Genomic DNA, 55945 nt, shown 5'->3' with positions numbered 1-55945 from the left:
GAGCAGGCGCACCAGGCGGCCATAGACGTCGATCAGGGCCACGCTGCGCGCGCTGTCGGTGGCCAGGCGCGCGCGCCGGATCAGCCGGGCCATGAGTTCCAGCGCGAACTCGGGGTGCGTGGCGATGTAGTCGAGCAGCGTGGCGCGCGAGACCACCGAGCAGGTACAGGCCTCGGCGGCTTCCACGTTGGCCGAACGCGGCCCGCCATCGAGCGACATCTCGCCCACGTACTCGAGCGGGCCGTACATGCCCAGCGTGAGCTCGCGCCCCTGGTTGTCGGACACAAAGGCGCGCAGGCGACCCTGCAACACGATGAACAGCGTGTCGCCGGTGTCGCCTTCCTGGATCAGCAACGCGCCGCGCCGGTAGCGGCGCGATACCCCGAGGGCCGCGAGCGCTTCAATGTGGTGGTTGGTGGGAGAACTGACGAGGGGGACAGCGGAGGCGGGCATCCATGCTCACGGGTGGGAAAACTCCGTGGCATTGTGCGGCATCGGCGTGATGATGCGCAAGGCGGGCACCACCGGCGGCAGGCTGTTGACCCGCTGCAGCAGGCTGCGGATGCTGGGCGCGCCGGCTTTTTCGCGCAAGGTCTTGATCTGGCTGCGCACGGTAGACTCGGCCACGCCATGCTGTTCGGCGATCTCGGCGATGGACAGCCCGCGGCACAGGCCCATCAACACGGACTCCTCGCTCGGGCTGAGGTTGAGCGTGCGGGCAAACATGCGCACCGCCAGGTTGTCGCAGGTGTTCTGGCGCGAGAGCAGCACCAGCACCGAGGGTGCATCGGCTTCCAGCGGGTGGCTCAAGGGCGTGAAGGCCAGCGAAAGCTCCCTGTCCCCGGCGGTCATCATCAACAGCTTGCGCTGCCCGCGGAAAGACGATTCCATGGCCTGCTGGATCCGCGAAGTGTTTTCGGCGTTGCTGCCCAGCAGGCTGTTGCCGTAGGACATGATGACCCGGCCGCTGGCCAGTTCGTGCCGCGCCAGGTGGTTGGCGTGCAAGATGTGGCCTTGCGCATCGATGATGAGCATGCCGTAGTCGATCTCGTCGAACACCCGCATGAGGTGCTGCTGTCCCAGGCCCGCATGCGCGGCAGAACCGTCAGCAGCCTGCGTGCCGCCACTCCACGCCGTATCTGTTGCCTGCCACATGACCGTACCCCTGTTAATGGATGGGTCAGTCTAGGCAGCAGCCCTCTCAGCCGGTTGTGCGCAGGTGCCGCAAAACTTGTGACTTCTTCACATCGCGGCGCGCTGGGCGGCCTGCCGGATCGCGCCGAGCGTGCCACGCGTGGTGATCACATCCACGTCGAGCAACACCTCGATCACGGTGCCGATCGGTGCGGCCAGGGCCCGCTGCAGCGCGGGTTCGAATTCGGTGGTGTGGGTGATGCGTTCGGCCGCGTAGCCGTAGGCACGGGCCAGGGCGCAGAAGTCGGGGTTGGACAGGCCCGAACCACTCACGTGCGCCGGGTATTCGCGCTCCTGATGCATGCGGATGGTGCCGAAGCTGCCGTTGTTGAGCAGCAGAACGATGCTCTTCGCGCCATGCTGCACTGCTGTGGCCAGTTCCTGCCCGTTCATGAGAAAGTCGCCATCGCCCGCAATGGTGAAGGCCGTGCGCCCGGTGAGAATGGCCGCGCCGATGGCCGCCGGCACGCCGTAGCCCATGGCGCCGTTGGTGGGCGCGAGCTGCGTCTTGTGGCCTTTCGCCAACCCGTGGTAGCGGTAGAAGCGGTGCAGCCAGCTCGCGAAATTCCCAGCGCCGTTGGTGAGCACCGCGTCCGCGGGCAGGTGTTGCTGCAAGGTGTGGATGATGGCCGGCATGTCGATGGTGCCGGGCAGCGTGATGCCGCCATTGGCCACGTCGACATTGGCCTCGTAGTCGGCATGGCAGGCCTGCGCCCAGTCGGCCCAGGGCACGGTGGGCGGCGCGGTCAGCACTTCCAGGCTGCGCGCCGCCGCGTTCATCGTGGCGTTGATCGCCAGCACGGGCTGGTAGACGCGGCCCAGCTCCTCGGCGCTGGCATGGATGTGCACCAGCTTCTGTTTCGGCCGTGGTGCCTCGATCAGCGTGTAGCCGCCGGTGGTGGCTTCACCCAGGCGCGGGCCGATTGCGATCAGCAGGTCACACTCGCGCACACGGCGCGCCAGCGCGGGGTTGATGCCCAGCCCCACGTCGCCGGCGTAAAGCGGGTGGTGATTGTCGAAGGTGTCCTGAAAGCGGAACGCATTGGCCACCGGCAATTGCCAGTTCTCCGCGAAACGCTGCAGCGCGGCAGCCGACTGCGGCGTCCAGCCACCGCCACCGGCGATCACCAGCGGGCGCTCGCTGGCCAGCAGCAGCGTGCGCAACTCGCGCAGCGCGCCCGGGTCGCTCCAGGCCTGCACCGGCTCCACGCGCGGCAGGGGCTGGGCGTCCACCGTCTGGGTGAGCATGTCCTCGGGCAGCACCAGCACCACCGGGCCGGGGCGACCGTTCATGGCGGTGGCAAAGGCACGCGCCACGTATTCGGGGATGCGGCGCGCGTCGTCGATGCGTTCCACGCGCTTGGCCATGCCCTTGGTGGACGGGCCGAAGAACGCGGCATAGTCCACTTCCTGAAAGGCTTCGCGGTCGCGCGCGTCGCTGGCCACGTCACCCACAAAGAGCACCATGGGGGTCGAATCCTGGAACGCGGTGTGCAGGCCGATGGAAGCATTGGTCGCCCCCGGTCCTCGCGTCACGAAGCACACACCGGGTCGCCCGGTGAGCTTGCCCTGGGCCTCGGCCATGAAGGCCGCCCCCCCTTCCTGTCGATTGGTCACGAAGCGGATGCGGTCGGCGTGGGCATGAAAGCCGTCGAGCACGGCGAGGTAACTTTCACCCGGCACACCAAAGGCATGGGTCACGCCCTGAGCGATGAGACATTGCACGAGAAGGTGGCCGGCGATCTGGGGCATGGATTTGACTTTATTAACCAACTAGAGAATTATTGCGGCATGAGCAGCACACCCACACCCGCCGCGGAAGAGCGCCTGCGCGACGCCGACCGCTCGCAGAATACCATCCTGAATGCGGCCCGCGACGAGTTCGCAGAGCATGGACTGGGGGGTGCGCGCATGGACCGCATCGCCGAGCGAGCGGGCCTGAACAAGCGCCTGATCTACTACTACTTCGAGGACAAGGAGAAGCTGTTCCAGGCGGTTCTGGAGCAGGTCTACCGCCACATCCGCGAAGAGGAACGCAAGCTCAACCTGCTGCACCTCAAGCCCGCGACCGCGCTGCGCCGCCTGGTCGAGTTCACCTGGAACTACTACCTCGAGCACCCCGAGTTTCTCACCCTGCTCAACAGCGCCAACCTGCACCGCGCGCGGCACCTCGCGCAGTCCGAACGGGCACGCCAGCTCAACTCGCCACTGATCGCCACGCTGGGTGAAATTCTCGAACGCGGCCGCGCCGAGGGCGCGTTCCGCGGCGGCATCGACCCGCTGCAGCTCTACGTGTCGATCGCCGGCCTGTCGTACTTCTACCTGTCGAACAACCACACCCTCTCGGCGATCTTCGGGCGCGACCTGATGACCCCCAAGGCGCACAGCGAACGGCTCTCTCACATGTGCGACGTGATCCTAGGGTATGTACTGATGAACTGAGCGGCGGCACGGCTTGACGGTGACCGGGGCGATTCCTATTATTAACCGCTCGGTGAATTAACCCCCAGGAGACAACTGATGAAATCCGTTCCCGTCCGCCAACTTCTCGTCACCGCCGTGCTCGCGGCAGCCTCGGTCAGCGCCATGGCGCAGTGGAAGCCCGACCGCCCCATCACCCTGATCGTGCCCTGGGCCCCGGGCGGATCGACCGACCAGGTTTCGCGCGTCACGGCCGCGGAACTGGAAAAGCACCTCGGCCAGAAGATCGTCATCCTGAACCAGCCGGGTGCATCCGGCTCAGTGGGCACCAAGAACGCCATGGCCGCGCCGGCCGACGGCTACACCTGGACCGCCGGCGGCGCCAAGGACCTGGGAACCTACAAGGTGCTGGGCATGCTCGACACGTCGGCCAGTGACTGGAACCTGTACCTGAACGTGGCCCACATCGCCGTCGTCGGCGTGAACGCCGACACGCCCTACAAGACCATGCCCGAGCTGCTGGCCGCGATGAAGGCCAATCCGGGTTCGATCTCGGTGGCCACCGCCGGCGTGAACTCCAGCGGGCACTCGGCCATCGAATCGCTCTCGCGCGCCGCCGGTGTGACCTACAAGCACGTGACCTACGACGGCGGGGCTCCCGCTGCCGTGGCCGCTGCCTCGGGCGAAACCCAGGTGACGACGCAGCTCGCGGCGGAGCAGACCGACATGATCCGCGCCAAAAAGATCCGTCCGCTGGCGGTGGTGGGCGACAAGTCGATCGAGATCGAAGGCTACGGCACCATCCCGCCGCTGTCACAGTTCATCCCGGGCTACAAGGACCCGATCAACTACTTCGGCATCTTCGTGCCCAAGGCCGTTCCCGCCGAGGTGTCGGCCACGCTGAACAAGATCTGGGCCACCGAGATGGTCAAGAGCGAGGCGCTGCGCAAGTACGCGCAGTCGCGTGGCGCCATGTTCGCGCCGATGGCGGGTGAAGAAGCCCAGAAGGCCGTGTTCCCGGCGATCCAGTCCTACGCCTGGACGCAACAGGCCGCCGGCAAGGCCAAGGTGTCGCCCGACACCGTGGGCATTCCCAAGCCCTGAGCCCCTTCAAGCACGACGGAACACACAGCATGACCGAGGGTGGTAAATCCGCCCGCTCCGACCTCTGGGGCGGCGCGGGGTGGGCAGGCTTTGGCCTGTTGATCGTGGCGGAATCGCTGCGCATGGAGCGATTCGAGTCCATGGGCGCCGAGCTCTACACCATGCCGGGCTTCGTGCCCGGCATGCTGGGCGGCGTGGTGGCGCTGCTGGGGCTGGTGCTGATGCTGCGTGGGTGGCGCCGGGCCGCTGCTGGGCACGACGGGCCAGCCGCCGAACCCCTGGTCAACCGCCGCATCGGCATCACGCTGTTGCTCACGCTGGTGTACGCCGGCCTGCTGGTCGGGCGCGCGCCCTTCTGGCTGGTGACGGCGATGTTCGTGGCGGCTTTCGTCTGGCAATTCGCTCCCGAGGACGCCGCGCGCGGCCGACGCCTGGTCGTGGCGGTGGCAGCCGGCGTGCTGACCTCCGCCGTGGTCACCCTCGTGTTCCAGCACGTGTTCCTGGTCCGTCTTCCCTGAGCCTGCCCGAGTTCCCCCTGCCATGTTTGACGGACTGCTTCTTTTCGGCCAATCCATCGTCCGCTTCGGCACGCCCGAAGTCATCGCCTACGCGCTGCTGGCCTCGCTGGTCGGCGTGATCATGGGCGCCCTGCCCGGCCTCACCGCCACGATGGCGCTGGCGCTGATGACCACGCTCACGCTCAAGCTGCCGCCCAGCCAGGCGCTGCTGATCCTGATCTGCACCTACGTGGGTTCGATCTACGGCGGCTCGCGCTCGGCCATCCTGCTCAACATCCCGGGCACGCCCGCCTCGGCGGCGGCCTGCCTCGACGGCTACCAGCTCGCACGCCAGGGCATGGCGGGCCGTGCCATGGGCATCGCCACCACCGGTTCGGTCCTGGGCACGCTGATCGGCATGTTTTTTCTCGCCACCTTCACGCCCGTTCTCGGTGGCATGGCATTGAAGTTCGGTGCCTACGAGTTTTTCTGGCTCGCGCTCTTCGGCGTGATCATTGCCGGCACGCTCACCGGCGACGATCCGCTCAAGGGCTGGATCGCCGGCATCGCGGGCCTGTTCATCGCCACCATCGGCCAGGAGCCGCAGTACGGCTTTGAACGCTTTGCCTGGGGCGTGCGCGATCTGGCCGGCGGCATCCAGCTCGTGCCCGCGCTGGTGGGCGCCTTCGGCTTTGCCGAACTGCTCACCGCGATGCGCCGGCGCCAGGCACCGGTGACGATCAGCGCCTTCGACACCGTGGTTCCGAAACTGCGCGACGTGTTCCAGTACTGGCGCACCATCATCCGCTCGGGCCTCATCGGCACCGGCGTGGGCATCGTGCCCGGCGTGGGCGAGGACGTGGCGGCCTGGTCGTCCTACGCCGCCGCCAAGCGCGGCAGCAAGGAAAAGGAAAAGTTCGGCAAGGGTTCGGTGGAAGGCCTGATGGCCGCCGAAACCGGTGACAACGCCTGTGTGCCCGGCGCCATGATCCCCGTGCTCACGCTGGCCATTCCCGGCTCGGCACCGGCAGCGGTGCTGATGGCGGCCATGATCATCCACGGCATCAAGCCGGGCCCGCTGATCATGGTGGAGAACCCGTCCTTCGTGTACGACGTGGTGGCCATGATGCTGTTCGCCACCATCGGTATCCTGATCTACGGCCTGGTGCTCACCAAGGCGCTGGTGCAGGTGCTGCGCGTGCCGCAGCATCTGATCGTGCCCATCATCTTCGTGCTCTGCGCGGTCGGCAGCTTTGCCATCTCGGGCCGGCTGTTCGACGTCTACGTGATGCTGGCCTTCGGCCTGATCGGCTTCTTCCTGCGCCACTTCGGCTACCCCATGGCACCACTGGTGCTGGGCATCGTGCTGGGCGACCTGCTGGAAAAGAACCTGCGCCGCGCGCTGATCCTCTCCGACGGCGACCTCTCGCCCTTCTTCACCCGCCCGATTGCGGGCACGGTCGCCGCGCTGATTTTCGCCACCGTGGGCTGGAAGCTCTGGAGCCTGTACATCCGACCGGCACGGCGCGAGGCCCGGGCATGAGGCTGTCCCTGTGCAACGAGGTGCTGCGGCCACTGCCGCTGGCCGAGCAGTGCGATGCCGCCGCCCGCCTGGGCTACGACGCGCTGGAAATCGCACCCTTCACGCTGGCGGACGACCCGTTCACGCTCGACGACGCCATGGCCCGCCACGTGCGTGCCACGGCACTGGCGCGCGGGCTGCGCATCTCCAGCCTGCACTGGCTGCTGGTGAAACCCGAGGGTCTGTCGCTGGTGACGGACGATGCCGCCCTGCGCCGCCGAACGCTCGACCTGCTGCGCCGGTTGATCGATTTCGCGGCCGCGTGCGAGGCCGGCATTCTTGTGCACGGATCGCCCGCGCAGCGCTCGCCCGCGCCGGGCCAGAGCGTGGCCGACGCCACCGCGCGGCTGGAAGCGGCGCTGGCCGAACTGGCGCCGCATGCGGCTGCCGCGGGCGTGGTCTATTGCCTCGAACCACTGGGGCCCTTTGAGACCCCGGTCATCAACACCGTGGCCGAGGCCGCCGCGCTGGTGGATCGCATCGGCTCGCCCGCCCTGCGCACCATGCTCGACGTGAGCGCGGCCTCGCACAGCGAGAGCGACCCCGTGCACGAGGTGCTGCGCCGCTACCTCGCCAACGGCCACATCGCCCACGTTCAGGTGAATGACAAAAACCGCCGCGCTCCCGGCCAGGGCGAGACCGAGCAGCGCCCGGTGCTGCAAGTCCTCAAGGACATGGACTACGCAGGATGGGTGGCGGTGGAACCGTTCGAGTACGTGCCCGACGGCCCGGGCTGCGCGGAGGCCTCTTCCCTGCACCTGCGCGAACTCTGGAGGACCCTGTCATGAGCACCGCCGTGACCCTGCGCATCCGCGAGGTGCAGCTGTTCCAGCGCCACGTCACCCTGCGCCTGCCCTTCCGGTTCGGTGCCGCCACGGTCACGCAGTGCCCCCAGGCCTTCGTGCAAGTGCGCGCCGAGGTGCAGGGCCGCCTCGTGGAAGGCGCGAGCGCCGAGCTGATGGTGCCCAAGTGGTTCGACAAGACGCCTGCGTTCACGCACGAACAGAATTTCGAGCAGTTGCGCGAATCGCTGCGCAACGCGCGCGACGCCCTGCTGGCGAGCCAGGACACGCTCAGTCCGCACACGCACTCGCAGACCGCGGGTGACGCGGCCATCGCCGTCTCACTCGCGCGCGGGCTGCCGCGCCTGGCCGCGCAGTTCGGCCCGGCCCTGCTCGACAAGGCCGTGGCCGATGCCGCCCTGCGTGCGGCCGGCGTCTCATGGGTGGACGGCCTGCGCGCCGGTGCACTGGGCGACCCGTGGAGCGCGCGCCTGGAACTGGTGCGCCCCACCCATGTGGTGCTGCGCCACACCGTGGGCCTGGCCGACCGCCTGACCGAGAGCGACCCCGGCGCGGATCCGCAGGACGGCCTGCCCGCCACGCTGGAAGCCGCCATCCGGCGCCATGGCCTGCACCACTTCAAGCTCAAGCTCAGCGGCCAGATCGAGGCCGATGTCGAGCGCCTCTCGCACATCGCCGGCTTGCTGCAGCGGCTCGGCGTTGACTACCGCGCCACGCTCGACGGCAACGAAACCTTTGCCGACGCGGCCAGCCTGGGCCGCTTCTGGCAGGTGCTGCTCGCCACGCCCGCGCTGGCCGAGCTGCTGCGCCGCACGCTGTTGCTGGAGCAGCCACTGGCGCGCGCGGTGGCGCTGCGCGAGTCCATCGCGTCGCTGGGCATCGGCGTGCCGGTGATCCTGGACGAGTCCGACGACCACCCCACAGCGCTCGAAGAGGGCCTGGCGCTGGGCTACCGCGGCATCTCCAGCAAGGCCTGCAAGGGCATCTACCGTTCACTGCGCAATGCCCACCGCATCGCGCAGGACCCGCGACTGCTGCTCTCGGGCGAAGACCTCACCTGCCAGGCCGGCCTGGCGGTGCAGCAGGACACCCTGCTCGCCGCCAGCCTGGGCGTGCGCCACATCGAGCGCAACGGTCACCACTACGTCGATGGCTTCGGCACCGCACCAGTGGAGGAAGCACAGGCCTTCGCCGAAGCGCACCCCAGCCTGTACGAAAGCACGTCGGGCCGCCCGCACCTGGCGGTGCGCCACGGCCAGCTCGACCTGATTTCCCTGCACGTCGCCGGCTTCGCGTCGGCCGCCACGCCGCACTGGCGCAGCCTGCAACCCATTCAATGAACCCCCTGCCTTCACGGAGACCCCACATGGCAACACAGACCCTCGGCCTCATCATGCACGGCGTGACCGGGCGCATGGGCATGAACCAGCACCTGATCCGCTCGATCTGCGCCATCCGCGCGCAAGGCGGCGTGACGCTCTCCAATGGCGACAAGGTCATGCCCGACCCGATCCTGATCGGGCGCAACGCCGAGAAGATGGAAGCGCTGGCCAAGGCCCACGGCATCGCGCGCTGGGGCACCGACCTGGATGCCGCGCTCGCCAACAAGGCCGACACGGTGTTCTTCGACGCAGGCACCACGCAGATGCGCCCCACCCTGCTGGCCAAGGCGATTCGCGCCGGCAAGCACGTGTACTGCGAGAAGCCCATTGCCACCAACCTGAACGAAGCGGTGGAGATCGCGCGCCTGGCGGAGCAGTCGGGCCTCAAGCACGGCGCCGTGCAGGACAAGCTCTTCCTGCCCGGCCTGCGCAAGCTCGACATGCTGCGCCGCGCCGGCTTCTTCGGCCGCATGCTCAGCGTGCGCCTGGAATTCGGCTACTGGGTGTTCGAGGGCGACCTGCAGCCCATTCAGCGACCGAGCTGGAACTACCGCAAGGAAGACGGCGGCGGCATGATCCTGGACATGATGTGCCACTGGCGCTACGTGCTGGACAACCTGTTCGGCGAGGTGAAGTCGGTCTCCTGCATCGGCACCACCCACATCCCGCAACGCTGGGACGAAGCCGGCCAGCCCTATGCGTGCACGGCGGACGACGCGGCCTATGCCACCGCCGAACTGACCGGCCACAACGGTGAGCCGGTGATCGCACAACTCAACATGAGCTGGGCCACCCGCGTGAACCGCGACGACCTGGTGACCTTCCACGTCGACGGCACGCACGGCTCCGCCGTGGCCACGCTGACCGGCTGCAAGGCGCAGAGCCGCGTGAACACGCCCCGACCGGTGTGGAACCCGGACGTGAAGAACACCATGAACTTCAGCGAGCAATGGCAGGACGTGCCGGACACGCAGGTGTACGACAACGGGTTCAAGATCCAGTGGGAGCACTTCATCCGCCATGTGGTGGAGAACGAGCCCTACAAGTGGACGCTGCCCGAGGGTGCCAAGGGCGTGCAGCTGGTGGAGGCCGCACTGGAGAGCTGGAAAGAGCGCCGCTGGGTGGACGTGCCCGCCCTGAAGGTCTGACCATGGCACTGTCCCTGAAACTCCCCGACGCCTCGGGCCATGTCACGGCCTACACCCTGAGCGGCGCCACGCCCGTGAAGCCCGCACCGGGTGTGCCATTCAACCGCATCGCCTACTCCGCCGCGCACGTGGTGGCCGACCCGCTGGCGGCCATCGACCCCTGGCTGCAGTGCGCGGTGGACTGGGACGCCACCATCGCCTACCGACAACGCCTGTGGTCGCTCGGTCTGGGTGTGGCCGAGGCCATGGACACCGCGCAACGCGGCATGGGCCTGGACTGGCCGACCTCGCTGGAATTGATCCGCCGCTCGCTCGACGCCGCGAAGGACGTGCCCGGCGCGCTGGTGGCCTCGGGCTGCGGCACCGACCACCTCGTGCTGGAGAACGTGAAGACGGTCGACGAGGTCATTGCCGGCTACGAGGAACAGATGGCCGCGATCGAGAAGCTCGGCGGCAAGCTCATCGTCATGGCCAGCCGCGCGCTGGCCCGTGTGGCGAAAAACCCGGCCGACTACGAACGCGTGTACGACCGCATCCTGAGCCAGGCCAGGCAACCCGTGGTGCTGCACTGGCTGGGCGACATGTTCGACCCGGCGCTCAAGGGCTACTGGGGCAGCAACGATGTCGACCAGGCGATGGACACCGCGCTGGCGGTGATCGCCGCGCACCCCGACAAGGTGGACGGCATCAAAATTTCTCTGCTCGACAAGGACAAGGAGATCGCCATGCGCCGCCGCCTGCCGGCCGGGGTGCGCATGTACACCGGCGACGACTTCAACTACGCCGAACTCATCGCCGGCGATGCCTGGGGCAAGCTGCCCACCCACGGCCAGAGCGATGCGCTGCTGGGCATCTTTGACTCCATCGCGCCGGCCGCCGCCGCCGCACTGGGCGAACTCGCGCAGGGCAACCTGCAGCGCTTCCACGACATCCTGGGCCCCACGGTGCCGCTGTCGCGCCACATCTTTGCCGCACCCACGCGCTTCTACAAGACGGGCGTGGTCTTCATGGCGTGGCTCAACGGCCACCAGACGCACTTCACCATGGTCGGCGGCCAGCAGAGCACGCGCTCGCTGCCGCATCTGGCCGAGCTGTTCCGCCTGGCCGACGCGGCCCAACTGCTGGAGCAGCCCGATCTGGCTGTGCGGCGCATGAAGACGCTGCTGACGCTGCACGGGGTGGAGGCCTGATGCGCGATTTCTCGCAAGACCACCGCTGGCTCTCCATCAACACCGCCACGGTGCGCAAGAGCCGGGGGCAGGACCTGCCGCTGCCGCAGATCCTCGACGCGGTCGCGCACCACGGCATCCAGGCGGTCTCGCCCTGGCGCGATCAGGTGGCAGCGGCGGGCCTGAAGACCGTCTCCGCGCAGATGAAGGCGCTTGGCCTGCAGCTCTCGGGCTACTGCCGGGGCGGCATGTTTCCCGCCGCGGATGCGGCGGGCCTGCAGGCCGCGCGCGACGACAACCGCCGCGCGGTGGACGAAGCCTGCGAACTCGGTGCACCCTGTCTGGTGCTGGTGGTCGGCGGCCTGCCCGGCGCGCTGGCCGGACAGGCGGTGCACAAGGACATCGCGCGCGCGCGGCAACAGGTGAGCGATGGCATCGCCGAGCTGCTCGAGTACGCGAAGGCCAACGGCATGCCACTGGCCATCGAGCCCCTGCACCCCATGTACGCGGCCGACCGCGCCTGCATCAACACGATGGAACAGGCGCTCGATGTGTGCGACGCGCTGGACCCGGGCAAGACAGGCGCCCTCGGCGTGGCGGTGGACGTGTACCACGTGTGGTGGGACCCAAAACTGCAGGCGCAGATCGTGCGCGCGGGCAAGAGCCGCCTGCTCGCCTTCCATGTCTGCGACTGGCTCACGCCCACCACCGACCTGCTCAACGACCGCGGCATGATGGGCGACGGCGTGATCGACATCCCGCGCATCCGCGGCTGGGTGGAAGCGCAAGGCTTCACGGGCTTCAGCGAAGTGGAGATTTTTTCCACCGGCAACTGGTGGAAGCGCGGTCACGACGACGTGCTGCAGACCTGCATTGAGCGGCACCGCGGCGCCGTCTGAAGCGATCCGACTGGGTCACGCCAGCCGGTCGCGCCATCCGGAGGGGGACACGCACTCCACCTGCGCGAAGGCCTTGCCAAAGGCGCTGGTGCTGCCGTAACCGGCGTCGTGCGCCACCGCCTTGATCGGCAGCCCCCGGCGCAGCAGGCCCTTGGCCACACCGACGCGCCAGCGCTTGAGGTACTCGGCAGCGGGCACACCCACCACCGTCTTGAACTGCGCCGCGAAGCGCGAGCGCGACATGCCCGCGGTCGCCGCGAGCGAGTCCAGCGTCCACGGCGCGGACGGTTGGTCGTGCATGGCGGTGATGGCGCGCGACAGCCTCGCATCGGCCAGCCCGGCCAGGCTGCCGCTGTGCAGTTCGCCGCGCTCGATGCACCAGCGCAGCAATTGCACCACCAGCACCTCGGCCAGCCGGTCCACCACGGCGGCATGGCCGCAGCGGTTGGCGAGCGATTCGCTGGCGAGCAAGGTTTGCGTCACCTCCAGCCCCGCCATCTCCGCCAGTGGCACGCAGACCAGGTCCGGCAGGCTGCGCAGCAGCGGGTTTTCCTGCGCGCTGCCAAAGGACACGGCGGCGCAGACCACCTCGGCCGTCGCACCGGGGGCTGGCTGCAGACGATGCGCCACGCCGCGCGGGAGATAGATCATGCTGGGCGCCACCACCTTCATCCGCCGCCGACCGGGTCCCGAAAACACCACGAGGCCTTCATGCACCAGGTGCAGACGGCCTTCGCTGCCGTGCCCGTCATGGCGCAGCTCGTTCCGGATCGCACCCCCGTGGTACACGCGGGCGCGCAGTGTGAAGCGCTGAAGAAGGCTGGACAGGCGATCGGTCATGGGACGAATTATCGACCAATCAGGATCATTGAACGCCTTTCGTCCAGAAATCCGAACTACAGTGGCGGCTTGTTCCACCCTGGAGGTTCTTCCCCATGCTGATGCCCCGCCAAGCCGTTCCTGCCCTGCAGGTGCCCACCCTCGCCCACGGTGCGTTCGACCTGGCCACCGACGCGGCCGAGCACTTCACCGTCGTCGTGTTCTACCGCGGGCTGCACTGCCCCATCTGCCACAAGTACCTGCTCGAACTGGGCCGTCTGCTGCCCGAGTTCGAGAAACGCGGCCTGAAGGTCATTGCCCTGTCCAGCGACGGGGCGGAGCGAGCCAAAGCCATGGCGGACAAACTCAACGCCCCGGACCTGCGCATGGGCCACGACCTGTCGCTGACGACGGCGCGCGCGTGGGGCCTGTACATCAGCACCTCGCGCGGCACGACGTCCATCGGCATCGAGGAACCCGCGCTGTTTTCCGAACCCGGTGTGTTCCTGGTGCGCCCTGACGGCACGCTGTACTACGGGGCGGTGCAGACCATGCCGTTCGCACGGCCACATTTCGACGAGTTGCTCGCGGCGGTGGATTTCGCGCTGGCGAAGAACTACCCCGCACGAGGCGAATACACCGGCGCCGTTTGACGCGGCTTGCGCTGCAGGCGCCAGCGCGCCTCAGGCCGCTTCGGGTTCGACGCGGCGCGGTTGCTGCGATTCGACCGCCATGGCCTGCAGCGCCTTCTGCACCACGCCCTGGGCGTTGACCGGGCGCAGCAGTCGGCTGGCGATGAGGCGCTCGCAGCTGCGCTTGGTCATGGAGTGCGGGCGGCCACCGCGGCTGACGAACATGAACAGGGTGCCCTTGCTGCTGGCCCAGATGAGTTGGGCACGCAGCCATTCCCGGCGCGAGTACAGATCGACCCAGTCGCCTTCGCGCAGGCCCACCAACACCGCCGCGGCGGTGATGTCTTCCAGCTCTCCCTCCTCGGCCAGCGCGGCCGCCTGCGAATCGTCTTCGCTGGCTCGGGCCTGCACCTGGGTTTCGATCAGATCGCCGTAGTCGGTGGGCAGCGTGTCCTCGAAGCCAGCGGCCTCGATCTCGCTCTTGCCCAGCCAGGGCTGTGCCTTGGGCCGCGGCTTGCGCTGCTCGGGCGTGGCTGGCAGCGTTTCATCCAGATCCATCGACATGGACGAGATTTCCAGCGGTGCGGGATCGGAGTTGCTCGCGTCGTTGCGGATGCGCGCGCGGCGCAGGCCCAGCACCGGCTGGTGCAGGCGCATGAGCGCATCGAAGAACGCCTTGGTCTCCTCGCGCGTCTTGCCCAGCATGTCCAGGCCCGCATGCAGCGTGGCCAGCATGCCCGGCACCATGGCGAACAGTTCCTTGGGCCGCTTGAGCGTGACCTCCTTCTTCACGCTCCACAACAGGTTGGAGACCACCTTGCGGAACCCCCCGGGGTCGGGCTGGCCTTCGGTGTCGCCCAGCTTGGCCGAGGCAATCACCAGCGACCAGGGGCCATAGAGGAAGTCCAGAATGACGCCGGGGGCGTTGTCCACGTCGGGGCGCTGGCTGAGGTCCCAGGCAATCTGGTCGGCCAGGGCCTGGCGTTCCTCGGCGTATCGAATGGATTGCAGGCTGTTGTCCTGCAGCGCGAGTTCCTTCTCGTCCTGCGCGGCCCAGCCTTCGCGCAGCGCGCCGAGCGCATCCGCAAAGGGTTTCGGATCGTTCGTTGCCTGGGCGTTGAGGTCCTTGAAGGCCTGCTGCACCGGCTGGAAGAAGCTGTCGAACTCATCCGCGAATTCATCGTTGAACTTGAAGCTGCGCTGCGCCACGCTCTCGATGAGGCGTCGCGCCGGGTGTTCGTCTTCGTTGAAGAACTTCGGGTTGGCCATGGCCAGGCGCAGCAGCGCCGGCTCCAGCGCCACCACAGCCTCGCGCACCGGGCCCAGCAGCAGCGGGTCGCTGGCGACCTGGCTGACCAGGGTGCGCACCAGGTCCAGCCCCACAGCCTGGCTGACGCGCTGGGCCTTCTGCTTGAGGTGCATGAGCACGCGCGAACGCTCATGCGCCGCCGCGTAGGTGCCCCAGGCCTTCTGGCTCAACTGGCTGGAGATCCCGATCTCGCGCGCCGGCCGATCCACCACCGGCAAGTCGCGGTACTGGGTCTGCTGCTCCAGGATCATGGACTCGTCGAGCACCGGAATTGCGGCGAAGGCCTCGATCGCGGCGAGCTCCTCGCTCACCTGCTCGTAGTAGTCAGGCGTCAGGTGGCGGTCGAAATGCTTGCCGCCCTGGTTGAGGAATTCGTGAAAGACCTGATGGTCCACGCCCGGCTGCATGCGCCCGAGCGACTGCATGGGTGGCAGATGATCGGCGCTGGCCCAGGAGGGCGTGTCCTGTCCGCTGGGGACGTAACCCATGTCCTGCCACTGGCTGTTGGGGGAGACGCCCAACCCGGCGGCGCGCGAGGACAGGCCCAGGCCGCCCGATCGGGTGGACAGGCCGCCCGAGCGCGTGGAGGCGCCTGCGTCGTCCACCAGGCGCACGCGGTAGCCAGCCTCCTGCACGTTGGCGCGCTGCAGGATCAGTGCCACCCGCTCGTAGAGCTTCTGCAATTCGCGGCCAAGCGCCTTGTCCATGTGGCGCAGCCACAGGGCACGCACCTCCGGCTCGGACTCGGCCGACGACATAAGTTCACGCAGGGCGCGCACGAACACCGACGGCCGCAGCGGGTTGCGTTCGGCCTGCACGGTCTGCAGGCCGATCACCGAGCTCATGAGCGCGTCGAGCACGGCGAGCTGCTGTTCCAGCACCGGCATCAGGCCGTGCACCAGCCGCGCGGATTCGAGCGACTCGTTGACCGCGTCGTCCTCCACCAGCGACAGCAGCGAGGATTCGGACAGCAGGGCCGGGCGCGAGGAGTTGGCCTCGGGCGCGGCCATCAGCGCATCACGCAGATGCTGCGAAAACGTCTGGCCCCACTGAATCTTGTTCTGAAGCATGCCCCACCAGGCCAGCGCGAGGCGGTCGCGCTGCGCCACTTCCTTGGACGCCTTCTCCGCCGCCTGCAGGCTGGCGATGGCCGAGTCGGCGCAGCGCGCCAGCATTTCGGGCGCGCCGGAAAGTGCTTCCTGGAAGCACTGTTGCAGCAAACGGGAAGGCACCGTCATGGACAGTCTGCGGTGATTCGCCAGCAGATGGGGGAATGGATCAAGCCGCTTTTATACCTGCTGGAACTGGGCGCCCGTTTGATGCCCGGCAAATAAACGGCAGCCGGGCGCAACACGGCGCTGGGCGGCGGACGCACCCGCCGGGGCCGCAGAAGAAAGGCTTCAGGTGGTGGCCAGCGCCGTGCGCCGCACCCGCCGCACATTGAACGCGCTGGCAATCAGCACCGCCTGCACCACCGCGAGCCCGATCAGCACGCCGCGGAACTGGCCATGATCCATGAGCACGCCGAAGATCAGCGGCGAGATCGCCTGGCCGATGTCCAGCCCTGAATAGACCACGCCATAGACGCGCCCGGTGGCATTGTCGGGCGTGGACTTCTTCACCAGAAGATCGCGCGACGGTCCCGCAATACCGGCTGAAAAGCCCATGGCCCCAAACAGCACAGGCACGGCCGCCGAGGGCACATCGGCCAGCGCCAGCACCAGCGCGATGCACGCGGCCAGACCAAAACCCATGCCCACGATGCGCTCGCAGCGCGCCGGGTCGGACGCCAGGAACCCACCCAGCACCATGCCACCGGCCGCGCACACCATGTAGGTCGTCAGGCACACCGCCACCAGGGCCAGCGGCACGCCGTGCAGCTGGCGCGCCGCCTCGGGGGCGAAGGCCTGCACCACGCTCAGCGACATGGCGTAGAAGAAGAAGAAACCGAAACACATCCACACCGCGGGGATGCGCAGGAAGGCCATGGGGTCTTCGCCGCGGGCGTGGCCCGAGCCCGCCGCGGGTTTCGGTGCGGCGGGCAGGCTCAGGCGTTCACGGTTGAACCACAGCACCGCCAGTACCGCGAACGCGAGCACGCCCGCGCTGGCCAGCGCGGCGCGCCAGGACCAGGCCAGCGCGATCGGCACCATCATGGCCGGCGCCAGTGCCCAGCCCAGGCTGCCAGTGATGCCGTGCACGCTGTAGGCATGCCCCAGGCGCGGCGCGCTCACCTTGCGGTTGAGCAAGGTGTAGTCCACGGGGTGGAACACCCCGTTGCCCACACCCGCCACGATGGCGAAGAAGGCCATCATCCAGTAGCCCGTGCTGGCAGCGAAACCAAATGCGGCCAGACCCAGAAGCGCCAGGCCACCGAACAGCACCGGACGCGGGCCGAAGCGGTCCACCACGAAACCCGAGGTGGCCTGCACCGCGCAGGACACCACGAAGAAGATGGTCATCAGGAAGCCCAGTTCGGCGTAGCTGGCGTTGAACGCGTCCTTCAGCCAGGGAAACAGCGGCGCGAGCAGCAACTGGCTGAAATGGCTGATCATGTGCGCCAGTCCGACCAGGCCGATGAGGCTGGCGTCCTGGCGCAAGGCCACGGCGGGCATGGCATGGGCGGTGCTTGAAGAGGACATGGAGGGATCGTAGACTCGTGCCGTTCTGCCGGATCACGACGATCTGACAGGTTTCCTCGAATACCCGCCAACCCAGGTTCCGCCATGCCCGCGCCGCGCCGCCGCCCCCGTCCGACCCCTCTGGGGGACTCCGATCCCTTCACGCCCGACGAGGCGCGCCCCGTGCGGGTGCGCTCACGTGCACTGAGCGCGGACACCCATTTCGAGCCGCACCGCCATCCCTGGGGTCAGCTCGCCTACTGCGCCACGGGCATCGTGCAGGTCATGACGGTGCCCGACGAAGCCAACCTGCAAACGGTCACCTACATCGTGCCGCCCTCTCGCGCGGTGTGGATACCGCCGGGCACGCGCCACGCGGTCACGGTGCGCGAGGACGCGGAGCTGCGCACGCTCTATGTCTTCGCCGGGGCCACGCCAGCCGGCTGGCAGAGCTGCCGCATGATCGTCGTCTCGGCCTTGTTGCGCGAGCTGGTGCAGGCCATGGATGCGGCCACGCGGCGCGCCGCCGAACCCGCGCGAGACCAACTGCTCACCGGGCTCGTGCTCGACGAACTCGCGCACGCCGACACCCAGCCGCTGGGCGTGCCGCTGCCGCGCGACAAGCGCCTGCGCGCCCTGTGCGAAGCGGTGCTGAATGCCCCTGGCGAACGCGGCACACTGGCCGAATGGGCGGCGGACACCGGTGCGAGCGAGCGCACGGTGGCGCGCCTGTTCCGCGAGGAACTGGGCACCACCTACCAGCAATGGCGCCAGCAGGCGGTGCTGGCGCACGCGCTGCCCCTGCTCGCGCGCGGCGTTCCGGTCGGCCAGGTGGCGGCCGCCACCGGGTACGCCAGCGACAGCGCATTCAGCGCAATGTTCAAGGCCGCCATGGGCCAACCACCGACGCGCTGGAGTTTTCAGTCCGGCGGGACCGGCTGAGCAGCGCGGACCTGCCTGTCCTGAGCCTCGCTTCATCCTGCTGTCACATCCGGCAGGCAGCATGACTTGGCGGCCAGTCACACGCCGCGACAGGCATCAGGGAGAGCAAGATGACAACGAGCACAAGCGGCGTTCAACGCTATGCCAAGACGGCGCGCGCCTGGGAGGCGCTGGCCCGACCCGAGGTGGTGGGCCGCCAGGCGCACACCCTGCTCCTGATGGCCAACGGGCGGCGCAGCGAGATGGAGCTGTCCCTGCTGCTGGGCACCGACGTGACCGATCTCGCCATCCGCTTGCAGCAGCGCGGCTACCTGCAACTGCAGACGCTCTCGCCAGCCGTGGTGGCCGACGACGACAACTCTGCGGGGAACTGAGGGCCGCGGGGCCGGCCTCGCTCAGGCGTTCAGGCTCTCAGGCGCCGCCGACGGTACTTCGGCGGGCCTCGAGGGTGCCTGCCGCTCGGTCAGGCTCATCAGGTCCGTGAACCGCTGCCCCTGCACCAGCACATGTGCGCGCGCCGCCTCGGCCGCCGCCTCGCTGTCGCCCCGCCGCAGGGCGGCCACCACCTGGCGGTGCTCGTCGAGCGACTGCGCAATGCGGTTGCGCATCTGCAACTGCAGGCGGCGGTAGGGTTTGAGCCGGTTCTTAAGCCCCAGCGTCTGCTGCACCAGGAAGGCGTTGCCGCAGGCGTGGTAGATCAGCTGGTGGAAGTGTTCGTTGGCGTAGTAGTAGGCATTGACGTTGCCGGACGCGGCCTCGGCCTCGCATTGCGCCAGCGCGGCTTCGATCTCGCGCAGATCGGCCTCGTGCGCACGGCGCGTGGCCAGCCGTGCGCAGAAGGCCTCCAGCTCGGCCATCACTTCGAACATCTGGATCAGCTCAGGCATGCCCAGCCGCGACACGTACGTGCCGCGCTTGGGCTGCACCTCGATCAGACCGCTGGCCTCCAGCTGCTGCAGCGCCTCGCGCACCGGCGTGCGCGACACGCCGAACCGCACCACCAGTTGCTCCACCTGGACTTGTTCGCCTGGCAGCAGCCGCCCGTTGACGATGTCGTCCTCGAGTTGCTCGCGCACCCGTTGCACGCGGGATCGGTTGGGGGGGGTGGCGCTCATGCGGTCGCTCATTTTCTCGTGGGTGTCGGGGTTTGTCCTAGGCGGGACCTGTTTTTGTTGCATATAACATTTGGCGTCATTTATACAACAACCCTTACCAACCTGGAGACAAAGATGAAGAAAGCAAGCAACCTGGCGCGCAGCGCCCTCGCCGCCGCCCTGCTCGCCGCCGTGTCCACCGGCGCCCTGTCCGAGGTGGTGCTCAAGGCCTCGCACCAGTTTCCGGGAGGCAAGGGCGACGTGCGCGACGAGATGGTGCAGATGATCGCCCGTGAGGTCGCGGCCGCCAAGGTGGACATGACGATCAAGGTGTTTCCGGGCTCCAGCCTGGTCAAGGCCACCGAGCAGTGGAAGGCCATGCAGACCGGCCAGATCGACATGACCTCGTTCCCGCTGGACTACGCCTCCGGCTTCCACCCGCAGTTCGGCGCCACGCTGATGCCGGGCCTGGTCAAGAGCCACGAACACGCGCAGCGCATCAACGCCTCGCCCTTCATGCAGGACATCAAGGCCATCATCGAAAAGGGTGGCGCCAAGGTGCTGGCCGACGCCTGGCTGGCCGGCGCCTTCGGCAGCAAGGACAAATGCATCCGCAAACCGGAAGATGCCTCCGGACTGAAGGTGCGCTCGGCTGGCGCGACCTTCGCCCAGATGTGGGCGGGTGCGGGCGCCTCGATCGTGGCGATTCCGTCGAGCGAGGTGTACAGCGCGCTGCAGCAGGGCGTGGCCCAGGCCACCGACACGTCCAGCGGCAGCTTCGTCTCGTTCCGTTTGTACGAGCAGCTCAAGTGCCTCACCGCGCCGGGTGACAACGCGCTGTGGTTCATGTACGAGCCGGTGCTGATCTCCATGAAGAGCTGGAACGGACTCAACGACGCGCAGAAGAAGGCGCTGACCGACGCGTCGAAAAAGGCCGAGGCCTATTTCAACGCCGAGTCGAAGAAGCTCGACGACACCATGGTCGAGACCTACAAGAAGAACAACGTCCAGGTGGTGACGCTGACCGACGCAGAGGCGCAGGCCTGGCGCGACGTGGCGCAGAAGACCTCGTACAAGCTCTTCGCCGAGAAGGTGCCTGGCGGCAAGGAACTCATCGAGAAGGCGCTGAGTGTCAAGTAAGGCCGGCCAGATGCCGGCGTGGGTGGCGCTGGTGCACGGTGCCTCACGCCTGCTGGGCGTGGCGGCGGCGGCCTTGCTGCTGGTGTCGATCTTCGTGGTCTGCCAGATGGTGTTCGTTCGCGCCGTGCTGGGCGAATCGTCGATCTGGCAGACGGAGTTCGTCACCTACTCGCTGGTGGCTTCGGCCTTCATCGGCGCGCCCTACATCCTGCTCACGCGCGGCCACGTGGCGGTCGACGTGCTGCCACTCATGGTGCGTCCAGCGGCCCGCCGCTGGCTGCATCTGGTGGGCAGCCTCGTCGGTTTGAGCTTCTGCGGCTTCTTCCTCTATGCCGCCGTGCCCTGGTGGCACGAGAGCTGGAGCACCGGGCTGACCACGGCGTCGATCTGGCGCGCACGCCTGTGGATTCCCTACCTGGCCGTGCCCGTGGGCCTGGGCCTGCTGTGCCTGCAGTACGCCGCGGAGATCTGGATGGTGTGGACACGGCGCGAAGACCCGTACGGGCTGGCGCCGGAAGACCATCTGTGATCGCCCACCCATCCCTGCCCCTGCCTGTCATTTCTTCCTGTTTGCGGGATTCCTCATGAGCGCCCTTGCCATTGGCCTGTTGATTTTCGTGGTCACGATCCTGGTGCTGGCCACCGGCCTGCCCATTGCCTTCGGCCTGGGCGCGGTGGCCCTGCTGTTCATGGTGGTGTTTGACGGCTGGAACAGCGTGCACTTCGTGCCCGAGACCATCTTTGCGGGCCTGAGCGACTTCACGCTGGTGTCGCTGCCCATGTTCATCATCATGGGCGCGGCGGTGGCGTCGTCGCGCGCCGGCAGCGACCTCTATGAAGCACTTTCGCGCTGGCTGCACCGGGTGCCCGGTTCGCTGGTGATCTCCAACATCGGCGCCTGCGCGCTGTTCTCGGCCCTCACCGGCTCGTCGCCCGCGACCTGCGCGGCGATCGGCAAGATGGGCATCCCGGAAATGCGCAAGCGCGGCTACGACGCCGACCTGGCCACCGGCGCGATTGCTGCCGGGGGCACGCTGGGCATCCTGATCCCGCCCAGCATCACCATGATCCTCTACGGCATCGCGTCCGAGACCTCGATCGGGCGGCTGTTCCTGGCGGGCGTGATTCCCGGCCTGCTGCTCACCGGCCTGTTCATGGCCTGGGCCCTGTTCCTGAGCTGGAAGCGCGGCACCGTGCTGCTGGACCACGACCGCATCTACAGCCTGAAGGAAAAGCTGGAGCTGCTGCCCCGGCTGTTGCCCTTCATCGTCGTGATCATCGGTGTGGTCTACGCGCTCTATGGCGGCATCGCCACGCCGTCGGAGGCCGCCGGCGTGGGCGCGGCGCTGTGCCTGGTGATGGTGATCGTGATCTACCGCGTGTGGAAGCCGATGGACCTGTGGGTGATCCTGCGCGATGGCCTGCGCGAATCCGGCATGTTGCTGCTGATCATCGGCACCTCGATCCTGTTCGGCTACATGATGTCGTCGCTGCAGGTCACGCAGTCGGTGGCCGAGGCCATTGGCGAGATGCAGGTCAACAAATGGGTGGTGCTGGCGGCCATCAACGTGCTCCTGCTGGTGGCGGGCTGCTTCCTGCCACCCGCGGCCATCATCCTGATGACCACGCCCATCCTCATGCCGGTGATCACCGCCGCGGGCTTCGACCCCATCTGGTTCGGCGTGATCCTCACCATCAACATGGAGCTGGGCCTGATCACGCCGCCCGTGGGCCTGAACCTGTTCGTCATCAACGGCATCACGCCCGACGTGCGCCTGCCCACCATCCTGAAGGGGGCGATCCCCTTCATGTTGTGCATGGTGCTGGCGATCGTGATCCTGTGCGTGTTCCCCGAGCTCGCGACCTGGCTGCCGCAGAAGCTCATGGGCTGAGCCGGGCCGCCGCTCAGGCGGCCTGCAGCGCGTCCCCGAACTGGAACACGCCGGGGTCGCGCACCGGATCGACATCCACCGGAATCGACGATTTCGGCGGATAGCGCCCCTCCAGCAGGAACTTCGAGAGCGGGTTCTCGATGCGCTGCTGGATCGCACGCTTGAGCGGCCGCGCGCCGAACACCGGGTCGAAGCCGACCTTGGCCAGCTCGGCCAGCGCCGCGGGCGAGACCTGCAGGTGCAGGTCCATCTTCGCCAGACGCGCTTCGAGCACCTTGAGCTGGATCGCGGCGATCGACTCGATGTGCTTCGCGTCGAGCGCGTGGAACACCACGGTCTCGTCGATGCGGTTGAGGAACTCGGGCCGGAAATGATTCTTCAGCTCGCCCCACACCGCTTCCTTCACGTCGTCGTACGGCTCGCCCACCATGGCCTGGATCATGTGCGAGCCGATGTTGCTCGTCATGACGATCACGGTGTTCTTGAAGTCCACGGTGCGGCCCTGTCCATCGGTGAGACGGCCGTCGTCGAGCACCTGCAGCAGCACGTTGAACACGTCCGGGTGGGCCTTCTCGACCTCGTCGAGCAGCAGCACGCTGTAGGGCTTGCGGCGCACCGCCTCGGTCAGGTAGCCGCCCTCCTCGTAGCCCACGTAGCCGGGGGGCGCGCCGATCAGGCGGGCCACGGAGTGCTTCTCCATGAACTCGCTCATGTCGATGCGCACGAGGTGGTCTTCGCTGTCGAACAGGAAACCGGCCAGCGCCTTGCACAGCTCGGTCTTGCCCACGCCGGTGGGACCGAGGAACAGGAAGGAGCCGGTCGGGCGGTTGGGGTCGCTCAACCCTGAGCGCGAGCGCCGGATGGCGTTGGCAACCGCGCCGATGGCCTCGTCCTGGCCCACCACGCGTTCGTGCAGCTTGCCTTCCATCAGCAGCAGCTTGTCGCGCTCACCCTGCATCAGCTTGGACACCGGAATGCCGGTGGCGCGCGCCACCACCTCGGCAATCTCCTCGGCGCCCACCATGGTGCGCAGCAGCTGGGGGCGTCCGCCCTCCTTCTTGCCCGCCTCGGCGGCCTGGGCGTCCTTGAGCTTCTTCTCCAGCTCGGGCAGCTTGCCGTACTGCAGCTCGGCGACCTTGTTGAAGTCGCCCTTGCGAGTGAATTCCTCGATCTGGTGGCGCAGCTTGTCGATTTCTTCCTTCACCTGCGCCGAGCCCTGGGCCTGGGCCTTCTCGGCCTTCCAGATCTCATCCAGGTCGGCGATTTCCTTCTGCAGCTTCCCGATCTCGACCTGGATCAGCTCGAAGCGCTTCTGCGAAGCTTCGTCCTTCTCCTTCTTCACCGCCTCGGCCTCGATCTGAAGCTGGATCAGTCGGCGGTCGAGCCGGTCCATCACCTCGGGCTTGGAGTCGATCTCAATCTTGATCTTGGCCGCGGCCTCGTCGATCAGGTCGATCGCCTTGTCCGGCAGGAAGCGGTCGGTGATGTAGCGCTGGCTGAGTTCGGCGGCGGCCACGATGGCCGGGTCGGTGATCTCCACGCCGTGGTGCACTTCGTACTTTTCCTGCAGGCCGCGCAGGATGGCGATGGTCGCCTCCACGCTGGGTTCGCCCACCAGGATCTTCTGGAAGCGGCGCTCAAGCGCCGCATCCTTCTCGATGTACTTGCGGTACTCGTCCAGCGTGGTCGCGCCCACGCAGTGCAGCTCGCCGCGCGCCAGCGCCGGCTTGAGCATGTTCCCCGCGTCCATCGCGCCTTCGGCCTTGCCGGCACCCACCATGGTGTGCAGCTCGTCGATGAAGACGATGGTCTGGCCTTCGTCCTTGGCCAGTTCGTTCAGCACGGTCTTGAGGCGTTCCTCGAACTCGCCGCGGAACTTGGCGCCGGCCAGCAGCGCGGCCATGTCCAGGCTGAGCACGCGCTTGCCCTTGAGCGAATCGGGCACCTCGCCCGCCACGATGCGCTGCGCCAGCCCTTCGACGATGGCGGTCTTGCCCACGCCAGGCTCGCCGATGAGCACGGGGTTGTTCTTGGTGCGGCGTTGCAGCACCTGGATAGCGCGGCGGATCTCGTCGTCGCGGCCGATCACCGGGTCGAGCTTGCCCAGGCGGGCGCGCTCGGTAAGGTCCAGCGTGTATTTCTTGAGCGCCTCGCGCTGCCCTTCGGCCTCGGGGCTGTCCATGGTCTGGCCACCGCGCACCGCGGTGATGGCGGCCTCCAGGCTCTTGCGCGTGAGGCCGTTCTCGTTGGCGATCCGGCCGAGTTCGCCCTTGTTGTCGGCCACGGCGAGCAGGAACAGCTCGCTCGCGATGAACTGGTCGCCGCGCTTGATGGCCTCCTTCTCCGTGGCCTGAAGCAGTTTGGCCAGTTCCTGGCCGACCTGCACCTGGTCCTGCCCCTGCACCTCGGGCAGGCGCTTGACGGCGGCTTCCGTGGCCTTGGTCAGCCCGGGCACGTTGACTCCCGCGCGCTGCAACAGCGACTGCGGCCCGTCCGCCTGGCGCAGCAGGGCCAGCAGCAGGTGGGCCGGTTCGATGTAGGCATGGTCGGCGCCGAGCGCCAATGTCTGGGCTTCGCCCAGGGCTTCCTGGAACTTGGTGGTGAGTTTGTCGAGACGCATGGGTAGGCTCTCCGGGTATTCAGAACTGCATCGCACATGGCGCTGATGTGGCCATTTTCAAGGCTCGGGCCCGGTGTCGGACCTGATGCAGATCAAGGCGTCTGCGGCTGCGCGCGGCGCCAGTAGGCATAGGGCCACGCGGTGGTGAAGCCCAGCCGGCGGTAGAGCGAGAGCGCGGGCGCGTTGCTGGCGTCGACCTGGAGGAACACGCGTCCGATGCCCCGGCGGGTCGCCTCGCGCGCCATCGCGCCCAGCAGCGCGCTGGCCAGGCCGCGTCCACGCTGTGCGGCCGCCGTGCGCATGCCGTGCACGCCCAGCCAGCCGTGACCGAACGAGGCGGCGCCGCAAGCCAGCGTGATGCCGTTGACGCGCACGCTGGCGTAGCGCATGTCGGTGGCGCGGCCGAGCATGCGGGCACGGCAGGCACCGTCCACCGGGTCCAGGCCCTCGCCCAGGAACATGGCCATCCAGGCGGCGTCAGGGGTGGAATCCAGGGCCACATGGGCTGCCGACACCGGCAGCGCCAGGTCGGCCACGGCGCAAGTCTGCGTCAGCGTGGGCTGCTGGCGCACGAAACCTCTGGCGCTCAGTTCCCGTTGCCAGGCCTCGAAGGCAGACAACGCGGGCAGTCGAAACGCGGGCGCGAAACCACGGGCTTCGTATCGCGCCAGGATGGCGGGCAGAAGCCCAGGATCGGGCTCGCTGTGGTGCAGCGGCACGGCGCTGCGCGCGCGGCCTACCGTACCGTGGTCCATCGGCAGCAACCACCCGGGCAGTGCTTCCATCACTTCGGGCGGTACCGCCTGCAGCGTGGCGCGTTCGATGGATTCGACGTCGGTGGCGGGGATTTGCATGAATGCGTGCCGCCAGAGCTCAGCCGTTGCGCGCCTTGATGCCCCAGCGCGCGAGCGCGGCGTCGTCGCTCACGCGCGCATCGACCCAGCGCGCGCCGTCGGGCGTCTGCTCCTTTTTCCAGAAGGGCGCCTGGGTCTTGAGGTAGTCCATCAGGAACTCGCAGGCCTGGAAGCTCTCGCCCCTGTGCGCCGAGGTGACGGCCACCAGCACGATCTGGTCCAGTGGCTGCAACAGGCCCACGCGGTGGATCACGCGCGCGCCGTAGAGATCGAAACGCTGGAAGGCCTCGTCGATCATGGCCTCGATCGATTTTTCCGTCATGCCGGGGTAGTGCTCCAGCTCCATGGCCTGCACGCCCTGGCCGTCGTTGCGATCGCGCACGGTGCCAATGAAGCTGCAGACCGCGCCGACGCGGGCATCGTTCAGCCGCAGTTGCGCCACCTCGGCGGACAGGTCGAAGTCCGCGGTCTGGATCGAAACGCGCGTCCCCATTTCAGCCCCCGGTGACCGGCGGGAAGAAGCCCACTTCCGCGCCGTCGGTGAGCGCGGCGGACTCTTCGCTCATGGTCTGGTTCAACGCCACGCGCACGGCCCTGCCCGGGGCCAGCGCATCGGCATAGGCACCGCCGCGCGCCACCAGTTCCGCACGCAGGGCTGCAAGCGTCCGGGACTCGGTCTTCAGGGCTTCGCTGCCGGTGCCCAGGGCTTCCCGGATGGAGGCGAAATAGCGCAACTGGATGTTCATGCGAGCAAGTCCGCGAAAGAGATGTAGGACACGGGGTCGCCATGGGCGATGGTGGTGCCGGCCGGGTTGTCGACCAGGCCATCGCCCCAGACCGCCGACGTGAGCACGCCCGAACTCTGGTTGGGGAACAGGTCGAGGCCGCCGGCCGCGTTGCGGCGCACGCGCAGGAACTCGCGGCGCTTGTCCGCCCGCGCCACGGTGAAATGCGCTGGCAGCGTCGTGGCCGGCGGCAGGGGCTGGATGCGGTTGGCGGGCACGCCCTGCAGCTTGAGCAGGAAGGGCCGAACCAGCAACAGGAAGGTGACGAAACTCGAGACCGGGTTGCCCGGCAGACCGATGAAGTGGCAGGCCTGCGCCGCCGCCGCGCCGGCCCCGGCATCGCGCCGCACGGTGCCGTAGGCAAAGGGCTTGCCCGGCTTCATGCCGATCTGCCACAGGTCCAGGCTGCCGAGCTGCTGCACGGACGGTTTGATATGGTCTTCCTCGCCCACGGAGACACCGCCGCTGGTGAGGATCAGGTCGTGGTGATCGGCAGCGGTCTTGAGCGCGGCCAGTGTGGCCTCGCGCCGGTCGGGAACGATCCCCAGATCGCTGACCTCGCAGCCCATGCGCCGCAGCAGCGCACGCAGGAAGAATCGGTTGGAGTTGTAGATGGCGCCCGGCTTCATGGCCTCGGGTGGCACTTCGCCAGGCATGACGAGTTCGTCCCCGGTGGAGAACAGGGCCACTCGGGGGCGCGCCAGCACGCTCAGGTGCGAAAGGCCCAGACTGGCGGCCAGACCGAGGCTTGCCGGTGAAAGGCGCTCACCCCGGCGCAGCACCACCGCGCCATGGGTCACGTCTTCGCCTGCGCGTCGCACCCACTGACCGACCTCGGGCACGCTCTGGACGTGCACGGCGTGGATGTCGCCTCCGACCTCGACCGTGTCCTCCTGCATCACCACCGTGTCGGCACCGGCCGGAAGCGGTGCACCCGTGAAGATGCGCGCGCAGGTGCCCGGCTCCAGGGCCGTGCCCGCATGGCCGGCCGCGATGCGCTGACTCACGCGCAGGACCTGCCCGGGCTCGGTCACATCGGCGGCGCGCAGCGCATAGCCGTCCATGGACGAGTTGTCGTGCGGCGGCACCTGCAGCGCAGAGACCAGATCCTGCGCCAGCACGCGGCCGTCGGCATCGAAGGTGGCGACCGTCTCAGGGGTGGTGAGCGCTTCGACCCGCCCCAGGAGGTCGGCCAGGGCATGGTCCAGCGACAACAGGGGCGCACGCCCAGTAGGTGACTTGGCAACGGCGTTCATGGCGAGGCGGGGCGCGATGCTGCCCGGTATTCGAATCGTTCCGCATTGTCGAGCAACCAGGCAGCCACGTCATCGGGCTGGTTCAAATCCAGCACCGGCAACGGGGTGGCCTGGGGCAAGGCCTGCGCGCTGTCGGTGGCAATGGCGGTGATGCGCTCATCGGCGAGGTATCGCACCGGCTTGCCACTGGCCTCGCGCCACACCTCCACCTTCGGCAGGTCGCTTTCCTTGAAGCCTTCGACCAGCACCCAGTCCACCGCCGGGTGCAGCTCGGCGAGCAGATCGTGCACGGAATGCGCTGCCTGCTCACGCAGCTCACGCATGATCACGAGGCGGCGCGTCGAGGCGGCCAGCACCTCGAAGGCGCCGGCCTCGCGGTGACGCCAGGTGTCCTTGCCCGGGTGGTCGATGTCGAATTCGTGGTGCGCGTGCTTGACCACCGAGACGCGCAGCCCACGCAACTGCAAAGCGGGAATCAGCTGTTCCACCAGCGTGGTCTTGCCCGATCCGGAGAAGCCCGCGAACCCGACGACCTTCATGCGGCGCTGGCGCAGTGGCCGGCGATGAAGTCCTGCACGGCCGCGGTGCTGGCGGCCATGACCGTCACGCGCCTGGGCAGGGCTTCGATGCCTTCGAACTGCGACGGCCGATCAGGCTGGCGGCCCAGCGCCTCGACGATGGTCTCGGCGAACTTGATGGGCAACGCGGTCTCAAGCACGATCATCGACGTGACCTCGCCGCGGTGATCTCGCGCCACCTTCACGCCATCGGCGGTGTGGGTGTCGATCATCACGCCATGGCGCTGAAACACGTCGCGAATGGTGGTCAGGCGATCCGCATGTGTGCTCTTGCCGCTCCGGAATCCAAAGCGCCCTGCGGCGTCCGCAAAGGCCGGATCGCCCCCGAGAGCGAAGCGTCCTTCGCGCGCCAGCGCGTCGCCAAACAGTGCCTTGACGCGCGCACCGTCACGCCCCAGCAGGTCGAACACGAAGCGCTCGAAATTGCTGGCCTTGGAGATGTCCATCGAGGGGCTGGAGGTCTCGTGCGTGTCGGCGCTGGCGCGCACACGATAGACGCCGGTGCGGAAGAATTCGTCGAGTACGTCGTTTTCGTTTGTCGCGACCACGAGCCGGTCAATGGGCAAACCCATCTGGCGCGCCACATGGCCCGCGCACACGTTGCCGAAGTTGCCACTGGGCACGGCAAACGAAACCTGCTCGGCGTCCTTCGTCGTCGCCTGGAAGTACCCGGCAAAGTAGTACACCACCTGGGCCAGCAGGCGCGCCCAGTTGATCGAGTTCACCGTGCCGATCCTGTGGCGGCGCTTGAAGTCGAGGTCGTTGCTGACGTTCTTGACGATGTCCTGACAGTCGTCGAACACGCCTTCAATGGCGATGTTGTGGATGTTCTCGTCCATCAGGCTGAACATCTGGGCCTGCTGGAACGGGCTCATGCGGCCGTGCGGGCTGAGCATGAACACGCGCACACCGTGCTTGCCGCGCATCGCGTATTCGGCCGCACTGCCGGTGTCGCCCGAGGTGGCACCCAGAATGTTGAGCTCCTCGCCACGGCGCGCCAGTTCGTACTCGAACAGGTTGCCAAGCAACTGCATGGCCATGTCCTTGAAGGCCAGCGTGGGGCCATTGGACAGGGCCTCCAGGTAGAAACCGTCGTCCAGCCGCTTCAGAGGGACGATTTGCGGCGTGCCGAACACCGCCTCGGTGTACGTTTTCTCGCACAACGCGCGCAGCTCATCGGGCGGAATGTCGTCGATGTAGAGCGAGAGGATCTCGAACGCCAGCGCCGCATACCCGCCCGGAGCCCCCCCATTGAAGGCAGCGCGCAGACGCTGCAGGCCAGCGGCATCCACCAGTGGGTACTGCTCGGGCAGGTACAGCCCGCCATCGGGCGCCAGGCCTTCGAGCAGGATCTCGCAGAAGCGCTTGCGATCGGCATGACCGCGGGTCGAGATGTAGCGCATCAGTTCAGCTCTTCCTTGCGAATGCGCACGATGGGCGCGAGCACGGTGGGCAACCCCTGGAGCCGGGCCAGCGCATCGTTCATGGTGCCTTCGCGGGTGTCGTGCGTGAGGATGATCAGGTCGGTGGAGGTGCCGCCCTCTCCACTGATTTCGTCCGCTTCGCGCTGCATCACCGCGTCGATGCTGATGCCCAGTTCGGCCAGCAGGCCCGTGACGTTGGCCAGAACGCCGGCCTTGTCGGCGACGCGCAGGCGCAGGTAGTAGCTGGTGACGACCTCGCTCATGGGCAACACCGCCAGGTCGCTCATGGCGTCGGGGTGAAAGGCCAGGTGCGGCACGCGGTGGTGCGGGTCCGCGGTGTGCAGGCGGGTGATGTCCACGAGATCGGCGATCACGGCGCTGGCCGTGGGTTCACTGCCGGCTCCCTTGCCGTAGTACATCGTCGCGCCCACGGCATCGCCCTGCACCAGCACCGCGTTCATCGCACCCTCCACATTGGCGATCAGGCGCTTGCCGGGCACCAGGCTAGGGTGCACGCGCAGTTCGACGCCCTGGGGCGTGCGCTTGGTGATGCCCAGCAGCTTGATGCGATAGCCGAGTTGCTCGGCATACCGGATGTCGGTGGCGCCCAGTTGCGTGATGCCCTCGACGTGCGCCTTGTGGAACTGCACGGGAATGCCGAAGGCAATCGCGCTCATGATGGTGACCTTGTGTGCCGCGTCCACGCCCTCGATGTCGAAGGTCGGGTCCGCCTCGGCATAGCCCAGGCGCTGCGCCTCCTTGAGCACGGTGTCAAAGTCCAGCCCCTTGTCGCGCATCTCGGAGAGGATGAAGTTGGTCGTGCCGTTGATGATGCCGGCGATCCACTGGATGCTGTTGGCCGTAAGGCCTTCTCGCAATGCCTTGATGATCGGGATGCCACCGGCGACAGCGGCCTCGAAGGCCACCATCACGCCTTTCGCGGATGCCGCGGCAAATATCTCGGTGCCGTGCACCGCCAGCAGGGCCTTGTTCGCCGTGACCACGTGCTTGCCCGCCGCAATGGCCTCCATCACCAGGTCCCTCGCGATGCCGTAGCCGCCGATGAGCTCGATCACGATGTCGATTTCGGGATGGGCAATGACGGCGCGCGCGTCGTTCACCACGGTCACACCAGGGCCCACGATGGCTTGGGCACGCGCGGTGTCCAGATCCGCCACCATGGTGATTTCAATGCCACGACCGGCACGCCGGCGAATCTCCTCCTGATTGCGTCGGAGCACGTTGAACGTGCCGCTGCCCACAGTGCCTATGCCCAGAAGGCCTACTTGGATCGGTTTCATGTCGGTCATGGTTGAAGAGCGGGGAAATCAGGTGCCGTGGCGTTTGCGCCAGCCTTCAAGGAAACGGGCCACACGGCCAATGGCCTCGCGCAGATCGTCTTCGTGCGGGAGAAACACGATGCGGAAGTGCTGGTTGTCCGGGTAGTTGAAGCCCGACCCCTGCACCAGCATCACGCGCGTTTCCTGCAGAAGTTCGAGGAACATCTGCTGGTCGTCCTCGATCGGGTAGATCTTCGGATCAAGCCGGGGAAACATGTACAGCGCCGCAGAGGGTTTGACGCAGCTCACGCCCGGTATCGCGGTGATCAGTTCGTAGGCCAGGTCGCGCTGGCGACGCAGGCGACCACCTTCGCACACCAGGTCGTTGATGCTCTGGTAGCCACCCAGTGCGGTCTGGATCGCCCACTGGCCCGGTACGTTGGCGCAAAGACGCATGTTCGAGAGCATGTTCAGGCCCTCGATGTAGTCCCTGGCCGGCTTCTTGTCGCCCGAGACGATCATCCAGCCCGCACGGTAGCCACACGATCGGTAGCTCTTGGACAGCGAGTTGAAGGTCAGCGTCAGCACGTCATCCGACAGGCTGGCGATGGCCGTGTGTTGCACGCCGTCGTACAGCACCTTGTCGTAGACCTCGTCGGCGAAGATCACCAGGCCGTGTTCGCGCGCGATCTCGACGATGGCATTGAGCAATTCGTCTGAATACAGTGCGCCGGTCGGGTTGTTCGGGTTGATGACGACGATGCCCTTGGTGGCCGGCGTGATCTTGCGGCGGATGTCCTCCAGGTCAGGCATCCAGCCGTTGGACTCCTCGCACATGTAGTGCACCGGCGTGCCGCCCGAGAGACTCACCGCAGCCGTCCACAGCGGATAGTCGGGCGCAGGCAGCAGCAGCTCGTCCCCGTCATCGAGCAGCGCGTTGGTCGCCATCACGATGAGTTCGCTCGCGCCGTTACCGAGGTAGATGTCCTCCAGAGCCACTCCTTTGATGCCCTGCTTCTGCGTCTCGTGCATCACTGCCTTGCGCGCCGCGAAGATGCCCTTGCTGTCCGAGTAACCGGCCGAGTTCGGCAGGTTGCGGATCATGTCCTGCTGTATCTCCTCGGGCGCGTCAAATCCGAACACCGCCAGGTTGCCAATGTTGAGCTTGATGATCTTGTGGCCCTCTTCCTCCATCTGGCGCGCAGCGTCCATGATGGGTCCGCGAATGTCGTAGCAGACGTTGGCGAGCTTGGCGGATTTCTGAATCGTTTTCAAAGGCCCTCCAGAGGCGATTGGGATCATGGACGGCGCGTCACGGCCGGCTGGCACCGGGCGTAATATTCGGCCCTACCTGCAGGGAAAACCTGTAATTTGACCACAGTTCCCTCGCCCCTCCGCCCATGAAACTGCACGCAGACAAGCCTGACACGCTGGCCATCACCTCCTATGGCGAGGGCTGGGTCGCGGTCAATGGTCAGCGCCACACTGGCAGTCTGGTGCTTGCCTCCGGCGGCCAATTGCAGGCATGGAACTGCCAACGCTTCGAGGACCTCACTGCAACGCATTTCGAGCACCTGGCCGGTGTCATGGACGAAGCCCCTGAGCTGGTGCTGTTCGGCAGCGGTTCACGCCTGCGTTTCGTGCGGCCAGCCTTGCTGCAGGGCCTGATGACCCACCGCATCGGTGTCGAGACCATGGACTCGGCAGCGGCCTGCCGCACCTTCAACATCCTTGCCGGCGAAGGCAGGCGCGTGGTGCTTGCCCTGTTGATGGAGCCCTGACGCCTCCGCGCGCGCGTGGTGGCAATACTTCCGCATCCGTGACGGAGTACCCCTTTCAGGGTAAAATGGCGGATTGTTTCCTGCAGCGTCTTCCTTGCATCCTGTATGCCAGGCATGCCGCGATGCAGCCGGGAAGCCAACGCATCACCACCAACTCACGTCAGGGGTCCACGCAGTATGGCAGTCGTTGTCAACAAACCCATTCCCGAATTTGAATCGCTGGCCACGGGCGGCATCAAGGTCAGCAACCAGACGCATCTGGGCCAGACCATCGTGCTGTACTTCTACCCCAAGGACAACACCCCCGGCTGCACCACTGAGGCCATGCAGTTCCGCGACAAGTACAAAGACTTCGTGAAGGCGGGCGCCCAGGTGTTTGGCGTGTCGCGCGACAACATGAAGTCCCACGATGATTTCAAGGCGAAACTGGAGTTGCCCTTCGAGCTGATTGCCGACACCGAAGAAAAGATGTGCCACATGTTCGGCGTGGTCAAGAACAAGATCATGTACGGCAAGAAGGTCAAGGGCATCGAGCGCAGCACCTTCCTGATCGGCCCCGACGGCGTGCTGAAGCAGGAATGGCGCGGCCTCAAGGTGCCCGGTCATGTGGAAGACGTTCTCAAGGCAGTCAAGACCCTCAAGAAAGCCGCCTGAGGGTGAAAAAGCGACCGGTGTCAGGCCTGCGTTGACGCGCGGATTCCGCTGTCACTCGACTCGTGCATAATGAATTCATGACACCGGGAAGCTGTTCAGCCCCACCCTCTTGCAACCTGCTATGCAGTTCTCAAAGCCGCCCGGTTTCCCAGGCGGCTTTTTGTTTTCCGGCCTCGCGCTGAACCCACACGCCATCCATGCCACTGCCCCCCGCCCCTTCCAAACGCGCAGCCCTTCTCGCCCCCGATGCCTACTCCCTTCGAGCTGCAGAAGAGCCGCTGGAGTTGCTTGACCCCACCGGGGCTCCAGAGCCCTCTTCGGCCAACGAACCCATCGCGCGCAAGTTGCCCAGTAATACGCGGCCCAACGGACGAGAACGAAAATCAGGGCCACCATCGCCGGTGGTGCTCCGGAATGAGGCACCTCAGGCGCCTGTCGCTCCCTCGCCGCAGGCACGACGGCCGCGCGAAGATGGGCCTGCGGCGGTAGCGCCCGCCAACGTCGCGCCGGTGGCAAGCAAGCGCCGGCGCAATGCGGGCAAGTCCACCTACAGCGGGCCGGCACGGCTCTTCGTACTGGACACCAATGTGCTGCTGCACGATCCGATGAGCCTGTTCCGCTTTGAGGAACATGACATCTTCCTGCCGATGATCGTGCTGGAAGAGCTCGATGGTCACAAGAAAGGCATGACCGAAGTTGCGCGCAACGGGCGCCAGACCAGCCGCACGCTGGACGCCCTCGTGGCGCAACAGGGCGGAGACATGACCAAAGGGCTCAAGCTCTCGGCGACCGGCCATCAGTCGGCCCGGGGCCTGCTGTTCTTCCAGACCGAACCGCTGGACAACGCCCTGCCCGCGAGCCTGCCCCAGGGCAAGGCCGACAACCAGATTCTGGGTGTGGTGCACGCCCTGCGCGAGCATCACCCGCAGCGTGAGGTCATCCTGGTGTCGAAAGACATCAATATGCGGGTCAAGGCCCGGGCTCTTGGCCTCAACGCCGAGGACTACCAGAACGACAAGACACTGGACGATGGCGAGTTGCTGTATGCCGGTGCGCTGGCGCTGCCGCAGGACTTCTGGACGCGGCAGAGCAAGACGATCGAAAGCTGGCAGAGTGGCAGCCACACCTTCTATCGCGTGAGTGGGCCCGCGGTGGGCCAGTTCTACATCAACCAGTTCGTCTATTTCGAAGCACCGGGAGAGCCCTCGCTCTACGCGCGTGTCACCGAGATTCGCGACAAGACCGCCGTGCTCAAGACGCTCAAGGACTTCACCCATCTGAAGAACGCGGTGTGGGGGGTGACCAGCCGCAACCGCGAGCAAAATTTCGCGCTCAACCTGCTGATGGATCCGGAGATCGACTTCGTGACGCTGGCCGGCACGGCCGGCACCGGCAAGACCTTGATGGCGTTGGCCAGCGGCCTCACGCAGGTGCTCGACGACCGTCGCTACACCGAGATCATCATGACCCGCGCCACCGTGAGTGTGGGCGAGGACATCGGCTTCCTGCCGGGCACCGAGGAAGAGAAGATGGGTCCCTGGATGGGCGCCCTTGACGACAACCTCGAATTCCTGGCCAAGGGCGATGGTGGCAACGCAGGCGAATGGGGGCGGGCCGCCACCAATGAACTCATCCGCAGCCGGATCAAGGTCAAGAGCATGAACTTCATGCGCGGCCGCACCTTCATGAACAAGTACGTGATCATCGACGAAGCTCAGAACCTGACGCCCAAGCAGATGAAGACGCTGATCACCCGTGCGGGCCCGGGCACCAAGATCATCTGCATGGGCAATCTGGCACAGATCGACACGCCCTACCTCACCGAAGGCTCTTCGGGCCTGACTTTCGCGGTCGACCGCTTCAAGGGCTGGCCACACGGCGGGCACATCACCCTGGCGCGCGGCGAGCGCTCGCGCCTGGCCGACTTCGCCAGCGAAGTGCTGTGATCGCGATTCACACGACAAAAAAAACCGGCCGAGGCCGGTTTTTTTTGTCGTGGCTCCAGGCACCTGGTGACTCAAAAGTCTCCTCCACCGGCAAGACTCTCAAACCGAGTGAGCATGTTCAGGAACGCCAGCTTCACCGTACCCGTGGGTCCGTTGCGCTGCTTGCCGATGATGATCTCGGCCACGCCAGGCTCCTTGCAAGCGTCCTTGGTGTAGTACTCGTCGCGGTAGATGAACATGATGATGTCCGCATCCTGTTCAATGGCTCCAGACTCGCGCAGATCGCTCATCATCGGGCGCTTGTCGGTGCGCGTCTCCACGCTGCGGTTGAGCTGTGATAGCGCGATCACCGGACACTGCAATTCCTTGGCCAGCATCTTCAAGCCGCGCGAGATTTCTCCGAGTTCGGACGCGCGGTTGTCGCCATCACTGCCACTGCCGCTCATGAGCTGCAGGTAGTCGACCACGATCAACCCGAGCTTGCCGCACTGACGCGCCAGTCGACGGGCGTTGGCGCGCAGCACGCTGGGGTTGAGGCCAGGCGTTTCATCGATGTGCAGAGAGACGTTGCGCAGCTTCTCGATGGCCTCGGTCAGACGTGGCCACTCGTCATCCGTCAGCTTGCCATTGCGCAGATGGGACTGGTTGATGCGTCCGATCGAGCCCACGATACGCACCGCGAGCTGCGAGGCGCCCATTTCCATGGAGAACACCGCCACCGGCAGACCCTCGTTGAGGGCGACATGTTCGGCAATGTTGATCGCGAACGCGGTCTTTCCCATGGAGGGCCGCGCGGCCAGCACCACCAGGTCCCCGGCCTGCAAACCGGACGTCATGCGGTCCAGGTCGATAAAGCCCGTAGGCACGCCGGTGATGTCGTTGGGGTTGTCGGCCATTTCCTGCACACGGTCGAGCAGGTCGACCACCAGCTTGTCCATGCCCTGGAAACCTTCCTTCATGCGCGAGCCTTCCTCACCGATGTGGAAGATCTTCTGCTCGGCCTCGTCGAGGATCTTGTCGACCGGTTTGCCCTGCGTGTTGAAAGCGGCGGTGGCAATCTCGTCGCTGGCTGCAACCAGCTTGCGCAGGATGGCGCGCTCGCGCACGATCTCTGCATAGCGGCGGATGTTGGCCGCGCTGGGAACGTACTGCGCCAGCGAGTTGAGATAGGCCAGGCCACCCGCCTCGTCTGCCTTGCCCAGGTTCTGCAAGTGCTCGAACACCGTCACCACGTCGGCCGGCTTGCTGGCATTGACCAGCGTGGCAATGGCCGAGTAGGTCAGGCGGTGTTCGTACCGGTAGAAATCCGAGTCGTTGACCAGATCAGCAACCCGGTCCCAGGCCCCGTTGTCGAGCAGCAGACCGCCGAGAACGCTGGACTCGGCTTCGATCGAATGCGGAGGCACCCGCAACTGGGCCAGTTGGCGATCACCTGCGCCATCCAGAGCGGGATCAAAGTCAGGGAACGGATTCGAAAAGACAGCGGACATGAGGCCTCGGCGGGAAACGACTATGGTACGCCTCAGGGCGCGTTTGCGGAGTGGACAACCCTGTGGACATCCGGTGCGAATCGCGTGCAAAACCCGGAGCAAATGCGCCATCGCAAAAAAAAACCGCTGCCCGGAGGCAGCGGCTTCTGGCAGCCTGAGCTGCGCTGGGCTCAGGCGGTTTCGCCGAGCACCGACACGTTGACGTCCACCGTCACGTCGGTATGCAGGTTCACGCTCACCGTGTAGTCGCCCACGTTCTTGAGCGGGCCGTTGGGCATGCGGACTTGCGACTTCACGACCTTGAAGCCTTGCTTGTTCAGCTCTTCGCAGACGTCGTGGTTGGTCACGGAGCCGAACAGGCGACCGTCGACACCGGCCTTCTGCGACAGCTTGACCGTCACAGCAGAAAGCTTCTCGCCCAAAGCCTGGGCTTCGGCGTGTTTGGCAGCAGCCACTTTTTCAAGCTCGGCGCGGCGCGCCTCGAACTCGGCGATGGCGTTCTGGGTGGCACGGCGGGCACGGCCGGAGGGGATCAGGAAATTGCGGGCATAGCCGTCCTTGACCTTGACCACATCGCCCAGGGCGCCGAGATTGACAACTTTGTCGAGCAGGATGATTTGCATGTCAGTCTCTCTTTCAGACGCGATGCTGGTCGCTGTAGGGCAGCATACCCAGGAACCGCGCACGCTTGATGGCGGTGTTGACCTGGCGCTGGTAGAACGCGCGCGTGCCGGTCAGGCGCGCCGGAATGATCTTGCCGTTTTCGGCGATGAAGTCGCGCAGGACGTCCACGTCCTTGTAGTCGACCTCTTCCACGTTGGCCACGGTGAAGCGGCAGAAACGCTTGCGCTTGAAAAGCAGCGATTGGGTGTTGCGCTTGGGGCGCTTGTCTTTGTTGAAACGCTTGGGTGCAGCCATGATGGGCCTTCCTATGTTTTGCTGAAATCCTGGATGTGGAACACCACGCCTTTGCCATTGCGCGCGTTGGTCATGAAACCGTGAAACTCACATGCCGCGTCAAGTCCCTGTCGGGAGAGTGTCTCGGCCTGAGCACCGAAGGCCACGGCCCTCAGTTGCAGTTTCACCTGTCTCGGGGTGTCCATCTCGGTGACCTGGGACTCATGCTCAAGCACGAGGTTGACGGCCGGGACGCCTGCCGGTGTGTACCGCAGGCTCTGCACCTGCACCACCACGGCCGACAACTGGAGACGGTTCACCCGATGACGACGACGCGCCGCGGGCTTATGCGGCGGCCTGCTCCTGCGATTGATGCGATGCCGGCTGCTGAAGCTTGCGGGCTTCCTCGCGCTCGACAGACTTCATCATGGCCGACGGGCCGGTATCGGCCTTCTTGCGCAGCACGGTGAGGTGGCGCAGGACTGCGTCGTTGAACTTGAAAGCGTGTTCCAGCTCGGACATCACGGCTTGGTCGGCCTCGATGTTGACGCACAGGTAGTGGGCTTTGGACAGCTTGTTGATCTGGTAAGCCATCTGACGACGACCCCAGTCTTCAACGCGGTGGATCTTGCCGCCGCCGGCGGTGATCATGCCCTTGTAGCGTTCCAGCATGGCCGGAACCTGTTCGCTTTGATCCGGGTGGATCAGCAAGACGATTTCATAGTGACGCATGGACTCTCCTTGTGGATGACAACGCCATCCGGCAAGGATGGCGTTTTCGGTGAAAGCTGCCCCCAGCGTCGGTTGGGGTGCAGCAAGGCAAGCCCGCGATTCTAGCAAAAAACCCGGCACGTCGCAAAACGGGCCGGGTTGGGAACCCACCAGGCGGCGTTGCGCCGGGTGGGTCAAGCGAGCGGAAAAGCGCTGGAATCAGCTCATCTTCAGGCTCGGGTAGCGAACATGCTCCACCAGTTCCTGCACCTTGCGGCTGGGTGCCGGGGTGACGAAACTGAGCAGGATGATGATGGCAAAGCCCACCGGCACACCGAACAGACCAGCCGAGATCGGCTGAATGCCCCACCAGAGTTCCACGGGCGAGGTCACGCCGAAGACGCCGCGCAGCCAGGGCTGCGTCGTCACCATGTAGTAGAACGTGACGCCCAGGCCGGCGGCCATGCCGATCGAGGCTGCCGTCCCGGTGGCGCGCTTCCAGAAGATGCCGAGCACCAAAGCCGGGAAGAACGCCGACGCCGCGAACGAGAACGCAGCCGACACCAGGAACAGGATGTCCGCCGGTTTCTGCGCCGCCACGTACGCCGCGCACAGTGCCACCACCAGCAGCAGGACCTTGGAGATGGTCACGCGGCGCGCGGTCGAGGCATTGGGGTCGATCATCTTGTAGTACAGGTCGTGCGACAGCGCATTGGCGATCGTCAGCAGCAGGCCGTCGGCGGTCGAAAGCGCTGCGGCCAGGCCACCCGCCGCAACCAGACCGGACACCACATACGGCAGGCCGCCGATGGCGGGCGCGGCCAGCACGATGATGTCGCCGCCGATGCTCATCTCATTGAGCTGCAGCAAGCCGTCCTTGTTGACATCCGTCACGGACAGCAGGGTCGGGTCCACCCGGTTCCAGGCGCCTATCCACTCCGGCAAGTTGTTGAACGGCGTGCCCACGAGCACCGTCAGCACCTCGTACTTCACCATCACGGCCAGGGCAGGCGCGGTGAAGTACAGCAGGAAGATGAAGAACAGCGACCAGGTCACCGACTGACGGGCCTCCTTCACGCTGGGCACGGTGTAGTAGCGCATCAGGATGTGGGGCAGCGCCGCCGTGCCGATCATCAGGCAGAAGATGAGCGCCAGGAAGTTGCGTCGCGAGGTGTCGAACGCGGTTTTGGCCGCATCGTCGCCGTTCGGGTCGCCAGCGAACTGCTGGGCATGCCGCGGCATGCCGTTGAGCGGCTTGCTCTTGGCATCTGCGCCGGCTTTGGCCTTGGTCCACGCAACCTTGGCTGCAGCCGGGTCACTGGGCAAGCCACTGAGTGTCTTCTCGGCGGCGGTGATGTCCGCCGTCGGGGCGTTGGCGGCGCGCAGCTCGGCCAGCCTGGCTTCGGCAGCGGCCTTGTCGGCAACCAGCGCGGCGGCGGGGTCCTTGAGCTTCTCGGCCAGGGAGGCAGAACGCTGCTTGTAGATGTCGCGAACCTCGATCTCCTTCGGGTCGGCAATCAGCTTGGCTTCGGCCTGCGTTACTTTCTGCAGCTGCTGGCCATAAATGGCCTGCGGCACCGGCACGCTGGTCTGCTTCACCGACAGCCACACCACCGGGATCATGTACGCAATGATCAGGATGATGTACTGCGCAACCTGCGTCCACGTCACCGCGCGCATGCCCCCCAGGAAGGAGCACACCAGAATGCCACCCAGACCCAGGAAGACGCCGAGTTCGAACGCCACGCCAGTCAGGCGCGAGGTGATGATGCCCACGCCGTAAATCTGCGCCACCACGTAGGTGAACGAGCAGAGGATGGCGGCGAAGATGCCGATGAAGCGCGGCAGGTTGCCGCCGTAGCGTTCACCCAGGAAGTCGGGAATGGTGAACTGCCCGAACTTGCGCAGGTAGGGCGCAAGGAACAGCGCCACCAGACAGTAGCCTCCGGTCCAGCCCATGATGAAGGCCAGTCCGCCGTAGCCCGTCAGGTACAGGGTCCCGGCCATACCGATGAACGACGCGGCAGACATCCAGTCCGCGCCGGTGGCCATGCCGTTGTAGACGGCGGGTACCCGTCGTCCTGCAACGTAGTACTCGGCGGCGTCGGTGGTTCGGCTCATGATGCCGATGCCGGCGTACAGACCGATGGTGGCCAACAGAAAGATGAAGCCGATCCATTCGCGCGACAAGCCCATCTGCTCGAGAATGGCCAGGGCCACCACGAAGATGAAGAAGCCACCCGTGTACCACTTGTACACCTTGTTGAGTTGTTGCTTGAAGGCCTTGTTGGAGCCTCCGCCTGCGCCTGCAGTTTCAAACATGCCTGCCATGGTGTTACTCCTCGGTCTCTTCGACACCGTGCTCGATGTCGAGTTTGTTCATGTACCAGGCGTAGTAACCAATGATGGCCACGTACACCACCAGGGCCCCCTGCGCGCCCACCCAGAAACTGAAGGGCCATCCGAAGAAGTTGAAGCTCAGCTCGCGGGCGAAGTAGCTCACGACGAATGTGACCACGAACCATATTGCGAGCAATGTGGCCGTGACGTTCAGGTTTTTCCGCCAGTAACGGCGGTGCTTGTCTGTCAGTTCCATGCGATCGACCTCCATCAACAACACCCTTTCGGGCACGTCACGAACACCGCCCATCTCCTCCAGACGGTCTGCAACCGGTCCGCGTTTTTCGGTCGACAGCTGGCGCCATAGACCCCTTTTCTCAGCCACGCTACCGTGGCGCGACATCAGGCCCGGGATGACCCCAGGCCGGTCTCGCGCTCCAGCTGCGCAGCCACTTTGGGCTCGAACCCGCGCAGGTGGCGAATGATCTTCGCCGCCTCCTCGGGTTCTTGCCGGTCGACATGAACCCGGGCCAGCTGGTACCAGCCGTAGGGGCTCATGGGTTGCAGTTCTGTGTTCTTGCGCAGCGCGGTGACGGCTTCGTCGAAACGCTGCTGGCGGATGAGGCTCAGCGCCAGGCCGTACCAGGCACGGTCGAGCCTGGGGTCGATGTCGAGTGCGCGCCGAAACGCCTCTTCGGCCTGTTCGAGCAGACCCATTTCTTCGCTGAGGAATCCCAGGTTGAACCAGGGAGGCGCCGCCTGTGGTTGCAGGGCCACCTGGCGCTGCAACGCCTGCAATGCCCCTGCCTTGTCGCCCATCTCCGCCCGCAAATGGGCTTGCGTCGCGAGCGCGTACACGTCAGCGGGGTCGTTCTGCAGCCATGCGTCCAGACGGTCCAGCGCCGTCTGGCGCTGCCCGAGCAGCAGCAGGACACGCATCTGCCAGCGCGCGAACATCTGATCGAGGGTGCGGCTCACTGACACAGCGCCACCCCGATCTTGAGACAGTGGTTGATCTTGGCCCAGGTTGCCGCCAGCCACACGAAGGCCAGAAGCAGGAACGCCACCAGGGGGAGGTGGCGTTCGAGCACGACCCTGGGGGTCAGGAAGCGGGCAACCTTCACAAAAGGCAGGCCCACCTGCTGCAGCACCTGATAGAACAGGTTCTGGTGTTTTCGTTTGCCGGCCAACAGGCCCAGGACCCACTGGCCAAACAGGGCAAGCAGGGCAATTTCGGCAACGAGTTTGACAGCGGAGACAAACAGCAGCATGAAGCCCTCGGGTAGCTTGGCGCCATTCTGGAGCGCTACCTTACCGCGTTCTTACAAAAGGCAGCGCTGCGCTGCACGGCGAGGCGAAACCCTCTAGGTGTATACCCGCAGAGCAGGCGAAGCGCGATTTCCGGGATGACCAAAGTACTCGTTCATGACACCATCGCAGTGCCATGACGCAAGCCGCCAATGCCGCCGACACCGCCCCCAACATCCTGGCCACGCCGCTGCGCTCGCTGATCCAGCGGGCGCCTGTCGCTCTGCCCGCAACAGCCACCATCCGCGATGCGGCACAACTCATGAGCGAGCAGCGCGTGTCCTCTGTGCTGATTGTCGAGCAGGGCGTTCTGTTCGGTCTGGTGACCGACCGCGACCTGCGCAACCGGGTCGTGGCCACGGGCATCGACACGCAGCGCCCGGTGATGGACATCGCCACGCTCGCACCGGTGTGCGTCGACGTCGACGGCATGGCCTTCGATGCGCTGCTGCTCATGGCGCGCAACAACGTCCATCACATGCCGGTGCTCGATGGGCACCGTGTGGTCGGCCTTCTGACCGCCAACGACCTGACCGAGCACAACAGCGGTTCGGCGGTCTTCATCGCGGGCGAGATCCACAAGCAGACCACGGTCGAAGGCCTGCAGAAGGCCGTCGCCAAGGTGCCGCAGTTGCAACAGAGTCTGGCCGCGGCCAGTGCAACGGCCTACGGTACCGGCCACATCATCACGGCGATCACCGACGCGGTCACGATCCGCTTGCTGCACCTCGCCGAGTGCGAGCTGGGGCCACCCCCGGTGGACTACGTCTGGGTGGCGGCAGGCTCCCAGGCGCGCAGCGAACAGACCGCGAAAACCGACCAGGACAACGCTCTCGTGTTGGACGACAGCTACGACGAGGCGCGCCACGGTGACTACTTCCGCTCCCTCGCGCGGCGGGTGTGCGACGGCCTGCACGCCTGCGGCTACGTGCACTGCCCGGGCGACATGATGGCCATGAACGATGCGTGGCGGCTGCCGTGCAGACGCTGGGCCGACTTGTTCGCGCGCTGGATTGACGAACCCGACCCAAAGTCGCTGATGCTGACCTGCGTGTTCTTCGACCTGCGGGCCGTGCACGGCCGAGGTGAGTTGCTGGACACGTTGCGCCGCGATGTGCTCGAACGCACCCGAAAGCAAAGCATCTTCCTGGCCTACATGGTGGGCAATGCCTTGAGCCACCAGCCGCCATTGGGCATGTTCAACCAGCTCACGCTGCTGCGCAGCGGCGAACACAAGGGCACGGTGGACCTCAAGCACAACGGCATCGTGCCCATCGTCGATCTGGCGCGCGTGTGTGCTCTGGGTGGTGGAGACGAATCCGTGAACACGCACGACCGGCTGCTGCACGCCGCGAGCAGCGGCGTCCTGAGTGAACACAGCGCGCGGGATCTGCGCGACGCGCTGGAGTTTCTGGCCGCCACGCGCATCCGGCACCAGGCGCGCCAGATGGCCCAGGGGCAACCGCCCGACAACTTCCTGAGCCCAACGGAGGTATCCAATTTCGAGCGTTCCCAGCTCAAGGACGCGTTCCGGGTCGTCAAGACCTTGCAGGAGGTCCTGGGCCAGCGCTTTCAGGCCGGGCGCTTCTGAGCGTCCCACGCGGCGTGTCCAGACGCCTCAGTACTTCAGGCGCGCGTAGTACGTCCGCTGAGAAGCCTCGCGTGCCTGCCCCAGCGTGTGGATGCCACGCTCGGCCAGCTGTGGCAACAGCTTGAGGAATATCTCGGCGGTCACCATGGCGTCGCCCATGGCGGTGTGCCGACCAATCACGGGCACGTCGAGGCGCTCGGCGATGGCTTCCAGCCGGTGCGAATCCTGGTTGGGATGCAGCACGGCCGACAACAGCAGCGTATCGAGCACCGGCTGATCGAACACCACGCCGGTCTGCTTCTCCTTGAGTTGCAGAAAACGCATGTCGAAAGCCGCGTTGTGCGCCACCAACACCGTGTCTTGCGCAAACGCCCAGAAGGCCGGCAGCACCTCGGCGATGGCTGGCTGATCGGCCACCATGGAAGGCTGTATGCCATGGATCGGAATCGAGGCGGCGGGAATCGCCCGGCGGGGATTCACCAGTTGTTCAAAGCATTCATGGCGCAGCAGCTTGCCATTGACGATGCGCGCCGCGCCGATCTGGATGATCTCGTCACCCTGTGCCGGGTCCAGGCCGGTGGTTTCGGTATCGAACACGGTGTAGGCCAGATCGCTCAGCGGCCGATCATCCAGCGAACGGGTCTGCTCGGTGGTGCGAAAAAGGTCAAAGTCGTAGTACTCGGGCCGGCTCTCTCCGCGCAGGTACAGCGTCGCGTCCGATCGGTCCTGCGGATCGGCCAGCGGCACCAGCAGCCGGAAGAAAGCATGGTGGCGCGTGCGCTCGCGCTCGAACCAGAACGCGCCACCGTGACGCTCGACCACATCGCGCACCGTCAGGCCTGCAGCATCGGCGCCGCCCACCTTCATGGGATCAAGCTCCCAGCTCATCACGGTCTCGGTGCTCATGGCCTGGCCCGACCAGATCAAGTCGAGCTGCGCGCGGCCGCTGGCCGCAGGCGCGGGCGTGAGCCGCAGTTCCACAAAGCGCACACCGAATTCGTCGGACAGCCGGCCCGCCAGGTACACCAGCACCTGCAACAGCGAAAAGCTCTCCACCCTCAGCCACAAAGAGGCGTCCACTTCGAGTGTGGTGGCCGACATCCCGGTCACCGTCTCAATGCGCCGCATCGCCGCGTTCAACAGGTCGGTGCCCAACATGTCCTCGAGTGGCCAGCGTGCCTTGAAGCCGCGGGAGGCTTCGGCGTCCAGCACGGCGATGCGCTGGCTCAGCGCCCGCGTCTCTTCGCGGATCACCCCCAGAAAACGCTCGCGCGCCGAAGTCTCCAGATCAGGGTGGTCCAGCACGTCGAGCGCCGCCTGCATGTTGGCCAGGGCGGAGCGGCTGCCTTCGGTCAATGCGTGCAACGCGTGGTCGCGGTGGGACGCCTGCTCGTAGTCGCGGGTGATGTTGTCGAGCATCAACACGAAGCCGCTGAGCTCGGCGCGGTCGGCCACCAGTTCGGCGGTGTCGGGCAGGCTCATGGCCTGGGCCGAGCGCACGGGCGCCATCTGCACACGCAGCAGTTGCCCGGTCGCGGTGGTGGTGACGAACTGGGTCGAGGGTTGCCCGATGCCGCGCAGCATGCGCTGCTGGATGTTCTCCAGTGCATGCGCCACCAGCTTGCGGTCAAACACGGTGTAGATGGAGCGCCCCAGGCCGAGCAACTCCGCGCCGCCACCCACGCCCGAGGTGTGCGAAAGCGCCTGGAACTGCTGGCGCGCGCGCTGGTTGTAGAGCAGCACGCGCCCGTCCAGGTTGCAGACCACCACACTCTGCGTAAGCTCGGACATGAGCGCGGCCAGGCGGCTTTTCTCCTGTTCGATGTCCCGGCTCGCTTCGCGCACGCGTGTGTCCATGTCGCGGCGCAGCAGGGTGAGCTGCGCCACGAGGTGATTGATCAGATGGGCGAGCGCCCGGATTTCGGCGCTGCCTCGCGCGGGCAGCTCGCGCTCGACTTCGGTGCTGGCCAGCACCCGCCCCTGCTCGACCAGCTGGGCTGCGGGCGCCACGAAGTGCGCCAGCAAAGCGCGCACGGTCACCCCCGCAGCAGCAACGAGCACCAGCCCCATGAGCACGAGCAGGGGGGCGCGCGGCCCCAGCATGGACGCCACCTCGGCGCGCTGCGCCGTGTCCAGCGCGGCCCATAGCACCACCGCGACGAGAACCAGCCACAGTGCCACCCCCGCACAGAGGGCGGCCACGCCCGCAAGCCATCGGCGGTCAACAGGGCGACGCCGGCTCATCGCAAGAACTCCGTGGGACGGCACGTCGCGCTCATCCGCCCCCCTGCCCCAGCATCTCGTGCACCTTGTCCACCAGCTCTCGGGTGGAGAAGGGTTTGGTCATGTAGGCATTGGCCCCCAGGGCCAGTCCCTTGGCCACGTCGGTGTCGCGCCCTTTGGCGGTGAGCATCACGATGCGCGTGTCCTGCAAAGCGTCGTTCGCGCGCACCTCGCAACAGACGTCGAAGCCGGTCTTGACCGGCATCATCACGTCCAGCAGCACCAACGCCGGGCGCTCGCGCACGATGGCATCGATGGCCTCCTGGCCGTCGCGCGCGAGCACCACCTCGAACCCCTCGCGCTTCATGAGGAACTCCAGCGAAATCAGGATGTTCGGTTCGTCGTCCGCAATCAGGATCTTGTGGCCCATGCGTTGTCTCCGTGGTCAGGTGGCCAATACCACCGCGCGTGGCAGGAAGAAGCCAAACGTGGCGCCCTGGCCGGGGGCGGAACGCAGCCACATGCGCCCACCAAAGTGGGCCACGATCTGGCGGCTGATCGGCAGACCCAGGCCTGTGCCCCCTGGCCGGTAGTGGGCATCGCCCTCCACCTGCCGAAACCGCTCGAACACCATGTCTTGCTGGTCCAGCGGAATGCCAGGCCCATTGTCCTGCACCAGCACTTCCACGCCTTCGTCGGTCTCCTCCAGCTTCAGCACCACATGACCCGTGCCCCGAGGAGCGTATTTTGCGGCGTTCGACAGCAGGTTCAACACCACCTGCGTGAGCCGGTCGGCGTCGGCGCGGATCGGGCGCACCCGCTCGGGCAACACCCGCTCCAGCACCACGCCGCGCTCACGGCAGGTCTCCTCCATGGTGCGTGCCGCCTGTTCGAGCAACTCGCGCATGTCCAGCGTGGTCGTGTGCCACTCGGCGTGGCCGGCCTCGATCTTGGCCATGTCCAGCACCTGGTTCACCAGCCGGCTCAGGCGCTCGGTCTCGGCCACGATGATGTCGACGAACTGCTGGCGTTGCGCGGTGTCCATGTTCGCATCGTCGCGCATGAGTTCGGCCAGCGCCCTGATCGATGTCAAGGGTGTGCGCAGTTCGTGGGTCACGGAGGACATGAAGTCGTCCTTGAGGCGGTCCAGGCTCTTGAGCTGCTCGTTGGCCGTTCGCAATTCGGCCGTGGCCTGCTCCAGCGAGCGAGACTTGTCTTCCAGCGCATGCGAGTAGGCGCGCAGCTGCGAGGCCTCGTCCAGGATGCGCATCACATCGTCCAGGTCAAGCGCTTCCTCCTCCACCACCGACGAGACCATCACGCGCGCCGAGGCGCTGCCGATGGCACCGGCCAGCTGGGTCTCGACGAAATGCACCAGCCGCGCATCGGCCGGAATCTGGTCAACGCGCGCGACGCCCACACGGTGCGCGTACTCGGTGAACAGGCGCTGAGCCGTGTCGACGCCGAGGAAACGACCGACCAACGGCAGCAGGGCCGACACCTGGGCCTTGCCCTGCCAGAACACCGGCCGCGTCCCGGCGTTGCGGTGGAATACGTCGACGAACAGCAGGGCCTGGCTGGTCTCGCGCGCCGACGGTGGGCGCCACAGAGACACACCCACATACCCCACCAGGTTGGCCAGCAGGCTCCAGAACAGCGAGTGCGTGAGGTTGTCCAGTCCCTTGAGGCCGAGGAAGGTTTCGGGCATCAGCCATGCCTGCCCCCAGGGGCCATGTTCCAGAAAACCACCGGGCAGCCAGCCCGACTTGGCCAGCGAGGGCAACATGAGGGTGTAGGCCCAGAAGCCGAAGCCCAGCAGCAAGCCGGTGAGTGCCCCACCCTGCGTGCCGCCTTTCCAGTACATGCCGCCCAGCAGCGCGGGCGCGAACTGCGCCACCGCCGCGAAGCTGATGAGCCCGATGCTCACCAGCGCATAGGCTTCGCCCGCGAGGTGGAAGTACAGATAGCCCAGCAGCAGGATGCCCAGGATCGCCAGACGCCGGATCAGCAGCAACAGGCCGGTCAGGTCACCACTGGCGCGCGCGCCGAAGCGGTGCATGCGCAACAACAGCGGCATCACCAGGTCGTTGCAGACCATGGTGGAGACCGCAATGGCCTCGACGATCACCATGCCGGTGGCGGCCGACAAGCCACCGACAAAGGCGAACAGCGCCAGCGCGTACCAGCCCTGCGACAGCGGCAGCGAGAGCACGAAGGTCTCCGGGTCCATGCGGCCGACGCCGAAATGCAGCAGGCCACCGACGGCAATCGGGAGCACGAACAGGTTGATCAGCAACAGGTACAAGGGGAACGCCCAGACCGCGCGCCGCAGGTGCTGTTCGTCGACGTTCTCCACCACCATCATCTGGAACTGGCGCGGCAGGAAGATCACCGACAGCATGGCCAGCAGGGTGAGTCCCAGCCACTGGGCGTAGGCAAACGGCTGGCCCTGGTCGAACTGCAGCAGGAGGCGCAGTGCCTCGATTTCGCGGGCACGCTCGAACAATTCGGCCGGGCTGCCGAACAGGCCGAAGCTCACGAACAGGCCGACCGCGAGAAACGCCACCAGTTTGACCACGGACTCGAACGCGATCGCTGCCACCATGCCTTCGTGGCGTTCGGTGCTGTCGTGGTGGCGCGCGCCGAACACGATGGTGAAACCCGCCAGCGCAATGGCCACATAGAGCGTGCTGTCGCTCCACCAGTCCGCGCTCTGCACCGCCGGCTGGCCCAGCGGCGAGGTCAGCACTGCGTAACCACTGGCGATCGCCTTGAGCTGCAGCGCAATGTAGGGCACGATGCCCACCACCGTGATCAACGTCACCAGGCCGGCCAGCAGCTGGCTCTTGCCGTAGCGGCTGGCAATGAAGTCGGCGATGGAGGTGATGCGCCAGGTCTTGGCAATGCGGATCATCTTGCGCACCACCATCCAGGCCAGGAGCATGGCCAGCATCGGGCCCAGGTAGATCGGCAGGAACCACACACCCGACGTGGCCGCGCGGCCGACACTGCCGAAGTAGGTCCAGGCGGTGCAGTACACCGCCAGCGACAGCGCATACACCCATGGGCTGGCGATCACCGAACGCCCCTGCAGGGCGCGCAGATCGGCCCAGTAGGCCACGGCGAACAGGAGCAACAGATAGGCGAAGGAAACGCCGATGACCAGTGGAGCGGACAGCATGGCCGGCGGCTCGGGTGCTCAGTCAGGCCGCTCGGCGTCGATGCCGCGCTCGGCCACCCAGGCCAGCGCCGCGATCAGTGCGGCCCAGACCCCGAACAGCGCGAGTGGAAACAGCGGCAGCCCCCACAAGGTGGCGTCGTGGTCCCAGAGCGCCAGCAAAGGGAAATTGAACAGTGCCCAGCCGGCAAAGAACAGGGCCACCAGACGTTGGGCAGCAAGGCCTTGGAACATGCGGGTCTCCTCAACGGCACAGGCGGTGCATCGCCGCCAATGCCTTCGGTGATTGTGCCCCAGCCCCCACGCCACACCTGTTGCAACCGCACATGAAAAAGGCGGTGGGTTCGACACCCCACCGCCTTCATGCCGCGCGCGGCAAACCGGAACCTACGACGCCTTCGCCGCCAGCAATTGCCAGGTGTCGACCACCGAGTCCGGGTTCAGGGAAATCGAGCTGATGCCCTCGTCGCGCAGCCACTGCGCGAAGTCCGGGTGATCGCTGGGACCCTGGCCGCAGATGCCGACGTACTTGCCCTCGGCCTTGCAGGCACCGATGGCCATCTTCAGCATGGCCTGCACGGCCGGGTCGCGTTCGTCGAAGTCGTGCGCGAGCAGTTCCAGACCCGAGTCACGATCCAGGCCCAGGGTGAGCTGGGTCAGGTCGTTCGATCCGATCGAGAAACCGTCGAAGAATTTCAGGAACTCCCGGGCCAGCACCGCGTTGCTGGGGATCTCGCACATCATGATGACCTTGAGCTCGTTCTCGCCGCGCTTCAAGCCCTTGTCGGCCAGCAACTGCGTGACGCGTTCGGCCTGCGCAAGCGTGCGCACGAAGGGCACCATCACCTGCACGTTGGTCAGGCCCATGTCCTCGCGCACGCGCTTGAGCGCCTCGCACTCCATGGCGAAGGCCTCGCGGAAGTCCTCGCTGATGTAGCGCGCGGCACCGCGGAACCCGAGCATGGGGTTCTCTTCCTCAGGTTCGTAGCGCGAGCCGCCGACCAGCTTGCGGTACTCGTTGCTCTTGAAGTCGGACAGGCGCACGATGACCGGTTTGGGCCAGAACGCCGCAGCGATGGTGGCCACGCCCTCAGCCACCTTGTCCACGTAGAACGCGCGCGGCGAGGCGTGTCCACGTGCCACCGACTCCACCGCCTTCTTCAGGTCGGCGTCGATCTGCGGATAGTCCAGGATCGCCTTGGGGTGCACGCCGATGTTGTTGTTGATGATGAACTCCAGCCGCGCCAGGCCAACACCGCCGTTGGGAATCTGCGCGAAATCGAAAGCCAGTTGCGGGTTGCCCACGTTCATCATGATCTTCACGTCCAGCGCCGGCATGTCGCCGCGCTGCACCTCGGTGATCTCGGTCTCGAGCACACCGTCGTAGATGTTGCCGGTATCGCCTTCGGCGCAGCTCACGGTGACCAGCGTGCCGTCCTTGAGCAAGTCGGTGGCATCGCCGCAACCCACCACGGCCGGAATGCCGAGCTCGCGCGCGATGATGGCCGCGTGGCAGGTGCGCCCGCCGCGGTTGGTGACGATGGCGCTGGCGCGCTTCATCACCGGCTCCCAGTTCGGGTCGGTCATGTCGGTGACCAGCACATCGCCGGGCTGCACCTTGTCCATCTCGCTGATGTTGTGGACCAGGCGCACCGGGCCTGTGCCCACCTTCTGGCCAATGGCGCGGCCCGACGCCAGCACCGCGCCCTTGCCCTTGAGCTTGTAGCGCACTTCGGTCTTGCCGGCGCTCTGGCTCTTCACTGTCTCCGGGCGTGCCTGCAGGATGTAGAGCTGGCCGTCGGTACCGTCCTTGCCCCATTCGATGTCCATCGGGCGACCGTAATGCTCCTCGATCACCAGCGCGTATTTCGCCAGTTGCTCGACGTCGGCGTCGCTCAGGCTGTAGCGGTTGCGCTGCTCGACGGCCACGTCCACGGTCTTGACCAGCTTGCCCTTCATCGGCCCGTCAGCGGCTTTCTCCTGCGGCGTGCTGAACACCATCTGGATCAGCTTGCTGCCCAGGTTGCGGCGGATCAGCGCGCGCTTGCCCGCCTTGAGCATGGGCTTGTGCACATAGAACTCGTCGGGGTTGACGGCGCCCTGCACCACCGTTTCGCCCAGACCGTAGCTGGAGGTGATGAAGACCACGTCCTCAAACCCGCTCTCGGTATCGATGGTGAACATCACGCCGGCCGCGCCCAGGTCGGAGCGCACCATGCGCTGCACACCGGCCGACAGCGCCACGTCGGCATGGGCAAAGCCCTTGTGCACGCGGTAGCTGATGGCGCGGTCGTTGTAGAGGCTGGCAAACACCTCCTTCATCTTGTGCAGCACATCGTCGATGCCGACCACGTTCAGGAAGGTCTCCTGCTGGCCGGCAAAGGACGCGTCAGGCAGGTCCTCGGCGGTGGCCGAGGAACGCACCGCGAACGAAGCCTGGGGGTTGCCGGCGCTCAGCTTCGCAAATTCGTCGCGGATGGCCTGCTCCAGATCGGCCGGGAACGGCTGGTTCTCCACCATGGCGCGGATCTCGGCACCGGCCTCGGCCAGCGCGCGCACGTCCTCGGTGTCGAGCGCGTCCAGGCGGGCGTTGATGCGCGCGGTCAGGCCGTCGTGTTTCAGGAACTGGCGAAAGGCATGGGCCGTGGTGGCGAAGCCGGTGGGCACCTTCACGCCGGTGGGCAGTTGCGAAATCATCTCGCCAAGGCTGGCGTTCTTGCCGCCGACGGCCTCGACGTCGCTCATTCGCAATTTCTCGAAAGGCACGACCAGATCGGTCGCTCCAAACAGCTGGGACATGGGAAAGCTCCTAAGGTTGAAAAACCGGGGTTCCATGCGCCAGCGGGGCGACCTGTTGTTCTGTTGTGGGTCTGGCACCGGGCAAGGAAGCAGATGCGGGGGCCGGCGGCTGGATAATGGCCCCGGCACAACACCCAGCATTGTAAGGACGCGGCCTCATGCCCAGCAGAACGGCATTCTTCATCTCGGACGGCACCGGCATCACCGCCGAGACCTTCGGCAACGCCATCCTGGCCCAGTTCGAGGCGACGGTCCGCCGCGTGCGCCTGCCCTTCCTGGACAGTGTGGACAAGGCCCATCAGGCGGTGCGCCAGATCAACCACACGGCCGAGCTCGAAGGCCAGCGCCCGCTGGTGTTCACCACCGTGGTCAACATGGACGTGCTCTCCGTGTTCCGCGAACACTGCCGAGGCATGATGCTCGACATGTTCGGCACCTTCGTCGCGCCGCTGGAGCATGAGTTGGGCATCAAGTCCAACCACCGCGTGGGCCGCTTCTCGGACGCCTCCAAGAGCAAGGCGTACAACGACCGCATCGAGGCCATCAACTTCTCGCTCGCGCACGACGACGGCCAGAGCCACAAGGACCTGGAAGGCTCGGATGTGATCCTGGTCGGCGTGAGCCGCAGCGGCAAGACGCCGACATCGCTTTACCTGGCCATGCAGTACGGCCTGAAGGCCTCGAACTACCCGCTGATACCGGAAGACTTCGAGCGCCGCAAGCTGCCACCCGCACTGGTGCCGCACCGCAAGAAGATCTTCGGGCTGACGATCGCGCCCGAGCGCCTGAGCGAGATCCGCAACGAACGCCGTCCCAACTCGCGCTATGCCAACCTCGACAACTGCCGCATGGAGGTCAGCGAGGCCGAGGCCATGATGCGGCGCGAGGGCATTCGCTGGCTCTCGACCACGACCAAGTCGATCGAGGAGATCGCCACCACCATCCTGCAGGAAATCCGGCCCGAGCGGCTGGAGTACTGAGCGCGTCAGCGCTCCGGCGCGGCCTTCTTCTTGCCGATGCCGTGCGCCTGCCGGCTCAGGGCGAATGAGGCAAACAGCTTGAGCCACAGCGTCACGCCGGCCACGGCGATCCACTGGTCGGAGGCCAGCGCCTGGAAGCCCAGCACGGCCACCAGCACGCCCACCATCACCAGGCCCCCCGCGAGGTTGATCAGCATTTCGTACGGCGCATAGCGCTCGGCGTCGGGCGGGGCCATGCCCTTCTTGAGCGCCACCTCCGAGAAGTCGCGCCGCACGCCGATGCGCCAGGCCCGGCGCAGCCAGAAGAACGCCACCGGAAACAGGGCGAGCAGGAAGATCCAGTTGAAGATGAAGACGCTGGGCAGTTGCATGGTCGGGTGTTCCTCACGCCGGATTGTCCTCCAGCGGTGTCCAGAAGCGCGAAACCCCGTCAGCATGCCGACGGGGTTTCGCATCAGGTGTCTGCGGGCCGGCCGCTCACAGCCAGCCCGGGACGCTCGGGCTCAGTGTCCGGTGGCCGCACCCGCGCCACGAGGCACGCGCACCGACTCCACCAGTTCCTGGATGTGCTTCGGTGCCGGGGGCGACATCTTGTTCACCAGGAAGGCCACGCCGAAGTTGACGATCGCGCCCACGGTGCCGAAGGCCTCGGGGGTGATGGTGAAGAAGCCGTTGGCGCCACCCACAACGTCAAGGTACTCAGTGCCCTTGATGAAGAAGATGCCCTTGTGCGCAAACACGTAGAACAGCGTCACGAACAGGCCCGCGAGCATGCCGGCCACAGCGCCCTTGTCGCTCATGGTGCGGCTGAAAATGCCCATCATCAGCGCCGGGAAGATCGTGGAGGCCGCGATACCGAAGGCCAGGGCCACGGTACCCGCCGCGAAGCCCGGTGGATTCAGGCCCAGCCAGCCCGCCACGAAGATGGCCACGGCCATGGCGATCTTGCCCGCCATGAGTTCACCCTTCTCGCTGATGTCGGGCTTGATCGCGCCCTTGATCAGGTCGTGCGAGACCGCCGACGAAATCGCCAGCAGCAGGCCCGCGGCCGTGGACAGCGCGGCGGCCAGGCCACCGGCGGCGACCAGCGCGATCACCCAGTTGGGCAGCAGCGCGATTTCCGGGTTGGCCAGCACGATGATGTCGGCGTTGACGGTCAGCTCGTTGCCCTTCCAGCCCGCAGCCTCGGCCTTGCCCTTGACGACATCGCTCTTGGTCTTGTCGTTGTAGTACTGGATGCGGCCATCGCCGTTCTTGTCTTCCCACTTGAGCAGGCCGGTCTTTTCCCAGCGCTTCATCCACTCGGGACGCTTCTCGTACAACAGACTGGCTTCGGTGGCGTACAGATCGCCATTGGCCTTGACCACGTCCGAGTTGACGGAAATGCGGCCGTCTTCGTCCTTGGTCAGGCCCACGGCGGTATTGACCGTGCCATGCAGGTTGAGCTTGGCCATGGCACCGACGGCCGGGGCCGTGGTGTACAGCAGCGCGATGAACACCAGCGCCCAGCCAGCGGACAGGCGGGCATCGGACACCTTGGGCACGGTGAAGAAGCGCACGATCACGTGCGGCAGGCCGGCCGTGCCGATCATCAGCGAGACGGTGTAGAAGAACATGTTCAGCGTCGAGCCGGCAGCTGTGGTCGTGTACTGGCCAAAGCCCAGGTCGGTCACCACCTGGTCGAGCTTGCTCAGAAGCGACACATCGGTGCCCGCCATGTCCGAACCCAGGCCCAGCTGCGGCAGGAAGTTGCCGGTGAGGTTCAGCGAGATGAAGAACGCCGGCACCAGGTAGGCCAGGATCAGCACGATGTACTGCGCCACCTGCGTGTAGGTGATGCCCTTCATGCCACCGAACACCGCGTAGGCGAAGACGATCGCCATGCCGATGTAGATGCCCTGCGCGCTGCTCACGCCCAGGAAGCGCGCGAAGGTCACGCCCACGCCCGTCATCTGGCCAATGATGTAGGTCAGCGAAGCCACCAGCAGGCACAGCACGGCCACGTTGCGCGCCGTCTTCGAATAGAAGCGGTCGCCGATGAACTCGGGCACCGTGAACTTGCCGAACTTGCGCAGGTACGGTGCGAGCAGCATGGCCAGCAACACGTAGCCGCCGGTCCATCCCATCAGGAACACGGCACCGCCGTAGCCCATGTTGGAGATCAGGCCGGCCATGGAGATGAAGGACGCGGCGGACATCCAGTCCGCTGCGGTGGCCATGCCGTTGGTGACGGGGTGCACCCCGCCGCCGGCGACATAGAACTCGGACGTGCTGCCCGCGCGTGCCCAGAAGGCGATGCCCAGGTACAGCGCGAAACTGGCCCCGACAAAGAGGTAGGTGGTGGTTTGGAGATCCATGGGAATGTCCTGTTGATCAGTCTTCGTGCACGTCGAACCGGCGGTCGATCTGGCTCATCTTGCGGGCGTACCAGAAGATCAGCGCGATGAACACGTAAATGGAGCCTTGCTGGGCGAACCAGAAGCCCAGGGGATAGCCACCCAGCGTGATGCCGTTGAGCAGCGGCGCGAACAGAATGCCCGCTCCGTAGGACACCAGGAACCAGATGACCAACACCTTGGTCAGCAGGCCCAGCGTGGCAGAC

At 66.2% G+C, this 55945-nt stretch carries 53 protein-coding genes (2 of these 53 only partly in view); 20 read left to right on the top strand and 33 right to left on the bottom strand.

Features of this window, described 5'->3' with window-relative positions; translation table 11 throughout:
• The 3 genes from AB7P10_RS05165 to AB7P10_RS05155 all read right to left on the bottom strand — a co-directional run.
• Window positions 1–453 carry the 5' portion of a Crp/Fnr family transcriptional regulator gene (locus AB7P10_RS05165; RefSeq protein ID WP_428292769.1) on the bottom strand. Its footprint begins 198 nt before the window's first position, so the window shows 453 of its 651 coding nt (coding positions 1–453); it begins with the start codon at window positions 451–453; its stop codon lies beyond the left edge, outside the window.
• Between the two features lie 6 nt (window positions 454–459).
• Entirely contained in the window at window positions 460–1155 is a 696-nt protein-coding gene (locus AB7P10_RS05160; protein ID WP_428292768.1) for a helix-turn-helix transcriptional regulator, read from the bottom strand.
• Window positions 1156–1242: 87 nt separating this feature from the next.
• The gene (locus tag AB7P10_RS05155; protein WP_428292767.1) at window positions 1243–2946 is read right to left on the bottom strand and encodes a thiamine pyrophosphate-binding protein; all 1704 of its coding nucleotides are present in this window, start codon (window positions 2944–2946) and stop codon (window positions 1243–1245) included.
• A gap of 39 nt (window positions 2947–2985) precedes the next feature.
• Between AB7P10_RS05155 and AB7P10_RS05150 the strand changes: the two genes are divergently transcribed.
• The 9 genes from AB7P10_RS05150 to AB7P10_RS05110 all read left to right on the top strand — a co-directional run bounded on the left by AB7P10_RS05150 (window position 2986) and on the right by AB7P10_RS05110 (window position 12199).
• Window positions 2986–3636, top strand: a complete 651-nt coding sequence (locus tag AB7P10_RS05150; protein ID WP_428292766.1) for a TetR/AcrR family transcriptional regulator — start codon at window positions 2986–2988, stop codon at window positions 3634–3636.
• A 78-nt stretch (window positions 3637–3714) separates the two neighbouring features.
• Window positions 3715–4719, top strand: coding sequence for a Bug family tripartite tricarboxylate transporter substrate binding protein (locus AB7P10_RS05145; protein WP_428292765.1), 1005 nt, complete (start codon window positions 3715–3717; stop codon window positions 4717–4719).
• Between the two features lie 29 nt (window positions 4720–4748).
• Window positions 4749–5237 carry a tripartite tricarboxylate transporter TctB family protein gene (locus AB7P10_RS05140; protein ID WP_428292764.1) on the top strand — a complete coding sequence of 163 codons (489 nt, stop codon included), beginning with the start codon at window positions 4749–4751 and terminating at the stop codon, window positions 5235–5237.
• Between the two features lie 22 nt (window positions 5238–5259).
• The gene (locus AB7P10_RS05135; RefSeq protein ID WP_428292763.1) at window positions 5260–6759 is read left to right on the top strand and encodes a tripartite tricarboxylate transporter permease; all 1500 of its coding nucleotides are present in this window, start codon (window positions 5260–5262) and stop codon (window positions 6757–6759) included.
• Complete coding sequence (locus tag AB7P10_RS05130) at window positions 6756–7586, top strand: sugar phosphate isomerase/epimerase family protein (protein ID WP_428292762.1); 831 nt, start codon at window positions 6756–6758, stop codon at window positions 7584–7586. The genes AB7P10_RS05135 and AB7P10_RS05130 overlap by 4 nt, the downstream gene beginning before the upstream one ends.
• Window positions 7583–8941 (top strand): enolase C-terminal domain-like protein, encoded by a 1359-nt coding sequence (locus tag AB7P10_RS05125; protein WP_428292761.1) that lies wholly within the window; start codon window positions 7583–7585, stop codon window positions 8939–8941. The genes AB7P10_RS05130 and AB7P10_RS05125 overlap by 4 nt, the downstream gene beginning before the upstream one ends.
• Window positions 8942–8967: 26 nt before the next feature.
• Window positions 8968–10131 (top strand): Gfo/Idh/MocA family protein, encoded by a 1164-nt coding sequence (locus tag AB7P10_RS05120; RefSeq protein WP_428292760.1) that lies wholly within the window; start codon window positions 8968–8970, stop codon window positions 10129–10131.
• A gap of 2 nt (window positions 10132–10133) precedes the next feature.
• On the top strand, window positions 10134–11321 hold the full coding sequence (locus AB7P10_RS05115) for a dihydrodipicolinate synthase family protein (RefSeq protein ID WP_428292759.1): 1188 nt from the start codon (window positions 10134–10136) through the stop codon (window positions 11319–11321).
• Window positions 11321–12199 carry a sugar phosphate isomerase/epimerase family protein gene (locus AB7P10_RS05110; protein ID WP_428292758.1) on the top strand — a complete coding sequence of 293 codons (879 nt, stop codon included), beginning with the start codon at window positions 11321–11323 and terminating at the stop codon, window positions 12197–12199. The genes AB7P10_RS05115 and AB7P10_RS05110 overlap by 1 nt, the downstream gene beginning before the upstream one ends.
• Before the next feature lie 15 nt (window positions 12200–12214).
• Here the strand turns inward: AB7P10_RS05110 and AB7P10_RS05105 are convergent, their stop codons facing one another.
• On the bottom strand, window positions 12215–13039 hold the full coding sequence (locus AB7P10_RS05105; RefSeq protein ID WP_428292757.1) for a cupin domain-containing protein: 825 nt from the start codon (window positions 13037–13039) through the stop codon (window positions 12215–12217).
• Window positions 13040–13134: 95 nt separating this feature from the next.
• Between AB7P10_RS05105 and AB7P10_RS05100 the strand changes: the two genes are divergently transcribed.
• A complete protein-coding gene (locus AB7P10_RS05100; protein WP_428292756.1) occupies window positions 13135–13671 on the top strand; it encodes a peroxiredoxin-like family protein in 537 nt (178 codons plus the stop codon).
• 30 nt (window positions 13672–13701) lie between these two features.
• Here AB7P10_RS05100 and AB7P10_RS05095 read toward each other — a convergent pair whose 3' ends face one another.
• Both AB7P10_RS05095 and AB7P10_RS05090 read right to left on the bottom strand, forming a co-directional pair.
• Window positions 13702–16197: a DUF1631 family protein gene (locus AB7P10_RS05095; RefSeq protein ID WP_428292755.1), complete on the bottom strand. Its 2496-nt coding sequence runs from the start codon at window positions 16195–16197 to the stop codon at window positions 13702–13704.
• A 162-nt stretch (window positions 16198–16359) separates the two neighbouring features.
• Window positions 16360–17601: an MFS transporter gene (locus AB7P10_RS05090; RefSeq protein ID WP_428292754.1), complete on the bottom strand. Its 1242-nt coding sequence runs from the start codon at window positions 17599–17601 to the stop codon at window positions 16360–16362.
• An 84-nt stretch (window positions 17602–17685) separates the two neighbouring features.
• On the opposite strand from AB7P10_RS05090, the gene AB7P10_RS05085 reads away from it, so the two are divergent.
• Window positions 17686–18522 carry an AraC family transcriptional regulator gene (locus tag AB7P10_RS05085; protein WP_428292753.1) on the top strand — a complete coding sequence of 279 codons (837 nt, stop codon included), beginning with the start codon at window positions 17686–17688 and terminating at the stop codon, window positions 18520–18522.
• Window positions 18523–18632: 110 nt separating this feature from the next.
• A complete protein-coding gene (locus tag AB7P10_RS05080) occupies window positions 18633–18896 on the top strand; it encodes a hypothetical protein (RefSeq protein ID WP_428292752.1) in 264 nt (87 codons plus the stop codon).
• 21 nt (window positions 18897–18917) lie between these two features.
• Here AB7P10_RS05080 and AB7P10_RS05075 read toward each other — a convergent pair whose 3' ends face one another.
• Window positions 18918–19637 carry a GntR family transcriptional regulator gene (locus AB7P10_RS05075; protein WP_428292751.1) on the bottom strand — a complete coding sequence of 240 codons (720 nt, stop codon included), beginning with the start codon at window positions 19635–19637 and terminating at the stop codon, window positions 18918–18920.
• A gap of 114 nt (window positions 19638–19751) precedes the next feature.
• On the opposite strand from AB7P10_RS05075, the gene dctP reads away from it, so the two are divergent.
• The 3 genes from dctP to AB7P10_RS05060 are packed head-to-tail and all read left to right on the top strand — an operon-like array spanning window position 19752 to window position 22648.
• Window positions 19752–20756, top strand: a complete 1005-nt coding sequence (gene dctP, locus AB7P10_RS05070; protein WP_428292750.1) for a TRAP transporter substrate-binding protein DctP — start codon at window positions 19752–19754, stop codon at window positions 20754–20756.
• Window positions 20746–21285, top strand: coding sequence for a TRAP transporter small permease (locus AB7P10_RS05065; protein ID WP_428292749.1), 540 nt, complete (start codon window positions 20746–20748; stop codon window positions 21283–21285). Before dctP ends, AB7P10_RS05065 begins: the two co-directional genes overlap by 11 nt.
• A 55-nt stretch (window positions 21286–21340) precedes the next feature.
• Window positions 21341–22648 (top strand): TRAP transporter large permease, encoded by a 1308-nt coding sequence (locus tag AB7P10_RS05060; protein ID WP_428292748.1) that lies wholly within the window; start codon window positions 21341–21343, stop codon window positions 22646–22648.
• A gap of 13 nt (window positions 22649–22661) precedes the next feature.
• Here AB7P10_RS05060 and clpB read toward each other — a convergent pair whose 3' ends face one another.
• From clpB to AB7P10_RS05015, 9 genes are all read right to left on the bottom strand, one after another.
• Window positions 22662–25268 carry an ATP-dependent chaperone ClpB gene (gene clpB, locus AB7P10_RS05055; RefSeq protein ID WP_428292747.1) on the bottom strand — a complete coding sequence of 869 codons (2607 nt, stop codon included), beginning with the start codon at window positions 25266–25268 and terminating at the stop codon, window positions 22662–22664.
• A gap of 92 nt (window positions 25269–25360) precedes the next feature.
• Window positions 25361–26122 (bottom strand): GNAT family N-acetyltransferase, encoded by a 762-nt coding sequence (locus AB7P10_RS05050; protein ID WP_428292746.1) that lies wholly within the window; start codon window positions 26120–26122, stop codon window positions 25361–25363.
• Between the two features lie 19 nt (window positions 26123–26141).
• Window positions 26142–26615: a molybdenum cofactor biosynthesis protein MoaE gene (locus AB7P10_RS05045; protein ID WP_428292745.1), complete on the bottom strand. Its 474-nt coding sequence runs from the start codon at window positions 26613–26615 to the stop codon at window positions 26142–26144.
• Window position 26616: 1 nt separating this feature from the next.
• Window positions 26617–26868: a molybdopterin converting factor subunit 1 gene (moaD, locus tag AB7P10_RS05040; RefSeq protein ID WP_428292744.1), complete on the bottom strand. Its 252-nt coding sequence runs from the start codon at window positions 26866–26868 to the stop codon at window positions 26617–26619.
• On the bottom strand, window positions 26865–28163 hold the full coding sequence (locus AB7P10_RS05035) for a molybdopterin molybdotransferase MoeA (protein WP_428292743.1): 1299 nt from the start codon (window positions 28161–28163) through the stop codon (window positions 26865–26867). The genes moaD and AB7P10_RS05035 overlap by 4 nt, the downstream gene beginning before the upstream one ends.
• On the bottom strand, window positions 28160–28702 hold the full coding sequence (mobB, locus tag AB7P10_RS05030; protein ID WP_428292742.1) for a molybdopterin-guanine dinucleotide biosynthesis protein B: 543 nt from the start codon (window positions 28700–28702) through the stop codon (window positions 28160–28162). Before mobB ends, AB7P10_RS05035 begins: the two co-directional genes overlap by 4 nt.
• Entirely contained in the window at window positions 28699–30144 is a 1446-nt protein-coding gene (gene thrC / locus AB7P10_RS05025) for a threonine synthase (protein WP_428292741.1), read from the bottom strand. Before thrC ends, mobB begins: the two co-directional genes overlap by 4 nt.
• Complete coding sequence (locus tag AB7P10_RS05020) at window positions 30144–31466, bottom strand: homoserine dehydrogenase (protein ID WP_428292740.1); 1323 nt, start codon at window positions 31464–31466, stop codon at window positions 30144–30146. Before AB7P10_RS05020 ends, thrC begins: the two co-directional genes overlap by 1 nt.
• Window positions 31467–31493: 27 nt before the next feature.
• Window positions 31494–32720 carry a pyridoxal phosphate-dependent aminotransferase gene (locus tag AB7P10_RS05015; protein WP_428292739.1) on the bottom strand — a complete coding sequence of 409 codons (1227 nt, stop codon included), beginning with the start codon at window positions 32718–32720 and terminating at the stop codon, window positions 31494–31496.
• 125 nt (window positions 32721–32845) lie between these two features.
• Between AB7P10_RS05015 and AB7P10_RS05010 the strand changes: the two genes are divergently transcribed.
• The 3 genes from AB7P10_RS05010 (at window position 32846) to AB7P10_RS05000 (ending at window position 35826) form a co-directional block, all read left to right on the top strand.
• Window positions 32846–33226: an Mth938-like domain-containing protein gene (locus AB7P10_RS05010; RefSeq protein ID WP_428292738.1), complete on the top strand. Its 381-nt coding sequence runs from the start codon at window positions 32846–32848 to the stop codon at window positions 33224–33226.
• A gap of 177 nt (window positions 33227–33403) precedes the next feature.
• Entirely contained in the window at window positions 33404–33880 is a 477-nt protein-coding gene (locus AB7P10_RS05005; protein ID WP_428292737.1) for a peroxiredoxin, read from the top strand.
• A 197-nt stretch (window positions 33881–34077) separates the two neighbouring features.
• Window positions 34078–35826, top strand: coding sequence for a PhoH family protein (locus tag AB7P10_RS05000; RefSeq protein ID WP_428292736.1), 1749 nt, complete (start codon window positions 34078–34080; stop codon window positions 35824–35826).
• Between the two features lie 71 nt (window positions 35827–35897).
• Here AB7P10_RS05000 and dnaB read toward each other — a convergent pair whose 3' ends face one another.
• The 9 genes from dnaB to AB7P10_RS04955 all read right to left on the bottom strand — a co-directional run bounded on the left by dnaB (window position 35898) and on the right by AB7P10_RS04955 (window position 42535).
• Window positions 35898–37316: a replicative DNA helicase gene (dnaB, locus tag AB7P10_RS04995; protein ID WP_428292735.1), complete on the bottom strand. Its 1419-nt coding sequence runs from the start codon at window positions 37314–37316 to the stop codon at window positions 35898–35900.
• Window positions 37317–37486: 170 nt separating this feature from the next.
• The gene (rplI, locus tag AB7P10_RS04990) at window positions 37487–37939 is read right to left on the bottom strand and encodes a 50S ribosomal protein L9 (protein ID WP_428292734.1); all 453 of its coding nucleotides are present in this window, start codon (window positions 37937–37939) and stop codon (window positions 37487–37489) included.
• 13 nt (window positions 37940–37952) lie between these two features.
• Complete coding sequence (gene rpsR / locus AB7P10_RS04985) at window positions 37953–38234, bottom strand: 30S ribosomal protein S18 (RefSeq protein WP_086119488.1); 282 nt, start codon at window positions 38232–38234, stop codon at window positions 37953–37955.
• An 11-nt stretch (window positions 38235–38245) separates the two neighbouring features.
• Complete coding sequence (priB, locus tag AB7P10_RS04980) at window positions 38246–38533, bottom strand: primosomal replication protein N (RefSeq protein WP_428292733.1); 288 nt, start codon at window positions 38531–38533, stop codon at window positions 38246–38248.
• Window positions 38534–38558: 25 nt separating this feature from the next.
• The gene (rpsF, locus tag AB7P10_RS04975; RefSeq protein WP_204733075.1) at window positions 38559–38945 is read right to left on the bottom strand and encodes a 30S ribosomal protein S6; all 387 of its coding nucleotides are present in this window, start codon (window positions 38943–38945) and stop codon (window positions 38559–38561) included.
• Window positions 38946–39143: 198 nt separating this feature from the next.
• On the bottom strand, window positions 39144–41255 hold the full coding sequence (locus AB7P10_RS04970; RefSeq protein WP_428292732.1) for a sodium:solute symporter family protein: 2112 nt from the start codon (window positions 41253–41255) through the stop codon (window positions 39144–39146).
• Window positions 41256–41259: 4 nt separating this feature from the next.
• Window positions 41260–41520, bottom strand: coding sequence for a DUF4212 domain-containing protein (locus AB7P10_RS04965; RefSeq protein WP_428292731.1), 261 nt, complete (start codon window positions 41518–41520; stop codon window positions 41260–41262).
• A 146-nt stretch (window positions 41521–41666) separates the two neighbouring features.
• Window positions 41667–42242 carry a tetratricopeptide repeat protein gene (locus AB7P10_RS04960; protein ID WP_428292730.1) on the bottom strand — a complete coding sequence of 192 codons (576 nt, stop codon included), beginning with the start codon at window positions 42240–42242 and terminating at the stop codon, window positions 41667–41669.
• Window positions 42239–42535, bottom strand: a complete 297-nt coding sequence (locus AB7P10_RS04955) for a hypothetical protein (protein WP_428292729.1) — start codon at window positions 42533–42535, stop codon at window positions 42239–42241. The genes AB7P10_RS04960 and AB7P10_RS04955 overlap by 4 nt, the downstream gene beginning before the upstream one ends.
• A 173-nt stretch (window positions 42536–42708) precedes the next feature.
• On the opposite strand from AB7P10_RS04955, the gene AB7P10_RS04950 reads away from it, so the two are divergent.
• Window positions 42709–44163, top strand: coding sequence for a putative nucleotidyltransferase substrate binding domain-containing protein (locus AB7P10_RS04950; protein ID WP_428292728.1), 1455 nt, complete (start codon window positions 42709–42711; stop codon window positions 44161–44163).
• Between the two features lie 27 nt (window positions 44164–44190).
• Here AB7P10_RS04950 and AB7P10_RS04945 read toward each other — a convergent pair whose 3' ends face one another.
• The 5 genes from AB7P10_RS04945 to ppsA form a co-directional block, all read right to left on the bottom strand.
• Window positions 44191–46407: an exonuclease domain-containing protein gene (locus AB7P10_RS04945; protein ID WP_428292727.1), complete on the bottom strand. Its 2217-nt coding sequence runs from the start codon at window positions 46405–46407 to the stop codon at window positions 44191–44193.
• Between the two features lie 31 nt (window positions 46408–46438).
• Window positions 46439–46816 carry a response regulator transcription factor gene (locus tag AB7P10_RS04940; RefSeq protein WP_428292726.1) on the bottom strand — a complete coding sequence of 126 codons (378 nt, stop codon included), beginning with the start codon at window positions 46814–46816 and terminating at the stop codon, window positions 46439–46441.
• Window positions 46817–46831: 15 nt separating this feature from the next.
• Window positions 46832–49567 carry an ATP-binding protein gene (locus tag AB7P10_RS04935; RefSeq protein ID WP_428292725.1) on the bottom strand — a complete coding sequence of 912 codons (2736 nt, stop codon included), beginning with the start codon at window positions 49565–49567 and terminating at the stop codon, window positions 46832–46834.
• An 18-nt stretch (window positions 49568–49585) separates the two neighbouring features.
• Window positions 49586–49798, bottom strand: coding sequence for a hypothetical protein (locus tag AB7P10_RS04930; RefSeq protein WP_428292724.1), 213 nt, complete (start codon window positions 49796–49798; stop codon window positions 49586–49588).
• Window positions 49799–49951: 153 nt separating this feature from the next.
• Window positions 49952–52363, bottom strand: a complete 2412-nt coding sequence (gene ppsA / locus AB7P10_RS04925) for a phosphoenolpyruvate synthase (RefSeq protein WP_428292723.1) — start codon at window positions 52361–52363, stop codon at window positions 49952–49954.
• Between the two features lie 158 nt (window positions 52364–52521).
• Here ppsA and ppsR point away from each other — a divergent pair, with 158 nt between their 5' ends.
• Window positions 52522–53343, top strand: a complete 822-nt coding sequence (gene ppsR, locus AB7P10_RS04920; RefSeq protein ID WP_428292722.1) for a posphoenolpyruvate synthetase regulatory kinase/phosphorylase PpsR — start codon at window positions 52522–52524, stop codon at window positions 53341–53343.
• 5 nt (window positions 53344–53348) lie between these two features.
• On the opposite strand, the gene AB7P10_RS04915 is transcribed toward ppsR, so the two are convergent.
• The 3 genes from AB7P10_RS04915 to AB7P10_RS04905 form a co-directional block, all read right to left on the bottom strand.
• Window positions 53349–53714, bottom strand: a complete 366-nt coding sequence (locus tag AB7P10_RS04915) for a hypothetical protein (RefSeq protein ID WP_428292721.1) — start codon at window positions 53712–53714, stop codon at window positions 53349–53351.
• Window positions 53715–53846: 132 nt separating this feature from the next.
• Complete coding sequence (locus AB7P10_RS04910) at window positions 53847–55700, bottom strand: sodium:solute symporter family protein (protein ID WP_428292720.1); 1854 nt, start codon at window positions 55698–55700, stop codon at window positions 53847–53849.
• 16 nt (window positions 55701–55716) lie between these two features.
• Window positions 55717–55945, bottom strand: partial view of a DUF4212 domain-containing protein gene (locus AB7P10_RS04905; protein WP_428292719.1) — the 3' portion only. 32 nt of this gene lie beyond the right edge of the window; 229 of the gene's 261 nt are visible here — the last part of the coding sequence; its start codon lies beyond the right edge, outside the window; the stop codon is at window positions 55717–55719.

The sequence above is a fragment of the Hydrogenophaga sp. genome, from assembly GCF_050182545.1.
Taxonomy (GTDB): Bacteria; Pseudomonadota; Gammaproteobacteria; order Burkholderiales; family Burkholderiaceae_C; genus Hydrogenophaga.
Note: the sequence above shows the minus strand (reverse complement) of the source record. Positions and strands in the feature narration are given on the sequence as shown.

Coding starts and splice junctions, on each gene's coding strand:
- AB7P10_RS05135 (WP_428292763.1), top strand. CDS start 5,260: ATGTTTGACGGACTGCTTCTTTTCGGCCAATCCATCGTCCGCTTCGGC.
- dnaB (WP_428292735.1), bottom strand. CDS start 37,316: ATGTCCGCTGTCTTTTCGAATCCGTTCCCTGACTTTGATCCCGCTCTG.
- AB7P10_RS05140 (WP_428292764.1), top strand. CDS start 4,749: ATGACCGAGGGTGGTAAATCCGCCCGCTCCGACCTCTGGGGCGGCGCG.
- AB7P10_RS05160 (WP_428292768.1), bottom strand. CDS start 1,155: ATGTGGCAGGCAACAGATACGGCGTGGAGTGGCGGCACGCAGGCTGCT.
- AB7P10_RS04965 (WP_428292731.1), bottom strand. CDS start 41,520: ATGGAACTGACAGACAAGCACCGCCGTTACTGGCGGAAAAACCTGAAC.
- AB7P10_RS05130 (WP_428292762.1), top strand. CDS start 6,756: ATGAGGCTGTCCCTGTGCAACGAGGTGCTGCGGCCACTGCCGCTGGCC.
- AB7P10_RS05010 (WP_428292738.1), top strand. CDS start 32,846: ATGAAACTGCACGCAGACAAGCCTGACACGCTGGCCATCACCTCCTAT.
- AB7P10_RS04950 (WP_428292728.1), top strand. CDS start 42,709: ATGACGCAAGCCGCCAATGCCGCCGACACCGCCCCCAACATCCTGGCC.
- thrC (WP_428292741.1), bottom strand. CDS start 30,144: ATGCGCTACATCTCGACCCGCGGTCATGCCGATCGCAAGCGCTTCTGC.
- ppsA (WP_428292723.1), bottom strand. CDS start 52,363: ATGTCCCAGCTGTTTGGAGCGACCGATCTGGTCGTGCCTTTCGAGAAA.
- AB7P10_RS05115 (WP_428292759.1), top strand. CDS start 10,134: ATGGCACTGTCCCTGAAACTCCCCGACGCCTCGGGCCATGTCACGGCC.
- AB7P10_RS05080 (WP_428292752.1), top strand. CDS start 18,633: ATGACAACGAGCACAAGCGGCGTTCAACGCTATGCCAAGACGGCGCGC.
- rpsF (WP_204733075.1), bottom strand. CDS start 38,945: ATGCGTCACTATGAAATCGTCTTGCTGATCCACCCGGATCAAAGCGAA.
- AB7P10_RS04930 (WP_428292724.1), bottom strand. CDS start 49,798: ATGTTCCAAGGCCTTGCTGCCCAACGTCTGGTGGCCCTGTTCTTTGCC.
- AB7P10_RS05110 (WP_428292758.1), top strand. CDS start 11,321: ATGCGCGATTTCTCGCAAGACCACCGCTGGCTCTCCATCAACACCGCC.
- AB7P10_RS05020 (WP_428292740.1), bottom strand. CDS start 31,466: ATGAAACCGATCCAAGTAGGCCTTCTGGGCATAGGCACTGTGGGCAGC.
- AB7P10_RS04970 (WP_428292732.1), bottom strand. CDS start 41,255: ATGGCAGGCATGTTTGAAACTGCAGGCGCAGGCGGAGGCTCCAACAAG.
- AB7P10_RS05100 (WP_428292756.1), top strand. CDS start 13,135: ATGCTGATGCCCCGCCAAGCCGTTCCTGCCCTGCAGGTGCCCACCCTC.
- AB7P10_RS05005 (WP_428292737.1), top strand. CDS start 33,404: ATGGCAGTCGTTGTCAACAAACCCATTCCCGAATTTGAATCGCTGGCC.
- AB7P10_RS05125 (WP_428292761.1), top strand. CDS start 7,583: ATGAGCACCGCCGTGACCCTGCGCATCCGCGAGGTGCAGCTGTTCCAG.
- AB7P10_RS05045 (WP_428292745.1), bottom strand. CDS start 26,615: ATGGGGACGCGCGTTTCGATCCAGACCGCGGACTTCGACCTGTCCGCC.
- AB7P10_RS05060 (WP_428292748.1), top strand. CDS start 21,341: ATGAGCGCCCTTGCCATTGGCCTGTTGATTTTCGTGGTCACGATCCTG.
- AB7P10_RS04945 (WP_428292727.1), bottom strand. CDS start 46,407: ATGAGCCGGCGTCGCCCTGTTGACCGCCGATGGCTTGCGGGCGTGGCC.
- ppsR (WP_428292722.1), top strand. CDS start 52,522: ATGCCCAGCAGAACGGCATTCTTCATCTCGGACGGCACCGGCATCACC.
- clpB (WP_428292747.1), bottom strand. CDS start 25,268: ATGCGTCTCGACAAACTCACCACCAAGTTCCAGGAAGCCCTGGGCGAA.
- rpsR (WP_086119488.1), bottom strand. CDS start 38,234: ATGGCTGCACCCAAGCGTTTCAACAAAGACAAGCGCCCCAAGCGCAAC.
- AB7P10_RS05155 (WP_428292767.1), bottom strand. CDS start 2,946: ATGCCCCAGATCGCCGGCCACCTTCTCGTGCAATGTCTCATCGCTCAG.
- AB7P10_RS05105 (WP_428292757.1), bottom strand. CDS start 13,039: ATGACCGATCGCCTGTCCAGCCTTCTTCAGCGCTTCACACTGCGCGCC.
- AB7P10_RS04910 (WP_428292720.1), bottom strand. CDS start 55,700: ATGGATCTCCAAACCACCACCTACCTCTTTGTCGGGGCCAGTTTCGCG.
- AB7P10_RS04935 (WP_428292725.1), bottom strand. CDS start 49,567: ATGCTGTCCGCTCCACTGGTCATCGGCGTTTCCTTCGCCTATCTGTTG.
- AB7P10_RS04915 (WP_428292721.1), bottom strand. CDS start 53,714: ATGCAACTGCCCAGCGTCTTCATCTTCAACTGGATCTTCCTGCTCGCC.
- AB7P10_RS04955 (WP_428292729.1), bottom strand. CDS start 42,535: ATGCTGCTGTTTGTCTCCGCTGTCAAACTCGTTGCCGAAATTGCCCTG.
- AB7P10_RS05035 (WP_428292743.1), bottom strand. CDS start 28,163: ATGAACGCCGTTGCCAAGTCACCTACTGGGCGTGCGCCCCTGTTGTCG.
- AB7P10_RS05075 (WP_428292751.1), bottom strand. CDS start 19,637: ATGAGCGCCACCCCCCCCAACCGATCCCGCGTGCAACGGGTGCGCGAG.
- AB7P10_RS05150 (WP_428292766.1), top strand. CDS start 2,986: ATGAGCAGCACACCCACACCCGCCGCGGAAGAGCGCCTGCGCGACGCC.
- mobB (WP_428292742.1), bottom strand. CDS start 28,702: ATGAAGGTCGTCGGGTTCGCGGGCTTCTCCGGATCGGGCAAGACCACG.
- moaD (WP_428292744.1), bottom strand. CDS start 26,868: ATGAACATCCAGTTGCGCTATTTCGCCTCCATCCGGGAAGCCCTGGGC.
- rplI (WP_428292734.1), bottom strand. CDS start 37,939: ATGCAAATCATCCTGCTCGACAAAGTTGTCAATCTCGGCGCCCTGGGC.
- AB7P10_RS05120 (WP_428292760.1), top strand. CDS start 8,968: ATGGCAACACAGACCCTCGGCCTCATCATGCACGGCGTGACCGGGCGC.
- AB7P10_RS05095 (WP_428292755.1), bottom strand. CDS start 16,197: ATGACGGTGCCTTCCCGTTTGCTGCAACAGTGCTTCCAGGAAGCACTT.
- AB7P10_RS04940 (WP_428292726.1), bottom strand. CDS start 46,816: ATGGGCCACAAGATCCTGATTGCGGACGACGAACCGAACATCCTGATT.
- AB7P10_RS05085 (WP_428292753.1), top strand. CDS start 17,686: ATGCCCGCGCCGCGCCGCCGCCCCCGTCCGACCCCTCTGGGGGACTCC.
- AB7P10_RS05090 (WP_428292754.1), bottom strand. CDS start 17,601: ATGTCCTCTTCAAGCACCGCCCATGCCATGCCCGCCGTGGCCTTGCGC.
- dctP (WP_428292750.1), top strand. CDS start 19,752: ATGAAGAAAGCAAGCAACCTGGCGCGCAGCGCCCTCGCCGCCGCCCTG.
- AB7P10_RS05000 (WP_428292736.1), top strand. CDS start 34,078: ATGCCACTGCCCCCCGCCCCTTCCAAACGCGCAGCCCTTCTCGCCCCC.
- AB7P10_RS05145 (WP_428292765.1), top strand. CDS start 3,715: ATGAAATCCGTTCCCGTCCGCCAACTTCTCGTCACCGCCGTGCTCGCG.
- AB7P10_RS05050 (WP_428292746.1), bottom strand. CDS start 26,122: ATGCAAATCCCCGCCACCGACGTCGAATCCATCGAACGCGCCACGCTG.